Origin of the sequence: Lysinibacillus sp. GbtcB16 (assembly GCF_019091145.1) — a bacterium.
In the GTDB taxonomy this organism is placed as follows: Bacteria; Bacillota; Bacilli; order Bacillales_A; family Planococcaceae; genus Lysinibacillus; species Lysinibacillus fusiformis.
Genome location: NZ_JAGXJV010000001.1, coordinates 1,490,286 through 1,547,956 on the forward strand (window position 1 = coordinate 1,490,286; position 57,671 = coordinate 1,547,956).

Here is a 57,671-nt window from a genome sequence, read left to right on the forward strand (position 1 = left end):
GTCGATTAATGTATTGATGATTGTAGCAATAGTGCGATGATATTTGACCACTCCGTCTACCAGCCATGTTTGCTGTCGTATGCCTTCTTCTTGGTAATCATCCATTGCATAGTGTAGCTGTTTACCTTGTTCATCATAAATCCAATTATCCTCCGTCGTTCGGCGAGCAGTAGCAATCGGATGCTCCACGGAGAAAATAAAAACGCCGTCTGGACGTAACATTTGGGCAATTTGTCCAATGACGGCTTCAAAATTTTTAACATAATGAAGCGAAAGTGAGCTTGTTATACAATCAAAACGATTGGTGGATGCATCGTAATCCTCAATTGCTTGAAGCTGATAATCAATTTGTGGATGTGCATTTTCTGACTGAGCGATAGATAGCATATTACTGGAAACGTCCAAAGCAGTCACATGCTTGGCGTGGTGTTGGATACAGTATTGGGCGAAGTCACCCATGCCACAGCCAATATCGAGCATTTCTAAATTCGTTAAAGAGGGCAGTAATGATTTCATGGTAGGCTGCTCTAATAAGTGATTATAATTAGATGGTCTTTGCCGTAATGCCTTGTATTGATGGAAAAATTCAGGGTTGTCATAAATATTTTGTTTCATTTTAACCTCCAGCTTGTGAAACATAACGTTATGTCATTTGTGCGCACTCTTATTTTCCCATGCGAGACAAAAAAGAAATAGACTTATATTCCGATTTTTTGTAAGATGTAGATAGAGGCATGCCATCATTTAATAACGATTAAATTCCATATATTAACAAATATATGGTTTGTTTTTTGAGGAGGAAACTAATGAAAAATTATGTTCTACTCATGACGATGTTTTGTATATATAGCCTCACATTTTTGACGCATTATTTTCTGACTTTCCTAGAGCATGGTAGAGCATTTCTTGGTGTTACCATGATCATCCCACTACTATCAGTGATTATTGTTCAAAAGATTTTCACCCAGCTACCCATTTTATCAACGTTTTCCTTCACAAAGCCTAAATGGTCATGGCTCCTAGCCAGTATTTTCACCCCTTTTTCGTTAGGTGTCCTAGTACATAGTTATTTTTACTTGACGCATTATCAATCTTTTCTCATTATCACTCCATCTCAACTGAGTATGTTATTACTAATAGGGCTCACCATTAGTACAGGCTCGGCTTTACTAGAAGAAGTCGTCTGGCGAGGCAATTTTCATGTATATTTGCGGCAACGCTATAGCTTTTGGCAGACCGCTATCTTTACTGGAGTAGGGTGGTCTTTATGGCATCTACCTATAGCTGTACTATATAAGCCCTATGTGATGCCAGCTGTTGGAATACCTACGTATTTGTTGCTCCTTTTTGGATTATCCATCGTGCTTTCAATCATTCGAGAAGTAGGTCAATCTATTGTGCCTGTGGCTATTTTTCATGGAATGATGAATGTCTTTTACTTAGGGGATGGACAGAATATGACCGTTTCTCCCGATAATCAAGAGATCGTCAAATGTCTTGTCATCATCTTGTTCCTCTTCCTTTTTTGCCATAAAAATGTAACAATTTTTAAAAATTAAAAAATTTAAAAGGAAAATATGGCACTTCTTGTCATCTGTAGCGTTCTTATTATTTGGAAGCAAATTCCGTATTAAAAGACGTTGGAGGGATTTAGATGAATCAAGAAACCTTATTATCCTTTAGTAGCAATGCCTTATTTATTGCCTTCATTCTACTACTGATTGCGATTGTGCCATTAGGGCTTGCAGTCAAATCGAAAGGGAAGATGTTTGGCAAGCTAGGTATACTCCTTACTTATGCTGCCTTTGTCCTGCAAGTCGTTTATTTTGTGGTGAGATGGGTAGCTGTAGAGCACGCACCCGTCAGCAATATGTATGAATTTATGACGTTCTTTGGCATCATGCTCACAGGGAGTTATCTCATCATCCATTTTTTATACAAGCAACTTGTTGTGGGCTTATTTACAATTCCTGTGTCCTTAATCATTCTTGGCTATGGAAGCGTTTTCACTAAAGAAGTGTCACCACTTGTACCTTCCTTGCAGAGTCACTGGTTAACGATACATGTGATGACCGTCGCTTTTTCCAGTGCGATTCTATCAGTGTCCTTTGCCACTGGTTTAATATTTTTATTAAGAACATTGGATGTTTCCAAAAAATCCATCCGTACATATTCGTTAGAATTTGTCTTGTATTGCTTAGTTGTCGTAATTGGATTTATCGGCATTTCGACTTTTTTCAGCCTAACAGCGAATGACCTACAAGTACAATTCGAGAATGCTCAAGGTCAATCTGAAAAAGTAGTCTATTCCATGAAACCCTTAATCGTGAATAAAGGAGCAGTCACAGAAAATGGTGAGGCAGTTGGTTTAATCGAAATAACAAATAAAATAGATGCTAAAAAGTCAAATTCGATTGTCTGGGCATTTATGATGGGTACGGTCTTATATGTTGCCATTCGTTTGGTTACAAGGAAATCGGTGAGTGCTATATTAAAGCCATGGACAAGTCGCGTTCAGCCACAATTAATGGATGAAATCTCCTATCGAGCAGTTGTCATTGGCTTCCCATTATTTGCATTAGGTGGTCTGTTATTTGCCATGATTTGGGCACAGATAGCTTGGAGTCGGTATTGGGGATGGGATCCTAAAGAAGTTTGGGCTCTCATTACTTTTTTATTCTATGCAGCCTTTCTCCATTTCCGCTTATCCAAAGGGTGGGAAGGGGAGAAAACAGCCTGGCTTGCCATCATTGGCTTCGGTATCATTGTGTTTAACCAGGTGTTTGTTAATCTAGTGATTGCAGGCTTGCATTCTTATGCGTAGGGATCCTTTGCTCAATTTGCCATTAGATGTAGGAGCAACGCAATTAAATAGAAGGGACGCCTTCAATCTATTCAAGCGAAGCCATACGATGAAAGGAAAAACTCGATGACCATGTCCTTTCTTCTAAAATTGAATATTGTTAGTCTGTTGTATAGTTTGATTTTCTTTATATGTATAGCATTACAACTCAATTATTATCGATTCCTACGACTTACAGGCTGGACAGCGGACAATTTGGATCATGTCTTGCTTATAGTTCAATTAGTAGGGGCTTTAGCGTAGCGACGATATTTATATATAAGCTCGCCATTACATGGCTTGAGCATCGTCGCTGAATTTATGAAACAATGATTTTATGGTTACCGTATACTGTGATTTTCACTATGGTTTTTACCTATCTGTTTCCCATTTCCGATCCAGAAGATATGCCAGTACCTGTTCAAGGGCTTATTCTGTTGGTCATGCTTGGTAGCTATCCGTTGTATATTGGAATCATGAGTCTTGCTGCGAGGACATGAATAAAGAGACATCCTTAAAGGGGATGTCTCTTTCATTTGCTCGTCTATGTTAGGTGAATATTATAGTTTCACTACATTCGTTGCTTGAGGTCCACGGTTGCCTTCTTCTACGCCGAATTCAACTTTTTGGCCCTCTTCTAAAGTTTTGAAGCCATCTGTTTGAATAGCTGAGAAATGTACGAATACATCATTGCCACCTTCAACTGCGATGAAGCCAAAACCTTTTTCTGCGTTAAACCATTTTACTGTCCCTTGTGTCATGTAAACACCCTCCCAAAAAAATTCAACAATCAATTTCTTCAATACATATAAAAAGCGTGTTTAAAGGCCATATTGCCTTTGAATACAAGTTTTTAATCGTAGCAATGAAGTAATGTAATTATTAGTTTTATTATAGTACAGAATTGTTTGTATATCCAGTAAATTCCGTTTTTAGTAAGAAAAAATTTACAATTGTAATGTATTAGTAATGAAATATTCTTCTAGCATTAGTCAATCCATGCTTTTTCCTTTGCTACAATGACTGCCTCTGCACGAGATTCAACGTTTAATTTAACGAATAATTTCGATAAATAATTCTCTACGGTTCTTTGGGTCACACCGATAGCAGAAGCAATGGCTTTATTTGTACAGCCTTGAGCTACGAGCTGTAAAATTTCCTGTTCTTTATCGCTGAGTAATACTTCCTGCTGGCTATTCGGCAAATTGGATCGTTGCTGGACAAAATCTAAGAAGTCTGCTGCCAGTAATATTTCGCCACGTAGGGCTGCTTGAATCGTTTGGATGACTTGCTCTTTTGTTGCTAGTTTTGATAATAAGCCATCAATCTTTTTCTCAATTAATAGCTCATAATAATCGGCAAGCTCGTAGCCTGTATAAAGAATAATGAGGGCCTCTGGTTGTTTTTTCTTGATCATTTCTGCTAGTTGGATACCGTTGATCGGTTTCATATTAATATCAATGAGAAATAACTGAAAGGCTTCCGTATCCATTCTTAGTAAAACTGCTGCACTATCCTGCTCTGTTTCAATCTGGACATTGACTAAATCCTGTAACAATGTTTTTGTACCATCTAAAACGACAGGATGGTCATCTATAATAAGTATGTTCATCATATGAATCCCCGTCCTCTTGTATTTGAATAAAAATATGCATGCCTTCATTGTGGCTAGATTGGATGGTGATGTCCCCGTTAAAGGCACGGACACGCTCACGAATTCCATTAATGCCCATGGAAGCTGAGGACTGAATTAAATCCTCAATATCACAGCCTACTCCATTATCATCATATTGTAGAATAAAGCCTTGAGGTATCGCTCGTAGAGTTAATGAAACTTCTGTAGCATTAGCGTGTTTAATCGCATTATTTAATAGCTCCTGTACTAGGCGATAGACGACTAGATGGAGCGTGACATCCTGAAATTCCACTCGTTCAATTTGAGAGCTTACTAAAAAGTCAGCCCGTATTTTTACCTTTTGTATTAATTTTTTTAGGGCTATTTGTAAGCCGAAAGTATCGAGTAATGGTGGACTTAAATTCTCACAATACTCTCGTAGATCCTTTGTGGCATTCAGGAGCTGTTCACGAATATCCAATATGGTGTCCTTTTGAATAATAGGAGTGCCAGCAAGGACATCGAGTTCTCTTGCTAAATGTAGCTGCTCCTGCAAAATCGTATCGTGTAGTTCCTGTGCTAAAATAGTCTTTTCCTTCTCAATAATATTCCATAATAGTTTATCAAGCCAAGGTAGTGGTGTATCACTGGTGTTTTTCATATGTTGAACTTCGAGTACTAAATCTTCAATTTGCTGTAAATTATTAATAGACATTGAAACATAAAGTGCGAGTAGCTCTAGCCACAGTAGTTCTTCCTTTTGTAGCGTATGCTTTATTTCTAACATTATTTTTTCGTCACCTGCATCATGCAGTAGCAATTTTGTGTAGTGGCTTCCGAGCAGGGGAGCTGGTGTATCCTCTGTGACTGTACTTATAAGAAAGGCTGTCGTGCCTAACTTTTCAGTAATTTCATACTTAAAGCGTTCCAGTAATTCTTGTTGATTTTTAGCCTTGCCCATACGTTGCACGGCGGCATATAAATTATGTACATAATTTCCAGTAGAAGAAAAAATAATTTTTCGATACTTAAAATCAATACGTTCCTTAATATAAAAACTAGCCATCATCACCATGAATACTAGTAAAAAAATACTTGTACCATGGACAATAGATAATTGACCCATAAACAAGAGGGCGATGCCAGTTGTCAGTAGAAGGGCACTGAAAAACGCCAGCGTTGAATAATAACGTAATCGTGATAATTGGTATTCAATATCAAATAATCGTTCATTCACTTGGATGAACAAAAATGAAAAAGGTATAAATAATAAAAATAACGCGGCAATATCAGCATGTAATAACGGCTTATGACCTAAAATTTCAGGTGTCACAAAAAAAATCAGGAATGGCAAAAATGGAACGATAAAGGCGATGGCAATCAACCGAATTTTAGCCAATTTTGTCCGTAAATAACTAGTTAATAAAATATAAATAGCATATAGCACTAGGATGGCGAATATACCTAAGTTCAGGAGAGGCGTAATCTCTCGAAATGAAGGATTGAAAACTTCCAGTAAGTAGCAAACTGGGATGATCAGTGCTGAAAAATAAAGCCATTTGCTGTCTATATAAGCCCATTTGATTTGAAGGTAGCAGAAAAAGTGCTGTAAAAAATGAATGAACAGCACCATGCATAAAATAATACATATGCCAATCACAATCTGGCCAATAAGATTGCCCCTTGCCGATGCCCCTGTACTAATATAGGCCAACGAACAGGTTAACAAAAATAAAGTCAATAAAAATGTCGGAGGGTTATCTTTATTGCGTCGCCATAAATAAATGGCCACACCGAAAGCTAAAAGAAAATAAAACATTGGGAATAGAATTTGCAAATATAATTCTTCTGGCATATCAATATGCTTCACATCAATTGTTTGAATGGTCCCATCCGTCTTTTGGATAGTTAATTGTTTAGCACTTCTAATCAGTGAGAACAATCGCACAGAGCGATTTTCCCAGGCTGGCTGCCCATCAATAGCTAGTACAATATCACCCTGTTCAATATTTTTTTGATGAGCCCATGAAGTGTAGTAGCTATCCATAATAGCTGCTTGCCTATTTGTTGTATCAAGGGTGAGACTAATAAACGGTGTTTTTATGGCAATCGCTAATACGTAAATGCCGAGCATTAAATAGGTAAGAAAAATACAATATGTCCATTTTTTCATTTTGAAACCTCTGTTTGCTAGATGATAATAAACTCCTATATATTATCGCTAATTATTGATAAATTTGGAATACCGAAATAGAGGCTTTCGGAAAACCACTATTGCGTTTTCGGAATGACGAAATAGTTTTTTCGGACATGGCTATGATAGTGTAAGTTTAATAATTATGACGAAAAGGGGGACGATGACGTGAAAAAAGGCGTTTTAACACTAATTCTTTTTTTCTTAATCGCTTTGATTACGATCCCATTGACCACGAAGGCTAAAATGGTTCATGAAGATAAAGTCGAGGTTGAAATTTGTCTAATCGGTAGTGATAACCATTTTGTTTATAAAATTCCAAAGAGATTACATAAAGATATACCCTATACGGAGATGAGAAATGGCATACAAGCATCTTTAGCCAGTCATTGGGAAATTGAAGAAGCTCGTTACGATACGAATAAATCGGATGTTTCCTATACTTTTTACATTCAGGACTTATTCCAAGAAAAGCAAGATGGGCAGTTAAAAGTTGCCATTCCCTATAGTATTTTGGTAGGGATGTTTGGAGAGCAAGATCCGATTCAATTGAAAATTTTAGCGAGTAAGCTATCGAATTGGACGGTGAACACGAAGGATTGGACAGCGCTTGGTTTTATGGAACCTTTTACTTTTTTAAGTGAACGTCAATATGTTTACGATGGAGCAGTGAATGATTTATTGAACCAAAGAGTAGGTCATTTTGATGGTACGATTCAGAAACGTCCATTTATTCTTTACGCGGTCATCTATTTTAGTTTTATGGTAGTCCAATTGCTAGCTTGTTTTATTTTATCGAGACGATTAAAAAGGAAAGTCATCAACAATCCAGCCAATTTACATCAGTTCCGTAAACTAAATTACATGTACCAATCATTGCCAATCATGATTATTGTTGTGCAAATTGTATTCCTTGTACTTTCGGGGTTGATTACGGCATTTGGTCTTTATTTTAGTCCTGGTATCGATTTATTAGTTATTGTTGGACCTGTTTTATTAAATATCATCTTGCTTCCTACCTTTTTTGTCACAACAGAGAGTGAAATTTCTAGAGAGCTGAAGAACACTTCCTCTCATTCTGGCTACTAATGAAATAATTTCTTCATACGAAAATACGTGATGAAATGGTATAATGGTCAACAGCAAACTGGAAGGAGCTGTTGAAGAAAAATGACGCATCCAGAAATGGCGTACTTAAACTTACTACAACATATATTAGAAAATGGCACGAAAAAAGAGGATCGAACTGGGACGGGTACATATAGCGTCTTTGGTTATCAAATGCGTTTTGATTTAAGTAAAGGATTTCCTCTTTTAACGACAAAGCGCGTACCTTTTAAGCTTGTCGCGAGCGAATTATTATGGTTCATTAAAGGGGATACGAATATCCGTTATCTATTGCAACATAATAATCATATTTGGGATGAATGGGCATTTAAAAAATGGGTTGAATCAGATGACTATACAGGACCAGATATGACCGATTTTGGTCGACGTTGTTTAGTGGATGACGCATTTAATACATTGTATCAGCAAGAGTTAGCCTCATTTTGTGAGCGTGTCCTAGCAGATGATGACTTTGCTCAAAAATACGGAGAGCTTGGCAATGTCTATGGCAAGCAATGGCGTCATTGGACAACTTCTACTGGGGAAAGTATCGACCAGTTGCAGGATGTCATTCATCAAATCAAGCATAATCCAGATTCACGCCGTATTATCGTCAATGCGTGGAACCCTGAGGATGTTATCAATGCAGGTGCGAAGGGCAGTAAAGCCGCATTGCCACCATGTCATGTCATGTTCCAATTTTATGTATCTAATGGCAAATTAAGCTGTCAGCTTATGCAAAGAAGCTTGGACACATTATTAGGCTGTCCTTTTAATATAGCTTCGTACGCATTGTTAACACATTTGATTGCACATGAGTGTGGATTAGAGGTGGGCGAATTTATTCATAGCATTGGGGACGCGCATATTTATGCGAACCATGTGGAACAAGTAAAAGAACAGCTTGCTCGGGAGCCAAAGGAACTACCAACGTTACACATCAATCCAAATAAAGCATCGATTTTTGATATCGAGCTTGAGGATTTATCAATCGAAGGGTATGATCCACATCCCGCTATTAAGGCTCCGATTGCCGTCTAACATAAGCAGCAGCCATTTTGGTTGCTGTTTTTTTGGCACTATAACTAGGTCAAAATATATGTTTTGCTAAATAGGCTAGTAGTTGGATGACTGATAGCTAGGAAGTTGATTATAGTAATTGTGGGATTGTTAGCATTATTTGGAATGGGTAGTCGGTCAAATTTATGGTAGAGGTGAAAGTTGTGAAGAAAACAATGGTCATTCAGGAAGTAGAAGAAAATGAGCAACAGTCCGATCATCTAGAACGAAAAAAGGTTTCCGAGCAACAAGCGCAGGACGCTAATACCGCCAATTTATCCCGGCAACAACTTTTCGACATGATGCAAGTGATTGAAGAAATCCGTATGAATGGCTATAAAGAAAGACTATAAATGTAAGTGCCTTCTAAGCTATAATGGCTGAGGAGGTGTTTTTTATGAACGTAATCTTTATAGATTCAGTCACGGGTGATGAATTATTACACATGGTATCACACGACGTGGCAGGTATACTTGTGGCAGTACAGGGGGAAAGCGTGACTTTTCCAGTAGGTCATTTTAAATATGAATTTCATAATTTAGATTTTTATGAGGACAATGGGCAAATACGCCAGGAACTAGTGATTTATGTCAATAAAATCTAATTGTATGTATAGATAAGTCAAGAAATGGAACTATAAAAGCAGGTAGCGAAAAGCAATGTGCTTGCTTTTTTATTTACCTGTAACTATAATAGTTACAACAGGTGGTGATACATATGGTGAACAGTCGATTTTCGGTGGCGATCCATATTCTTTCGCTAATTGCTACAACATCTGATAAAAGCTTACTTACGTCCGATTTTATCGCTGGAAGTGTAAATACAAATCCAGTGGTTGTAAGACGTATGATTGGTGTTCTGAAAAAGGCAGGCTTACTTTTATCACATTCAGGGGTTGCTGGGTATGAGCTTTTAGTGGAGCCAAAGAATTTAACACTTTTAGCAATTTATCAAGCAATCGATGGGCCAGAACAGCTTTTTGCGATTCACGATGAGCCGAATCCAGCGTGTGCAGTGGGACGAGAAATCCAACATACTTTGGAAGATGTGTACACATCTATTTGGCAGGCAATGGAAGCACAGCTACAGGCACAGACTTTGCAGGATGTGCTAGATCAGCTTCGTACTTAAGCGAAGATGATCTATCTGTATCTAACCTGTAACTAAAATGGTTACAACTATAAATTAAGGAGGAACATACAATGAAAATTGCTGTCATTGGTGCAACAGGTAAAGCAGGACAAAAAATAGTAGAGGAAGCGGTGCAACGTGGTCATGAAGTAACAGCTATCGTTCGTTCTGCCGCAAAAGTAACAACAGCTATTCCCGTAATAGAAAAAGACGTGTTTCAATTAACAAAGGATGACGTGAATGACTTCGATGCAGTAGTGAATGCGTTTGGCGCACCAGCTGGACAGGAAGATTTACATGTGAAAGCGGGTCGTCATTTAATCGAAATTTTCGAAGGCATTGATACAAAATTATTGGTTGTGGGAGGGGCAGGTAGTCTTTTTGTAGACCCTGAAAAACAAATCCGTGTAATGGAAACACCTGATTTCCCAGCTATGTTCCTAGCAACTGCGCAAAATCAAGGACAAAACCTACAGGACCTACAACAATCTGCTATCCATTGGACATTTTTAAGTCCATCTGCATTTTTTGATCCAGAAGGTCCACGTACAGGTCACTATACAACAGGAGTCGATCATTTATTAGTAAATGAAGCTGGTGAAAGTTATGTAAGCTACGCAGATTATGCAGTGGCAGTATTGGATGAGCTTGAAAATCCTCAACACCCAAATAGCCGTTTTACTGTAACATCGAATAAATAATAGAAGAATGAATGAGCCAATAGAATGGACCTAATCGGTTATTCTATTGGTTTTTTTGATTCACAATGAAATTTTTAATGCCATCGCATACAGTTGCCTAATTATTTTGTATCGAACCTTTATCGGCTAATAATGCTAGGGCATTATTAAAATGTGCTCGGTTTTTAGCGATTTCTTTGCTTTTTTGAAGGATTTTTTTCGTTTACAGAAAAATGACTGTTTACAATACGACTTTTATTAGCTACTATCAAGTGTGAGTATTACATAAAAGGAGACGACAATGATGTCAACACAACGTATAGAAAAAGATTTTTTAGGTGAGCGCGTATTACCAGCAGAGGCTTATTACGGAATTCAAACACTACGTGCAACGGAAAACTTCCCGATTACAGGCTACACAATTCACTCTTCACTTATTAAGGCGATGGGGATTGTGAAGAAAGCAGCTGCGTTAAGTAATATGGAAGTACACCTATTATCAAAAGAAATTGGTGAGGCAATTGTCGAAGCAGCACAAGAAGTAATTGATGGCAAATGGGATGCTGAATTCCTTGTAGACCCAATCCAAGGTGGAGCAGGTACATCCATCAATATGAATGCAAACGAAGTCATCGCCAACCGTGCCCTAGAAATTTTAGGGAAAGAAAAAGGTGACTATCATACAGTAAGTCCAAACAGTCATGTCAATATGTCACAATCAACAAACGATGCTTTCCCAACAGCCATTCATATCGCTGTGTTAAATTTAATAGATGAATTATTAGAAACGATGGATTATATGCAATCCGTTTTCCATCAAAAAGCAGAGCAATTTGCTCATGTCATTAAAATGGGACGTACGCATTTACAGGACGCAGTGCCAATTCGCTTAGGACAAGAGTTCGAAGCTTATTGCCGTGTCATCAACCGTGATATTGTCCGTATTCGTCAAACACGTCCAAACTTATATGATGTAAATATGGGCGCAACTGCAGTAGGTACAGGCTTAAATGCTTTCCCAGATTATATTAAATCTGTCGATGAGCATCTTGCAGAAATCTCAGGTTTACCATTAAAGGGTGCGACACATTTAGTTGATGCTACACAAAATACAGATGCTTATACAGAAGTATCGGGTGCGTTAAAAATTTGTATGATTAATATGTCGAAAATTGCAAATGACTTACGCTTAATGGCTTCTGGTCCACGTGCCGGCTTAGGGGAAATCCTTTTACCAGCTCGTCAACCAGGTTCTTCGATCATGCCAGGTAAAGTAAACCCTGTTATGCCAGAAGTACTGAACCAAGTGGCTTTCCAAGTGATTGGTAACGACCATACAATTTCATTAGCTTCTGAAGCAGGTCAATTAGAGTTAAATGTTATGGAGCCTGTATTAGTATTTAACCTAATCCAATCTATCAGCATTATGAATAATGTTTTCCGTGCGTTTACAGAAAATTGCTTAAAAGATATTGAAGCAAATGAAGAACGTATGAAAGAATATGTAGAGAAAAGTGTAGGGGTACTAACTGCCGTGAACCCTCATATTGGCTATGAAGTTGCTGCTCGTCTTGCACGTGAAGCAATTCTAACAGGTCGTTCAATCCGTGAGCTTTGTATTGAAGCGGGTGTTTTAACAAAAGAACAACTAGACCTAATTTTAGATCCTTATGAAATGACACATCCAGGTATCGCTGGCTCAAGCATCATGAACTTAAAATAATAGTATGGACTGTAGATATGCCTTTGTGGCTGTCTATAGTCTTTTTTTATGCGATTATTAGAACTTTACTCATATAAAAGGGGGCTTTTTCTTATGTTTTTTAGGCTTATTCAACTATAATACTGGTATGGAAGTAATATTTTAGTTGGGGGAATTTGTTATGAGTTTACGAAATAAGAGTTTACTTGGCTTTTCAGCTTTAAATGTGTTAATGATTATTATTTTATTTTTAGATTTGGCCAATGTAACAACATTAGAATGGCTTGCAACCGTTTTAACCATCTTGGGAATTGCCATTACACTTTCGTACACGGTCTATGTCCATTTTAAAGTGATACAGCCTATCAAACAGTTAACGGAGGCTGCACAAGGGATTACCTCAGGCAAATTGGATACAGTTGTCATTGAGGTACATGATAATGGGGAAATCTCTCAGCTAGCACAATCTTTTTTAGACATGAAAAATCAATTACGAACAATGACACAAAAAATTGCGAATAGCTCTACAGATTTATCGACAAGTATTGAAGAACTATCAGCAAGTACGAGTGAAATTACGCTAGCTGTGGAGGAAGTAGATCAGCAGATAGAGAAAACATCGGATGGCTTGAAGCAAGCTGCACAATCTGCTAGTGATAGTGCCCAGGCGATGCAAGAAACTGTCGATGGAATTGAACGTATTACCGTTGCTACACAGGATGTTTTTAGTCATGCCAAAGAGGCCAATGAAATTGCTGGAAATGGGGTAGCTATTTTACATGTAGCAAAGGAACAAATGCAATTTATTTCATCGTCAACTGACAAAACAAGTAGTTTGATGCAGCAACTATCCACTAAAATGTCGGATATTAAATCGATGACCGATATGATTACAGCAATTACTGATCAAACCAATCTATTAGCCTTAAATGCGGCCATTGAGGCTGCACGGGCTGGAGAGCATGGTAAAGGCTTTGCAGTAGTAGCAGAAGAGGTCCGTCAATTAGCTGAGCAATCGAAGCATTCTGCTACGCAAATTGTTGATTTAGTAGTAGGCATTGAACATGATACAAAACAAGTAGCTTCATCGGTGGAGGAGGATTTGAAAAATGTTCAGCAAGGTGTTTATGTCATTGATGAGGCGACAAAATCATTCGGGACGATCACACAGCATGTAAGTCGTATGAATAACCAGCTTGAAGACATTTCCGCAACAGCCGAACAGCTTTCCAGTAGCGCAAATGAAGTGGCATCAACGGTCATAACTATTGCGGATGGAATGGGCCGTTTATCGAATTACACAGAGTCTGTTTTGCAGTCAATGGATGAGCAAACTGCCTCCATGCAAGCTGTCAATCACGTCACACAGGATTTAAGTGTGCAAGCTGATAGTTTACAAAAGTTAACCAATCAATTCGGTGCTTAAGAGGCAAGTGGGAAATTTCAAGGGTTTATAGCCCTGAAATAATGTTCCTAAACAAATAAATTTACAAGTTTTTTAGTATAATTTTATTGTCACTTTACTCCACATGATAAGAGGCTTTTTTACAGTTGACCAATTTTCTGTAAAATAAGCCTCTTTTTTTATGAGTTATTTATAAAACTTGTAAATTCACAGATAAATAAAAATGTTGAATTTTTTAATTTAGTTTCTTATAATGGACTAGCTGTTACCTCTATTACTCACTTCAACTATTGCAACCCGCGTTCGCCGGGTCAACAAGTCATTTCTATTTCTCTTCGCATATCCCTTGCGAAATCATAATTTGTAAGACAACAATTACATGCTAAAAAAAACTAAATGGTATTAAAAAGCTCATGCAATTGAAAGGAAGTCTGCTTCGAAAAATATTATTGAAAGATAATTCTGAATATAGGAAAGAGAGAGATTGATTTGAAGCTATCACCAGTAGAACAAGAAAAACTACTCCTCCATGTGGCAGGAGAACTTGCGCTGAAAAGAAAAGCTCGCGGTTTAAAGCTAAATTATCCAGAAGCTGTTGCCCTTATTAGTAGTTTCATCATGGAGGGTGCTAGAGATGGAAAAACTGTCGCACAGCTAATGAGTGAAGCTAAGCATGTTCTGACAGCAGAGGACGTAATGGAAGGTGTCGGTGACATGATTTCAGATGTACAGGTGGAATGTACCTTCCCAGATGGGACAAAACTTGTCACAGTCCACCGTCCAATTCAGTAAAGGAGTGTTGGCAGATGATTCCTGGAGAAATCCGACCAAAAAATGGTGTGATTGAAATCAATGTGGGCAGGGCAACAAAAAAGGTTCTAGTAGCCAATACAGGTGACCGTCCGATTCAAGTAGGTTCACATTTTCATTTTATCGAAGTGAATAGATTTCTAGAATTTAATCGTGAAGATGCAATCGGTATGCATTTAAATATTCCATCAGGGACGGCAGTTCGCTTTGAACCTGGGGAAGAAAAAGAAGTAGAGCTTGTCGAATTTGGTGGGAAACAACATGTCTTTGGCTTAAATAAGCTAACAGAAGGGTCAACTCACCATAAAGATGAAATTTTAGACAAGGCAATTGAAGGTGGCTTTAAAGGAGCGGAAGAAAAATGAAGGTAACACATGAAGCTTACGCGAAAATGTTCGGTCCTACAGTTGGCGACAAAGTGCGTTTAGCTGATACAGATTTGTGGATCGAAATAGAGAAGGACTATACATCCTATGGAGATGAAGGTGTCTTTGGTGGTGGTAAATCATTGCGTGTTTCAATGGGGCAAAATGGTAAAAATACACGCAATGAAGGTGTGCTAGATACAGTCATTACTAACGTCATCATTATCGATTATACGGGTATTGTGAAAGCTGATATCGGTATTAAAGATGGCCGAATTATTGGTATCGGCAAAGCAGGCAATCCGAATAGTATGGATGGCGTCGATCAGGATATGATTATCGGCGTAGGGACAGAGGTTTATGCAGGGGAAGGGCTTATAGCAACAGCTGGTGCCATTGATACGCATATCCACTTCATAAGTCCCGATCAAGTTGAAACGGCCCTATTAGCAGGCACAACAACTTTTATTGGTGGCGGAACAGGACCAGCAGCAGGTTCAAAGGCGACAAGCCTAACTGCTGGTGAATGGCATCTACATCGCATGTTACAGGCTGTGGAAGGCTTTCCAATGAATGTTGGATTACTTGCTAAAGGTAGTGCCTCGGACCCAGCACCAATTATCGAGCAAGTTCGTGCGGGTGCCATCGGATTGAAGATTCATGAGGACTGGGGGGCAACACCTTCCGCACTGGACCAAAGCTTAACCGTTGCAGACGAGTACGATATTCAAGTAGCCCTGCACTCCGATACATTAAATGAAGCAGGATTTGTAGAAGATACAATCAATGCCATCGATGGCCGTGTTATTCATATTTTCCATACAGAAGGTGCTGGTGGTGGACACGCGCCTGACCAGCTAGTAATGGCATCTTTACCAAATATTTTGCCAGCCTCGACGAACCCTACGAAACCATTTACGACGAACACGATTGATGAGCATTTAGATATGCTGATGGTATGCCATCACTTAAAGCATGATGTGCCAGAAGATGTCGCATTCGCAGATTCACGTATCAGACCTGAAACGATTGCTGCAGAAGATATTATGCAGGACTTAGGAATATTGAGCATCATGTCTTCGGATTCACAGGCGATGGGTCGTGTGGGAGAGGTGACGATACGGACGTTCCAAACAGCAGACAAAATGAAAAAGCAACGTGGACCTTTGCCACAGGATGAGGGCAAGGAACACGATAATTATCGCGTCAAGCGCTATATGGCGAAGCTAAATATTAACCCAGCAATCGCACATGGTATTAGCCATGAGGTTGGTTCACTGGAAGAAGGAAAGTTAGCCGATATTGTTTTATGGGAACCAGCGTTCTTTGGCGTAAAGGCTGAAGTGGTCATCAAGGCTGGTATTGCCGTTTATGGTATTACAGGTGATCCAAATGCATCTATTCCAACGCCGCAGCCAATGAAAGGGCGTCAGACTTATGGCTTCTACGGACAAGGTCCTCAAAATTGTGGCATGACATTTTTACCGAAAATTGCGGTAGAAGAAGGATTGCCAGAAAAATTAGGCTTAAAACGAATGATTGGGACGGTTTCGAATTGCCGAAATATTCGTAAATCTGACATGAAGCTTAATAATGAGACGCCAGAAATTGATGTGAACCCAGAAACATATGAAGTAAAAATTGATGGTGAATTAGCAAAATGTGAGCCGGTAGATGTACTACCAATGGCTCAACGATATTTCTTATTCTAAGCAATTAAAGTGAGAGTAACAGCCAATAAAAAGACAATGAGGTGCTAAACATATGTTAATCGAAAAAATTATTGGGAATATTGCCCACGAAGAAGAACATCAGCAAAAGACAACAGAATGGATTGAGCTAGAATGGGAGGAATTAAGCAAACGAATTCTTCGCACAGAAACAGATCAAGGTACAGACATTGCTTTACGACTAGAAGGTGATGAACCATTAAAATATGGTGATTTATTATTTGAGGATGATCACCTTCGTATAGCAATTCGTACAAAATTAGAGCCTGTCATTGTTATTACGCCCAAAGACATGCATGAAATGGGAAAATCAGCTTTCGAATTAGGAAATCGTCATACGCCTTGCCTAATTGAAAACAATGAAATCATCGTACGAGCAGATCATACGATAAATCCATTATTAGATGAAATAGGGGTGCACTATGAAACAACAGAAAGACGTTTCAAGCAGCCATTCAAATACCGTGGACACTCTCACTAATTTATCGATACTGCAACTTTTACAAATTCATGATTCGGCATTCCCAATAGGTTCATATACACATTCCTATGGTATGGAAACGTATATTCAAGAAGATCTCATTTGCACAAAGGAACAATTAATCGAATTTTGTCAGGGCTATTTATTTCATAATTTAGTGCACGGAGATGCGATTCTTATTCAAGAAGCATTCCATGCAGCAAAAGACAGAGATATTGCTCGTCTTACAGAGCTCGATGAACTTTGTGGGGCTATGAAACTTGCTAAGGAATCTAAAGAGGCGAGTGTCAATGTAGGGAAGCAATTTGTACGAACTGTGACACCGCTTATGGAATACCCCTTTTTATCGCAGTGGAAGGAGAGAATCGAGCGTGAAGAAGTAAAGGGACATTACGCCGTGCTTTATGGAATCTATTGCGAGGCGCTAGGTGTCAATGTCTTTCACGCAGTGATGACCTTTATGTATGCATCAATTAGCGGCCTAGTACAAAATGCTGTACGTGCAGTACCGTTTGGTCAGAATACAGGTGTCCAAGCATTGAATGAGCTATTGATTTCGGTAGAAGAAGCAGCGCAAACAGTGATGTCATTAACGATGGATGATTTAACGAATAATGCGTTAGGGATTGAATTGGCATCCATGAAACATGAGTTTTTATATTCCAGATTATTTATTTCATAGAAAGAGAGAGGATAACAATGAAACCAATCCGTATTGGTATCGGCGGCCCAGTTGGGTCAGGAAAAACATCTTTAGTAGATCAATTAACACGTGTGATGCATGAGCATTATCATGTAGCGGTTATCACAAATGATATTTATACAAGGGAAGACGCTCAATATTTAATAACGAATGGTGTTTTAGAGGAAGAGCGTATTATTGGGGTGGAAACAGGTGGTTGTCCTCATACAGCTATTCGTGAGGATGCATCGATGAATTTTGCAGCGATTGATGATTTAAATAAACGCTTCCAAGATTTAGATATTATTTTCATTGAAAGTGGTGGCGATAATCTATCTGCAACATTTAGTCCTGAGCTAGTGCATGGCTATATTTACGTAATTGATGTGGCAGAAGGACAGGATATCCCACGTAAAGGCGGTCCAGCGCTAACGCGTTCAGACTTACTACTCATCAATAAAACATCATTGGCGCCTCATGTTGGGGTTGATCTAGAAATAATGGATCAGGATGTGAAAAAAATGCGTGGTGGCCGTCCCTATATTTTTGCAGATGTTCGTTCACAAACGAATGTAGATAAGGTGGTTGAATGGATTCAGCACCATATGCTACTTGAAGGTGCCGAAGCTGTTGACAACCATGCTTAATCAACAAAAGATCAATCATTTCGGCAAATTAGAAATGGCCTTTGAGCCTAGGAGGGGCTATACACGACTAGTTCATGTGTATCAGCAGCCTCCCTTAAAGGCTAGCCGTGAATTATATGAAGGTAGTGATCCAACTGCCACAGTATTTTTGATGGAATCCTCTGGCGGAATGGTAGCGGGAGACCGCAATGAAATCAATGTCAAACTGGCACCCGAAAGCCGAGTAAGGCTTAAGCAACAATCAGCATTGAAAATCTACCCTTCGCATACAGGTGATCATTGTACCCAGGCTATTACGGTTGAAATTGCTGATAAGGCACGGCTAGAATGGCTTCCTGAAGTGACTATTCCTTTTGAACGAGCCAAGTTTCAAACGGATGCAACTATTCACATGAAGGAGAGCTCGACATTAATTTGGGGTGAAATTATTGCACCTGGCCGAGAAATGCGGGGAGAAGTCTTTGATTATCAAGACTACCAATCTAAATATAAGGTTTATGTAGAAAATAAACTTATTGCATTTGATTCCATCCATTTTAAACCACAGGAAATGAATTTTGCAGCACTTGGCTTGCTCGAAAAGGCACTCTATATCGGTTCCTTATGGATTGTGTCACCACTTGTGAATAATATAAACATGAGAGATTTACAGGCTTTGATTCAACAGGAGCAATCTCTTCAGGCAAGTGTAACAAAGCTAACAGATCAGGCGATTCATTGTAGATGGCTCGCCAAAGAGCAACGAACACTTCACAAGGAAATAAACCGTATGTTTGAACATATGACAGCATTACTGTAATTTCTGTTGTGATAAAGGAGATAGTGAATTGAAAAAGTTTTCAGTATGGATACTTCTAATAATACTTTGCCTTGCAGGCTGTACAAAAGAGTCCAGTCAAGGCGAGGAGAAACAGTCATCTGCTTCGACAGCTTCTCAGGCGAATGAGCTTGTTTTTGCTTCTGAGTCAGAGTTTGCAGGTTTAAACCCTCTTTTAGAGGAAACGAATTTGGATGCCTTTTTATTTAGAGGTTTGATGCGTTTCGATGAACAAAATGTACCTGTATTTGATATTGCTAAAAGTATTAATATATCAGATGACCAGATGACTTATACAATTGTGTTAAATGATCATGTGACATTTCATGATGGGCAGGCTTTAACAGTCGACGATATTATTTTCACCATCGAAAGTATTCTTGACGATGCAAACGGCTCCTATTTAAAATCTGATTTTATCCATGTGACGGGCATGAAAAAAATCGACGACACGACAATGACCCTCCAATTAGATGAACCATTTACGCCGATGCTAGACAAATTAACTGTGCCAATTTTGCCAAAGCATGCCTTCAAAGGACAGGAAATGAGAACTGCATCATTTAATCAACAACCAATCGGTGCCGGTCCTTATATGTTTGAACAATGGGATAAAGGGACAAGCTTGACACTCAAAGCATTTCCTACTTTTTATGGTACAAAAGCTTCAATTGAACAAGTCATTTTTAAATTTATTCCTGATAGCAATGTGCGTGCCTTACAGCTAAAATCGGGTGAGGTGGATATTGCATTACTTGATCCAAATCAGGTTGAGGAACTATCAAAAGTAGAACATTTAAAAATGTACGAGGTTGAATCCGCTGACTATCGCGGCGTTCTATTCAATATGAAGTATCCGATTTGGAAGGATGTTTCACTAAGAAAGGCGATTAGCTATGCAACGGACCGTGCAGGCATCGTAAAAGGTATTTTACATGGCTACGGCACAGAAGCTTATTCGCCACTACAAAAACATAATTTTGTGAATGAAAAAATCGAACATTATACTTACGATGTAAAAAAAGCAAATGAGCTGCTCGAGCAAGCTGGCTGGCAATTAGCTGATGACGGTTTCCGCTATAAGGATGGTCAAAAATTAACATTTACCATTACCGCGCCGATTACTGATACTGTGCGTGTGAATATGGCCAATTATGTGGCGGAGGGCTATAAAGCTGTTGGGGCAGATGTGAAAGTGGCTGCACTGGATTGGAGCAATATTGTCATTGAAGAAACAGAAGCCTTTATGGTTGGATGGGGAAGTCCATATGATGCAGACCATCATACGTACAGCCTTTTCCATTCTGGAGAATCCAGTCTCACGAGTGCTGGCTATAATTACGGCAGCTATGCCAATGCAAAAGTAGACGCATTGCTAGAAGAAGGTCGTACTACGGTGGATCCTGAGCAACGTAAGAAGGTCTATATGGCATTGCAGGAGGAGCTAGCTCAAGACCCACCGTTTGCCTACTTTGCTTATGTGGATGCTGTCTATGGTATCGATAAACAGATTAGCGGTGTTAAAGAGCGAATTTTAGGTCACCATGGAGCAGGCTTCTTATGGAATGTCGAGGAGTGGAAATGGAATGATCGCTAAATGGCTTGGGAAGCGAGTGATAATGGGGACAATTGTCCTCATTATTGTGAGCTTCCTCTCTTTTTTCATGATGCATGCCGCTCCTGGCAATCCCGCAGCAGCTTATTATGGAGGTAATGCCCAAACATTAACGACAGCTGAGAAGGAACGTATTGAACAAGCCTTTGGACTCGATCAACCCGTACTCTTACAGTATGGGACTTGGTTGGGGGAAGCATTACAAGGTAATTTAGGGTACTCAGCTAAAGAAGGAAGACCTGTCTTGACGATTTTACTTGAGCGGTTACCGAATACGCTACAGCTCGTTATTTTAACGTTAGTCGTAGTAACCATTGCCTCTATTTGGCTAGGCTTACAGGCTGGCATGAGGGAGGGCTCATTACTCGACCGAGGACTTTCTATCTTTAGTATTGCTAGCTCCGCGATACCCCCATTTTGGCTAGGCATATTATTTATTATGGTCTTTTCCATAACATTAGGTTGGTTTCCGTCTTCGGGAATGAATGATGTGCGAGGTGATGGAGGGTTCGTGGATCGTTTATATCATATGGTACTCCCGCTAACAGTCCTCGTTATTTCCCATGTTGGCATATTTGCCCGTTTTTTGCAGGATAGTGTGAAAGTAGAGAATCATAGCTACTATGTACAAGTGGCACGTGCGAATGGAGTATCTGAACGTGAAATTCGAACTATGATTTTACGAAATGCTGTCATTCCTTATATCAACTATGTTGGTGTGACCATCCCATCATTTTTCGGAGGCTCCATTGTGGTCGAAACATTATTTGGTTGGTCAGGCTTAGGACAGCTTTTAGTAAAATCCGTCATGCTCAAGGATTTCCCCGTTTTGATGGGAGCTATATTGATCATAGGCGTTGTTGTGGTCATCTGTTTATTCGTCATTGATATTCTGATGATTGGCTTGAACCCTCGATTAAGAAGAGGGGGATTTGTATGAGAAAACAGCGAAAGTACCCGATCTTTTGGCTTGTGCTTTTAGCTCTCATTTGTACAACGACTATTTTTTCCTCATTATTAGCTCCTTTTGAGCCGAATGTGATGGATATGAATCAAATTTATCAAGCACCGAATGCTATCCATTTATTGGGGACTGATCAGCTAGGGAGAGATGTTCTTTCGCGCTTATTAGTAGGAGGAAAGGTGACGCTCCTCATTGCCACTGTGTCCGTTGTGCTATCTAGCATAATTGGCATCATTTATGGGGGCATAAGCGGATATTTCGGCGGTGTCATTGATGCTGTAATGATGCGTATTCTCGAAGCCCTTTTAACCATTCCCTCATTAGTGATCGTCTTAGCTCTACAGGCAATTATGCAGGGCAGTGTGTGGCGAATGGCGATGATTATGGGGATCACTGGATGGTTTGTTACGGCCCGTATCGTCCGCTCTGAGTTTATCCGATTAAAGGAACAAGAATTTGTGCAGATGGCGAAAATGTTCCGCACGCCGTTGTGGAAAATTCTCTTTGGGCATTTATTACGTAATTGTATCCCTGCGTTATTTGTGGTGACCATCTTTAATTTTGCTGGGGCTATTTTTACCGAAGTTTCCTTAAGTTTTTTAGGAATTGGTGTCCCACCAGCTACTCCATCATGGGGAACAATGCTGTACACAGCGCAAAATGATTTACTTGTAGGGGCTTGGTGGATAGGACTTTTCCCTGGGCTGTTAATTTTTATAACAATTTTATGTGTGCAAGTTATTGGAGGTACATTCAAACAAGAAGGGAGCCGATCGCATGTTTAAGGTTGACAATTTGGCTGTTCGCGTATCCGGCAAATCCCTTATTCAAGGTTTGACTTTTACTGTGCCTAAAGGGCATATTACCGCTATCATTGGCGAGAGTGGTAGTGGTAAAAGTACGACCCTTTCCGCTCTGCTTGGGATGCTGCCAGCACGAGCAAGTATGGAAGGCTCGATTTTATTTAATGAAAAGAACCTCATGGCCATGTCTGAACAGGAGCGTGTGGAGCTGCGGAAAAAGCATTTCTTTACCATTTTTCAGGATGCCACGAATAGTTTTTCACCAACTCAAAAAATGAAGCCGCAACTCTATCGGTTGACGGCTTCGAGGGTGGGACATAAGGAAGAGGAATTTTTAAGTAAAATCATGGCTATTTTAAAGGAATTAAACTTACCGGAGGATGTGCTACAACGCTATCCATTTGAGCTTTCTGGTGGTATGCTACAACGCTGCATGCTTGCCTGCGCCTTCTATAATGAACCCGATGTTTTAATGGCAGATGAACCGACCTCTGCTCTTGATATGCTCCATCAACAAGAATTTATCAAATTGCTAAAAAAACTTCATACCCGCCTTGGGACGACCATTCTATTCATTACGCATGATTTAGGGGTTGCTAAGATTGCTGATTCCATGCTGGTGATGAAAAATGGCGAAATTGTAGAAAGTGGACAAGTATCGGAAATTTTTAAGGAGCCCAAGCATCCATACACGAAGCGGCTTGTCGCTCATCATTTTTAGGAGGCGTTGACATTGTTGCTTCACGTTGATCAGGTGAATAAAAGCTATCGAGCAGGACAGCGAATATTGAAGAATATAAACCTAACAGTTGGAAAAGGTGAAATCGTAGGGCTTGTGGGAGAAAGCGGTAGTGGAAAAAGTACTTTGGCCAAAATAATTATGCAGCTAGAAAAGCCTGAAAAAGGGGATCTGTTTTTTGAAGATCAATTAATGACGAAGCAAAATCGCTCGTATTTTTATGAAAATTGCCAAATCATTTTTCAAAATGCTACGGCTGCCTTAAACCCCGTGTGGACCGTCAGGGAATTGTTACACGAGCCCATACAGGCGGCGCACAAGTCTTTCACGGACCGTGAACTACAAACAATGCTTGAAATGGTAAAGCTCCCATCAGATATTTTAGAAGCCCTGCCTTCTGAGTTAAGTGGCGGGGAGCGACAACGGGTTAATTTACTTAGATCGATTTTAGTCGAACCTCAACTATTAGTATGTGATGAAATCGTTTCGAGCTTAGACCGCTTGATTCAACGAGAGATAATCGATTTATTAATGACTTTAAATAAAGAAAAAAACATGGCGATTTTATTTATCTCGCATGATTTAAAGGCAGTTTCTTATTTGTGCAATCGCATATACGTGATGAAATCGGGTGAAATTGTTGATGAGAGCCGTAAATGTGAAGATGGCTTTGCTTTTACAGACAAGTATGCGCAAATGCTCTTTCAAGCCGTAGAAAACGAATAAAATGAAAATAAACCGAAAAACACTTTCCTTTCTTGAATGGAAGGTGTTTTTTATTCTTGTATCCATGATCTGAGTGGGGCGATCAAATCCTCAGAGAGCTATAAATTGTATGGCAAACCTTTACGTTCCTCAACGTACTATGTTGACCTACTTCCCCTAACCAAAGATGAAAGCCATATTGGCTTCCAGCCGTATCCATTACTTATACGTCAAATTGTGGTGCAGCCATATTGACAATTCCCTCTGTTCTCACGGCTGTCGTCATTCCTTCATGGAATAGGTTGAGAGAATCCTCATCCTCATATTCTTTCATAAAAGCACTATGCACAGAGCCAAATTCAACGCTGTTAGAAATGCTGATTTTAGCCAATTTCCCACCTGCAAGCTCTTCATTCATACAGCCTAAAACAACAGAGGCTAATAGGGACATGGCAATGAATCGGTGTGTTCGCAATAAGCCTCCTCCTTACACGATAATAATACAAAAATTTGGAGTCGTAGCTCGGTCCTCTTCATAATATAGTAAACAAATAAAAGCTGAAAGGGGATAAAGCATGGGTTTATTTGATGGATTAATCGGCAATGCAAGCGAGGTGAATTTTGAAAAATTACAGGAGGAGGTCAATGATTTACTAATTCCAAACGAAACTATTAAAAATGCCTATAAAATTATTAGAGACATATTTATTTTTACGAATAAACGATTAATCCTCATTGATAAGCAAGGAGTGACTGGCAAGAAAACGGAATATCATTCCATTCCCTATAAAAATATTGTCCATTTTTCAGTAGAAACGGCTGGTACATTTGATTTAGATGCTGAGCTCAAAATATGGGTATCAGGCAGTTCATTACCCATCCAAAAAAACTTCAATAAGGCGACCAATATTTATAAAGTGCAAAGTGTTTTAGCCCAGTATGTTTTAGGCTCAAATTAATGGTATACTATAGAAACAAAAGCAAAACACATCTAAAGCCCGCATTTATGCGAGGCTTTTTTTGTTGTGCTTTGAAAGGGGGAGTAAGGATGGGAAAATTACCATGTGAAGGATGTAAGGGGCTGTGCTGTGGCCCGGTTCCAATTACGGAGAAGGAGCTGAAGGTTATTAAAAGGAGACTCCAATCAATGCCAGTCAAAATGCGTACAGAACTTAGACATCAGCAAAAATTTGAAGGGACATGCATTTTTTACAATATACAAAAAGATCGTTGTGGTATTCATTCAGCAAGACCAGAAATTTGTCGCATGTTTGGTTATTACCAAGAACTGGCTTGCTTTAGAAATCCAGCAATAGCCACGAAAACAATGAAAAGTTCTACGTTAGAAAAGCATGTAGGCATTTTATCAATCGATTACAGATGGAAGGATTTTGACTAATTAGCTCCCTGTTAAAAGCCTTCTTTGAGGTGAAGCAACGATGACATGTCAGAGGTATTCATCTAAGAAAAAAGTTGCTCGTTTTTACTACCTTAGGTAAGATTATCCAAAGGGGGATTTTTATGTTGGAAGAAAAAAGAACATGTGAGGATATAAGAACTAAATTGATGCTCGATTTGCAAAGAATAGAGAAGGACGAGTATCAGTTGCGCGAAGGTGAGCAGCATCAAGATTTCTTCCCTTTGTTACTTCAATATATCGGCGATCCACAGCCAGAATTAAGAGATAATCTCATATATCCGATGTTTTATATGTGGATGAAGGAAGAGAATAGGTTCAGTGAAGAAGAGTTACGTAGCCTCTTATCTGTTCTGACTGATAATAGCCATTTGTTTTATCATATCGGCAGCGAGGAGGATCAGTCAGTTTTTACAAGGACATTCTCTGCCTTGCCTATCGCTTTGATTGTCCAACGCCATAGACAAAATCCATTTTTCACTCAAGTGGAGATTGAGCAATTATTACATACAATGCTCCGTTACTATAAAGAAGAGAAGGATCTACGAGGTTACCTTTCAGAAGGAGGCTGGGCTCACAGCGCGTCTCACGGTGCCGATGTTTTTGCCGAGCTGGTGCAGTGTAATGAGTGCAACGCCGTCATGTTGCGTGAGATTCTTGTCGCTATTTCTGAGAAGCTTGATAATGGCAGGCATATTTTTAGCGATGAGGATGATGAGCGATTGGTCAACATCGTGGATGCGATAATTGTCAAGGAGCTACTTCCACATCAAGAAATCGCAGATTGGATTAGTAGCTTAGCGCAATGTTGCAATTTGCCGAGAAGTCGTAGTCAGGTGATTACCCGCGTAAACAACAAGAATTTTATACGTAGTCTCTACTTCAGAAGAGAACAAGAAAGCCGACAGAATGTGCTTCACACGGTCATGCTTGCTACGGAGGCAAAATTAAATAGATTTTCTATTCGTTAAAAGATCGTGGAGGCATTCCCAAAAGAAGTTGATACACCACTACTTAAAAAGACATTTAAAAGAGCGCCTAGTTTATACTAGAGCGTTTTTTTAAATTATTTTTCGATTTAATATCAATAATTAACTCCATATTAATACTTCTGCAATCTTTTCTTAGTCAGATACAGTAATTTTTTTGTGAGATTCATAAATATTTAAGTAAGCACCATATGAAGATGATACGACTATGTACATAAATGTTAGTGAGATTTATTCAAGTGGGATGATGAAGCACGTTCAATCTGTTGGGGATTGGACAAAAAAACTAGAGGCGGCTACAATCGTCTCTAGTTATATTTTAATATTAATTTATGTGATTTAGACTCATAAATTTCGTAGCCTATTTCAACCATATGGTCCTTTGTCACTGTCACCTTACAATAGTAAGGGATTGCTTTTCCATAAGCATCTAGCGCAGGTATTTCTGTAAAGGAATATTGTTCATCCGTATCTATCATGTTAAACGTTGCTTCAGCAGATCGCCCGGAAGAAGAAACCTCAATCATACAATCCCCACGAATAACATCATAGTCTTTTTTAATAATATATTTTAGACTTGGTACGGTAACTATTAACAATAAAACACCTACTAAAAATGCAGCAACCGTCTTAGCTACCATTATAAATGGAAATTCTTTCTCGACATACATAAAAATAAATACAATAACTGCCATGATCACAAATAATAATCCTAGTATGACTACCAAATAATACAATTGTTCACTTCCTATGTATATCTATTAAACATTTCTTGTAGCTATTTTAAAGCTGACATTCATATAGTATCGTTCTTTTTATAACAACGTAAACAGGATTATTATTCCATTAAACAGGTCTACCGCAAAGTGCACCCAAATAGTATCAGTCGACTTTCTTCTGTTTTTGTAGAATCTATTACAGATATTTTAGCATGTAATTTTGCCGTATTAACGCATTATGGGGCAAAAGAATAACAAGTAAAAAGTGTCTCTTCAATTTGAGTTAAATAGACGGCAAGATAATAATAAAAAAACTGGAATATTTTATGTTATTTGACATCAGAAATAGACTACCTTACAATTGATTTTAATAGTCTATAAGGAATGTATAGTACACAGCATTCCTTCACAATTGAATAGCGTGTAGTAATAGGTGTAAATTGCGTGCAATTTGCTTAAAAGGGAAGTCGGTGCGAATCCGACACTGTCCCGCAACTGTAAATGTGAGCGACTTTTCAGCAACCACTGTCAAATGATGGGAAGGGGAAAAGTGGTGATGACCATGAGTCAGGATACCTGCCTAGTTACGAGTACACACCATAAACCTACGAGGAATCACCTTATCCGATTATTGTTCGGACTAGATATATCAATGGTTTGTAACACGCTAAGGAATATGTAATAGTAGACAACACTTTTTTAATTATTAATACTAATTAAGAAGGTGTTTTTATGTTGGTTAGATTTTCAGTACAAGATTTTATAGACGAACGTAAGTTGATGAATACGTCTGAGTACACTCTTAGAAATTACAAGAGTTTCTTTAAAGGGTTTGAAGAGTGGTTAAGGATGAATGACATCACTGACATCTCAAATGTCTCTGCTAATACGCTACGATTATATCTTAGATACTGCCAAGATGAATTAGGGAATTCTGCCACAACGATTAATAACAAGGTTAAGAATCTGAAAGCATTCTTCAATCATCTGTATGAGAATGAATTTATAGATACTAATCCCACTCTCAAGTTAAAGAAACAAATCACTGAAACACGTATAGAAGTTTTTAATGACCAACAAATTCGTCTGATGCTCAGATACCTAAGACGCATGAAACGTCAAGACCATAAATTTACGGCTTACAGAAATTTGACAGTTATTTTAACTCTCTTAGGTACTGGCATCAGATTAAATGAGTTACGAAATCTCAAATGGTCTGACGTAACTAAAAGTTATATCACAGTGATAGGTAAAGGTAGAAAACAAGAAACTGTCCCACTTACAAAACGAGCATATGAAAATTTGATTGATTGGAGAACGTACCAGACGAGTTACTTCGAAATGGATACAGAGTATGTTTTCACTCACAGAGACGCTACACAAATATCCTACGAAGCAACAAAGGGTATATTCAAGAAGTTGTCAGAGGTAATGCAGTTCAAAGATGTTCGACTTTCAGCCCACACATTTAGACATACCTTTGCTCATAGATTCTTAATGAGTGGTGGTGATGTGTTTACCCTCCAGAAGATACTTAGACATAGTAGTTTACATATGACTGAGAAGTATCTAGCATTGTGGGGGCATGACCTTAATGAGCGAAATGAAAAGTACAATCCGTTAAATCATATGGACATCTAGTTGACAATATACAATATTTCACATATTGTTAAGTCAAATATGGTCAAAGTGTGGTGAAACGAATGGATTTACAACAAAAGATGAGTGAATATTTGGAAAAGCAACCTAACTCATTCATAAAAAAATGTGCTGATTATGTTAGAAAAAAAGGGATAAACAATATTCAAGATGATGCAGAGTCGGTTAGCGAAGCAATTAAAACACATCCAAATAACTTAAGGGATTTTATCGCTGAACAAAAAATAAGTAAACCAATAATAACAAATAACTCAGGTCGACAATATTAATAATAAAAAGAGGACTAGCCATAATCGGTTAGTCCTCTTCTATTATCAACAACTCTTCTATTCCAATTTTTAACACTTCACATATCCTAGTGATATTAATGACACTCTTCATTATATGATGAATTCATTCAGTACAAATAAAATATGCTCTCACATATATAACCGTCTGCCATTCGTGGCAGAATAAAAAGAAAGAAATATTATGGAATTTTACAACTGAATATAGGCAAGTCGTCACTACGATATCCATGCAATAGGAGAGGGGCTTTATGCTTCTCTCTTCTTTGCGTTGTAAAAATATTGGTGAGTAAAATATATCATCTACCACCTACTACCCTATATAACTATGTAAGGTAATTTATTTTTGCATCCCATTCAAATTTTTGAGTGAGTCAATTACCTCATTTTTGATCAAAAATGTTCGGGAAAAGTGCTCTCAAACGTTGGTGCTATGCGATTCCTAAAGTTCCCTAAAGGAAGGGTTCTCATTTTGGAAAGAATTGTTTCGCAAATGAGGTTGCCAATCCTTGCTGTGACTGACTTCCTATCTTCGGCATAAGGAGAGATAGGTAGATAAAGTTAAAACTACAGAACGCTGTCATACCAAGGGTTCACAGCCCTCATTTTTTAAAAGGTCTTACAAACGTTGATATACCAAGGGTTCATGAATTGTATACAAGGGAACTATAAAGGAGATGTAAGACAAAGTTAAAACTACAGACCCCTTGTGGCTGTAGGTCTCAAGGCACCTTTTTTCAAAAACACCCTTTCAACCCTTGATACGACTGCATGTGTAAATACTCTCTAAAGGAACACTACCTCAAGTGATAGAAAAGTTCATTCTACAGACTCCTTGGGAGAGTAAGCGTCAGAGCATACACTTTCAAAAAGTGGTCACGAAGCCCGCTATATCAACATGTGTAAATCTGCAATAAGGGAACCCTACTTATAATTTCCATCCAGTGTATAACCGTTTTATGCATTGGTAAAGGTTATAAACTTCCTTTAGTCATGATAATTTTCTCCCTATTCCCTCCCGTGTAGTGAACCTCCGACTACTACATGGGGTTGGTTACGATAAGTAGCCAATAGAGTGCACTGTCTTTGGTTGGTCGGTGCATTCTTAGGTTAGTTATCAAATCTGTATGCGATTGGTTGTCGTATTATAGGTTCCTCTTTTCTGGGGTTGGTACTTGTCACACCGACCCCCTCTATACATAACAGTTATTGACTTAATACATACATACCACCAACTAAATATGAAATGGAGTGTTTTATATGGCTGAAATTACTGGCTATGCATACGGTAAGTTACGTGAGTACATGAAGAATAACTTTAAGGTTATTGCAATTGCTAATGGCACTGAAACAGTTAAAAAATATACAGACGCAACTATCACGATTGAAAATGAAAAGGTTAAATATAAGGTTATTGCTGATAATGCAGATGGTTCATTAACAGGGAAGAAAGTTGACCGCTTTGCAATTTATGAAACTGCTACTTCTACAGATAAGATTGCAGAGGATGCATTTGCAGAGTTTACCTATACAAATACAAACGATACTTTAACTATCGAAATTGAACTAGTCATTCCTTCTAATTAAGGAGTGATTACATGTTAGGAACTGGAACACTACAAAACCCTTATATCATTACAACGCCAGATGAGTACAGAAATGTTATATCAAGCAATACGAACGCTAATCATTATGTATTAGGTAATGATATAGATTTCACTGGCTATGACGTTTCCACATTCAATGCAACGAGGAATCTTAGTGGATCTCTTGATGGTAAGGGATTTACAGTGAAAAATGCTACTGGCGTTAGCGTGGCAAACATTGCAATGATTCCAAACTTACAAGCAGGGGCAGTATTAAAGAATATTAGATATGAAAATATCAACCTGTCTACAACTTCTGTAACTGCTAATAGAACTTGCGCTCTGCTAGGTACTGTTACTAGTGCAACTATTGATAACTTAGAGATTGTTAATAGTTCATTTAATGCAGGAAAAACAGCACAAATTGCCTCTGTAATTAAGCAATTGAGTGGGAGTTTTAACATTAAAAATATACGTATGATTGACGTATCTATTAAAGGTGGAGCAGGGAACACAGGATTTTTTGGAACTGTTAATACAGTCATTGGAGGATATTCATTCTCTGACGGTGTATTTACTGGTTCATTCTCTGATTACGCTATAGATGCTAAGTCAGACGCTTTATTCGGTCATGAAGCGGATAGTTCACTATTCTTCTATAAGGTTTATGTATTAGATGAGAACTTACCACAATTTGACCGTTCAAAGGGTTGTGCTACTTATGTAACTGATGCACAACTAAACGACCCCTCGCAAATTCCGTTAGGTGATGCGTGGAGCCATTCAACAGGTAAGTATCCTGTCCTTATTAAGTTTAGTGAGGAAGCAGGGAAAGAAGTAACAGTAAAGAAAACTGTAACTGCTCGTAAAGCAACTACGAAAGGTTTTATAGGCAAAAGTAAGACACAATCTAAGTCAATTACTGCAAAGGGTGTAATTGCCTATACTGACTCACTTCACTATTCTACTAGAACACTAGTTACTGCTAGAGGTGCAACGGTTACTGTTACCACAAAGAAAACTAATTCTTATCGTGTGGTATCTAGTTTTGATGTTATGAAAGCAACAACAAGTTTCGAACTGCTAAAACGCTCTCTGAGATACGCAACAATCAATTCAAACTATGTTGATTTGCATAGTAATACTATCTATCCATCTAGTGGAAACGTGCCTGTATATGCTTATACGAGCATCATAACAAGTCGCTCAAATACTGAGTGCAGAGTATCACAATCTAGTATCTATAGAATATTGTAAGGAGTTGATAGAATGTCTCAAGTTTTCAGAGATGATACAGCAAGATTATTAGTTGAGTTCAAGGATTATCAAGGGAAGGTTATTCATCCCAATGAGGTGTCTTTAACTATATATGATGAGTTAGAAAATCTAATCTCTCAAATTAGCGCTACACAAATCAAACAAGATGGAAACAAATACTATTATGACTATGTTCATGGTATGCCTACTAACTATATTTTTGAGTTTAGAGGTATCTATGAGTATTCACCTGTGTTATGCAGGCAATTTGTAAAGGTAGTATTTGTCTAATTGATAAGAAAGGGGAGTCCGTAACATGGAAAACCAAGAGCAAAAAGAAGAGGTAGTAGTACAAGAAACGGCTCAAGACAATGAGCAAGTTGAATCAACTGAGGTTGTGGAAAATGAGGACACTAGCACAGAAAAGGACTCGAAGCAATCAGAAGTTGTAGAAGAAGTAGGCGAAACGGATTACGAGAAGAATATGCGTGAAGTTCAAGAGTTAAAAGCAACGCTTGAGCAACAACTATTTGAATCTCAATTACGTGAGCGTGGCTTAGAAATCTTCTCCAAGATTAACGATATTGGTTCTTTAAATGGTGCTGAAAAGGTTGAGTATCTTCAAACTATTGTTGACGCAATCCTAGCAAAGCATTCATATAAGCCGTTATCAGCGAATGGTGAAGCGGTTGACACAGTAGAAGAAGCACTTGCAAAAGGTGACGTTAGTAAGTCGCTAGGTGCTAAGTTTAAAGATTGGGTAGGTTTATAATCTACTCGCACAAATACAAATTTAATGGCTATTAAGCCCAAAGGAGATAATCATTTATGTTTAAAAGTAATAACTTCCAATCAGTAGAAACTATCAACGTATCAAAAGAATTAGCGGTATTAGCACCACAAATGACGCCATTAACAACACTATTAATGTCCAAAGGTAATTTTGAGAAAGCGACTTCAACTCTATTCCAATGGTTAGAGAAGAAATTATCTGCTGATACGGATTACGACTTATTAGAAGGGGCGGACATTACAAAGTTCCAACAATCAAGACGTCGTACATTAAACAACGTTCAACAAATCTTCGCTCGTGCTGTTGCTATTTCTGGTACTGCTGATGCTATGAAAAATGGTCGCTTCACAGAAGAAATTCAAGACCGTTTACTAGAATTGAAATTAGAGATTGAGCGTGTATTAATCAATGGTGTATTCGATGATGGCTCGACAGGTAATCCACGCAAGATGAAAGGTTTAATTGAGTGGGTAGAAGCGTCAAACGAGTTTGTGTTCACTAACAACCCTCTAAAGTTAATCAAAGATGGTATGGAGAAATTGTTCACGTCAGGCGTAAACGGTGGGGATTACTACCTATTGGCTTCTCCTGCATACAAAGAAATGATTGACGATGCATTAGCAGGCGTAACAACTTACACGCAAAAAGAAACTACTTTCGGTTCTCTTGTATCTGTGTATGTAACTAACTTCGGTAACGTTAATATCATGATTTCTCGTGATGTTCCAAAGCAATCTGCAATCTTATTCAATGATGCTTACCTATCACTTGCTCCATTACGTGAAGCACAAGTTGAGGCACTTGCTAAAACAGGCGACTCTAACAAAGCGATGGTAATTGCTGAAACAACGTTACGTGTTGGCTCACCAGAAGCGGTTGTTCTATTAACTGACGAAGCAATCAAGAAGTAATTAAGGTGTGAGGGGGATTTTCCCTCTCTTCCTTTTTATTTTAATTCAAATATTTGAGTGAAAGGAATACCTTACATGGAACAAATGCAACTGTTAATGATTAGACGACAAAAGAAAATCACGCTCAAAGAGTTAGCGGATTTTATCGGGTGTTCTATATCATTACTGTCTCTATATGAGAATAACAAAGTATCACTAGACACTATTAAGCAACAAAAATATAAGCAGTATATCATAGACAAATAGAAAGAGGAACTCAAATAATATGATGGACACAACTTTATACAACCAATTTCCGCAATGGAGCAAAGTGTACAATGAAGGACACTTTCTAGTTGGTACTGATGACTTGGATAGTCAAGCAAGCATTTCGATACTCAATCAAGTGTTCGGATATGAGCAGAATTGTTATGCAACTAGACAAGGTTTCTTTATGATTGACTGGAATATAAAGCAACATATCGGTGTTGACTTAGCGTTGCACGGTGACAGGAAATGCTATGACAATCATGTAACTATGAGCCATTGGGACAGTCCTGTTAACCCTAACAGTGCTAATATTAATGCAATACTCAAGATAAGTCAAGACAATTACACAAAGAAGTGTGCATTTAGTACATTATTGCAAGTCATGTCATTACTAGACGTACCGTTACCGCCAACAGATGATGGAAAGCGGTTCTTACTATCAATAGATAGCGCACATCTTGGCTATTTCAATAACTACTTTAGAGGTACTTGGCTTAAGTATATGGAGTTGTTAGGATTTCATGAGTTAATAGATATAGTCAAAAAAGAAAACGCCTATAACGATATACAGGCGGTTAAGATTGATGAGAAGTTAACCTTTGACAATGGTATTCTCACATTTGATTCAGATAGAAAAGCCCGCGCTGAGAAACATTTAGGATATGAACTATACCTTCCCCAAGGACAATTTAAACCTAGAGCAATGTTCTATTCAGCGTATACCACTAAAGACGATGGTAGAGAACTACTCAATAACGATATGTTATTCAGTGTCGCAATGACGAGCAAGAAAAATATATCTTATAGTATCTATGATAGTGTATTAGATTAGAAAACGCAAATATTACACCTTTGTTATTTAAAATAGAAGAGGTTACTAAAATGGGTAATCATATAATCTAAATGAAATTTGAAATTAGTATTCAGTTATTATATAATATAGTATGATAATAGATTATATGATAGACCAAATTAGTCACCTCAATAAAAATAGAGAGGAACAACCATATTATGAACAACCAACAACCACAAGAAGAAGTACTAGAAAAAGTAGTAGTAAAAAGAGAGAAAACGACAGACCTTAGAATTGATGACAAATGGAAGTTTAACAGCAAGTTTGAATCAACCGTTGCGCTACCTAATGAGTTATTTGACCACTTATTGGAGTTAGAAGATAAGAAGATACTTAAGAATAAACACGCTCATGTAGCATATGGGTATATGTTCTTGCAAACGTGGCTATACCGTTATGCTAAGTATAGTCAATATACACCTACAGTAGCAGATATTAAGCAACTACTAGGATTCAAAGCAGATGAAAAGAGAATCAACTATATCATTAAGAAAGATGGCGTTCTTGATAATGAAGGGTTAACCGAAACGACTCAAGATTTTCCTGTTATTGTTATGTGGGATTATGACGATATGACAGGACAGAGAAATAACTTCCCAACTATCGACACTATGACAGATTTATACCCAGTTACGTATGAATTAAAGGATATGCTTAAGACACACGGTATTCAGCGTCAAACAATATGTAAGAAGCCATTACATTTATATGAACGTGAAGACGGGGAAGAAGGTACTCTAAAACGTAGCGACTTCACTACTCAGATTGATATCAGAGCATTCGACTTTTGCATGGAGCATGTAAAGGAGTTAGGTTTAACAGGATTCTTCTTATATGCTTATATTGTTCACATGGACGGTGTATTTTCTAGCGGTTTCGATGCTTCTGCTGAGAGATTAGCAAAAGAGTTATGCATGGATAAGAAAACTATTATCAAGTATCGTAACGCATTGAGAGCGTACAATATGATTGAACTAAAACATAACAACGCTGTATTCAATCCAGATGATGTAATGCTTGCACCGACTAATATACCTAATGAGTGGTGGCAGTTTACGGATGTGAAAGGTGACTATTTGAAGTTTAATTCTATGGAACAAAAAGCACATGCATGGAATCATCCAGAAGAATATGAGAGTGTGCGTAGAAAGTTTAAGAAGGACACAGACGAGATAAAAATAAACGGAATAACGATTAATCAAAAAGACCTACCTTTTTAGGTCTTTTTATTATGGTGAAAATTACAAAGGAGATAACAATATATGGATATTTATAGCGCATTAAATCAAGTGTCAACGAAGAAAAGAGAGTATTTCTTATATAAGCATGACCTATTTGTATTGAAGGGTAAGCCGAGCGAAGAGGATTTCTGTAAGTCAATCCAAGTCAAATCATTGGCATATATGAAGAAGTGGGAAAAGACAGAAGAGTATCGCCAACTGGTAAGTATCCTAATTGAATCACGTATTGCCGAGGATATTGAGAATATCTATTACTCGCTGAGAGAGAAAGCAATCACAGGTGATGAGAAAGCAATTAAATTGTTGCTAGAGTTACAGAAGACAACTAAAGAATATCAGAAGCCGTCAACTGGTTTGCATGTTGTTGAAGAGAAAAAGAACAGCGCCATTGATGAACTAGAATTGTAGGTGAAATGTTATGGATAAGAAATTACAAAAGGTTCTAGAGAATTTTGAGTTGTTCTCTAAGAACTTCATAAAGATTACTGATAATGACAACGCTCTAGTTAAATTTGAGTTAAACGATGCACAACGAGAAATTGACGCACTAATGAATGAATCCAAGTTTATATGTATTGGGAAAGCACGTCAAGCAGGCATTTCGACCTTCTCACTAGGTAAAGCATTATGGAGAGCACTAACAAAGCCAAACGAGAACATTCTAATTGTATCTTACAAATCTGATAGCGCCAAGGCGTTATTTGAGAAGTTAAAGGATATGAACGATAGGATACCACGAGATAAGTTCCCTAATGTATTTCCAGATAAAAGGCGTGACAATCGAGATGAGTTACTATTTTCAAACGGCTCTAAGATTAAGTCAATCGTAGCAGGAACAAAAGACATTGGTAGGGGGGATACCTACACTTGGATTCATTTGTCTGAGTTCGCTTTCTTCACTAATCAAGAGAAGCAACTACTATCGGTAGAGCAGTCATTAGCCAAGGGTGCTAACTCTCAATTGACAATAGAAACAACTTCTAATGGTACTGGAAACCACTATTACAAATTATATATGCAGGCAATGAAAGGCAAATCTAAGTATGTCGACTACTTCATACCGTTCTATCACAAATTGTATTCGAAGCAGTTCACACATGATTATGACGAAGCCGAAGCATGGTACAAAGCAGTTAACAAAGGTAGGCGACTGTCAAAGGAAGATTTAGACGATGTAGAGGAGAAGTTGCATGAAATGGGCGCTACTCTTCGACAATTGATGTGGAGACAATGGAAGTTAAGTGATATGGATGGAGAGGAACAGTTCCAACAAGAATATCCATCCACGCCATTAGAATCGTTTATTTCGACAGGTAACAGCGTATTTAATCAATCTATGGTATTGCAAAGATTGTCATTTGCTGATGCACCTTTAACTCGTGCTGAGATGAAAGAGATTGATAACTTACCCGAAATTATGAATTTATATATTGGTCGAGGATTCGAGATTTTTGAATTACCTCAAAAGAGTGTTCGTTATTATGCAGGAGTTGACACCGCTTCGGGCAGTGGCAAGGACTTCTCCACAATCTCTTTATTTAATGAGGAAGGTTCCGAAGTCGCTACATTCTATAACAACAAGATTCCAGTATACAAGTTTGCAGAGGTCGCTAATGTTTTGGGTAGATGGTACAACTACGCATTTCTAACGGTTGAACGTAATAGTTATGGATTGCCTGTTATTGAGCGATTACGTAAGGACTACCACTATCTAAATATGTTCAAGCAGAAGTTATTTGACCAACAAAGCGGTAAGAAGAAATTGAAACTTGGATTCTTAACAACAGAAGTGAGTAAGGCAATTATGGTCTCTGATATGAAGGAGCAATTTGAGTGTAGCATGATTAACATTCAATGCAAGGAAACGTTACAACAAATGCAAATGTTTGTAGAGAATAACGGTAAGACAGGTAATAAGCAAGGTTCCACGGATGCTCACCATGATGACTTAGTAATCAGCACAGCGCTAGCCATTCAAGGTATGAAGTTGAATAAGTGGTATGTATAAAATCAAATTAGGAGAGTGCTAGTATGAATCTAGAGCAATATGTAAAGAAGAAATACGGAGCCGTAAAGCCGTATTGGTTCATTGAAGAAGTCGGACTTATGCAGAATGCTGAGAGAGTTCGAACGGTTAAAGATATTAAGGATTACTTAAGCGGTGAGCATAACATTAAGAATCGCCCTAAGTTTGTATACAACGGTGAGATTATCGAGCCAAGACGTATTGTTATCAATATGGCAAAGACAATCATTTCTTTCAAGTCACAGTATCTATTAAAGAATCCTGTCACTATGATTGGTGAGGAGTCAATGGTTTCTAAGTTGAATCATGCTTCTAAACTTAGTCGCTACGATGATAAGAATAATAAAATCATGACGCAATTAGTGCAGTATGGTCAAGTTGCTGAGTATGTGTTCATTGACAATAAGGGGCGTATCAACTCTAAGATTATTGATTCTGAAAATGGTACACCTATATGGAACCAGAACAACGAATTAATTGGCTTCATTGAGTCGTATATCTTTGATGGTATTACTTATTGGTATGTATACGATGATAAGACAGTTACAGAGTACACTAATGAAGGTGGAGAGCCACATTATATTGGTACTTATATCAGTTTGTCGGGGCTTCCTATTGTCTATAAGACGACTGATGTTTTAGATGATACAAGCGGACGTTCTGAATTGTTGGATTGGATACCGATTCTTGACAATATGGAAGATACTATTTCGAAGTATTCGGATGCATTCTACAAGTTCATGAATCCTATTCCAGTTGTGACTGGACAGCAATTACGTGATGCTATCCCTCAAGAGGTTGTAGGCGGTGGGATTAACTTAGATGATGGAGCAGATTTCAAATTTGAAAGTACTAACCTAGATTATAACTCGTTCCGTGAATTGTACGGTAAGTTAAATCAGACGTTGCTAGATGTGAGTAATACGCCTGCTGTATCTATGAACAAGACAGATATTAGTAACTTGTCTGAGGTATCTATTAAGATGCTATTCCAGATGGCAGATACTAGTGCAGGAGAGTATGAGACGTATATGCGTAATGGTATGTATCAGCGCTATGAGAAGATGGCTCGACTAATGCGTTATGTTGGCGAAGGTTCTATTTCTGATGATGAGTTAATTTCTTTAGAGTTTAAGTTCCAGTACAACACGCCATCGAATAATAAAGAAGTCATGGAGAATCTTAAAGTACAACATGAAATGGGGGCTATTAGTCGTGAGACAATTATAGAACAGTCACCATATGTTAGCGATGTACCGTTAGAGTTGGAAAGGTTAGCAAGAGAGGGACAGAATAGTAAGGTGGAAGATTTCTCTAAGGTTAGTGGTAGAGTGAGTGTGTCAGAGGAAGAGACACTGTAGATTAAAATAGTTGAATAGGCGGTGAGAGGTTATGTAGGAATGCTCTAGTGGTAAGGGTTCGTGTTACGAGTGTATATACTGGCTGTCTCACGCCTGTTACAATACGGGAGTGTCCACCCCAGATGGAAAAATAGAGGAGAAAAACAACCAAGTGGTAGTAAGAATTGATACTTAGTTACCAAAAGTAAGTATATTACAATTAGAAAGTAGGACGTTATTCTATGGAAAATATTACTATAGGCGGTATCCTCTCGTTCCTTGGTGGTAGCATCGTATGGCTAGTAGGTGGATGGACAGCAACATTAACAGCGCTATCTATCTTCATGGTAGTTGAGATTATATTACGATTGATTACATTTATATCTGGACGTAAGAAGTTAACCGCTAACAATATGGCTAAACATTTTGGTAGGAAAGCAGGAGTAATGTTAGTAATAATATTGGCTAATCAACTTGATATAGTAGCAGGGGGCGTCCCTGTGTTTAAAACTATCGCTATACTATATTACATTGGAGTTGAGGGTCTTAAATGTAAGGAACATTTAGAGGAAATTGGATTATACTTCCCAAAGGCAATGATGGATAAGATACAAGCCATGAACGATGAGAGGAAAGACAATGAGTAACTATGACAGATAATGAAGGTTATCTGTAATTATACAATGAAGATGACTCGTGAAGTCTTGGTGTGACTGCATTCGTATAGTGTTATGTATACTGTGGTGGTATGTGCTAGATACATACAAGGGATGGGTATCTAGTTTACATAAGGCATGTTATCGGAAGTTGGCTCACATTTCACATAGAATCAAGTCATGTTGTATGTATTATTATGTATAAAAGTGTATAAATATAACGATGAATAAGGAGCGGATAGCATGAACAACATGCAACGATTAGAGATGGAGATACAAGGTATTGAGTTACCACAAGAGCAGAAGATTATATATCTAGAAGAAGTTGGGCTACTACCCTTCTCTGACTATGATACCAAATCGAATAGCAATAAGAAATCTATTTATGAATGTGCGCTGAGTATCTTGGAGGGTATCGCTAACAATCCACAGTTGATGAAAGAGGTTAAGTTAGACGATATGACAGTAAGTAAGTTCTCTGACTCAATACAACAACGTATAGACGCACTACAGAAGCGTATAAGACAGATGCCAGATGATAATAGCGATGGTACAGGTTGGTTCCTGTTTAGTCGATAAGGAAAGGAGAAAATCGTATGTTTAACCAATATTCAATGTTTAGTAAGGATAACTTAGAAGCGGTTATGAGTCAGATTATGAGTGAGACAATCGTAAATAAGGATTATGAAGATGAATACAAATTAAGAATTGCGCTTACTAATTCAACTTTGAGTCCTAATAGTTCATATCATATTCATGCGCTTGACCGCTTCAATGCAGGGGATATGTTCATATGGGAAGGTAATTACTATCTGGTGACAGGTGATACAGTCCTAAAGCGTCATAGCAAATACAAATCAACTGCTGAATATTGTAATGCTAGGTTAGAGTATTGGCTACTTGAGAAAGTTGAAGTGGGGAGAGACGACCTAGATAGACCTATATACGAGGATAGATGGGGTCTCAAAGCCAATGAAGCAGGAGTGATGAGGAAGGAAACTAATATTAGCATAGATGAGAACCAAGCGATTAACTTAACTGATTATAGAATGGAAATCAAAATTAGGGATACTATTAAGAATCGTGAAACCTATGAGACAAATCAATCTATACGTATCAATAGTCGTTGGTTTAAAGTAGCGGACACTATACTAATGAAGAACGGACTCATTCATGTATCGGTAAAAACTTCGAGCCGTCCAACAGGTTTCCCGAACGACCTATAACCGGTATTAGGATGGAATCCTAACTAGAAGCGGAGTCAAGGCGACTACCCCAAGAGAAAAAATTTGCAAATTACCTATTTTGATTACACACACGCGAAAAAATATCGCTATTTCGGACTCGCTACCTATTAAATGTTAATCGGCAATCTGTCACGTATAATGTACGGTTCAGCAGTAACACCTAAGTAGAATATGTTTCGAAAGATGTTGCGAAAGCCCATGACGCATATAATATATGCATTAGGTCTAACCAATAGTTATATCTGATAGGAATAGTATTCCCAACAGATTGGGAACAATCTTCCCCACCAAACTGATGCAAACAATCCTTGCGTGAGGTCAAAACAATGTTTAGGTGCCTTATCTAATATATACATTGTATACATGAGGTCGCCACAGATGGCGAAAGGCACTATATACAATATATACCATGGCGATACTATCGCTAGGGTGGAGAAAAGTATATATACAATGTATAGACCCTTTCTCAATAGCGAAATGCTATTCAGCGTAAACAATCCTTACGCATTAAGGGTATCAACATTACCTCACCCTTACATTATAAGGTTCAGAATCACCGTACTCGAAATAGGTACGCAGAACCTGCGTAGCCAATTTGCATACTCAGGTCAGAATCGTGAAGTGTAGATGAAAACGAAAAGGTTCGTAATTCAATTACGACCCTTGGTAGAGCGCAAAATACTTGGTTTTTATCAGAGTATGGTTTATATGAAGTATTGATGCAATCATTTAAAAATAGTAGAATGTGTACTCTACTTATCAGGTGATTAGATATGGTTATTCTCCACTAGTATAGGTTTATTTTTCCATATATAATGGATTATGGAGAAAGGTGTGGAGAAATTGAAAGTATCTAATCAAACGAAAGTAACTATTATTGTTTGTCTAATCGGTTTTATCTTTGTAGGTTACTTTTCAGCAAAACAGTATATTAAAGTGACTAATTGTATGGAAAATTACGGAGAATATGAGTATAGTGCCAAGGAAAGATGTTACCGCAATCATAGTAATAAACATGAGGTAGAAGATTGGGAGCAATACAAGCGTGATGTAAAAGATGCTAAGTTTAAGCATGACTTATACGAGGAAGTAGAGAGAATGAATAGATAGCAAACTAGGGTTACTCTTAATTGAGTATCCCTTTTTTTGACTTTTAGTAGAGTACATATTACAATATAAACCAATAGTTAAAGAAGAATAGTTTGTCTACTATTTTTCTGGTCAGTTTCACAACTGAATAGCGTGTAGTAATAGGTGTAAATTGCGTGCAATTTGCTTAAAAGGGAAGTCGGTGTGAATCCGACACTGTCCCGCAACTGTAAATGTGAGCGACTTTTCAGTATCCACTGTCCTTGGACGGGAAGGAGAAAAGAAGCGATGATCATGAGTCAGGATACCTGCCTGTTACGAGTACACACCATAAACCTACGAGGAATAGGAGGTGGCATGTTGACAAAACAGAATGCTCTGTTCGTCACAGTACGTCAAACGCCCAAAGTTCATGAAAGGGTTCATTTTAGAACTCCTTCGCATTTACTTAGGGTTTGTTTGGCATTGTGTGATGAAGCACATTAAAGCGAAGGATTTCCTCAAACATAGTAGGAAGTCCTTTTTGTTTTGAAAATATGTACGCAAAGGGGATGCACATAGGATGAATATTCATGCAACGACAACACAGGAAACGCCTTTTGTAGATATGACGATTTGTAAGCAGCCACGGACAGAAGTTGCCAAGAAAGCGAAAACAAGAATGGTGGTTGAATCACTAATAGATCAATTATTAGCAACGAGACTGATTCGCAACGATCGCTTTTTTGAGCAAATCTTATATAATAAAGACATTATTTGGATACAAAATGGGGAGGTAGAGGGCCATCTTTTTGCTCAGGCAACGTTAACGGATCAACTGAAAACGAAGACGAATAGCTTTATGATGTATATGCCAACCAACCCTATTGTTTATGAGGTGAATGGGGAGCAGTACCACTTAATTACACGCATTGATTCAACACGAGCAAAGCCTAATCTTGACCGTCTTTCACAGGAGCCCAATCCAGTGTTAAGTGCTGCACGTGTCAATGATTTATTGTGCTCGATTGTCATCCGTTTTTATGAAACGTATATGAACGATTTAGAGCAAATTCCTCATCAGGATAAACTAATCGCATTTGTGCAGCAGGAATACTCACAGTTTCTTCAAGCCGTTCAGGAATTAAATGATTATCACTTTAATTGGCATCCACGTGGAAACGGACACGAGCTATTATTAACATTAATTGATCAACTACAAATATTAAAAAGCCAGCCTGGAAAAGTAGTTATCGACTTCACGAATACACAAGGTTACGTGGTGGTTGAACCTGCCTATCCGGTGCACAAGCCTTCAAAGAAAGCTGTTGGTGCCATTTAAAAGCAAGCCCTCCGCTTCATGGAGGGCTTGCTTTATTATTTGTATAGATATTCTATCTTCATCTGAAGTACTAGTTCAATAGATTTGCCATGCTAGTACATGAACTTAACTCTGACAATGCATGGCTGCTTGCGCCTCTTGCCAAGGGACAGAATAGCCTTTACCTTTTGCACAAAAAATGCTGGAAGAACTGTATTCAGGGTCGGCATTTTTATCATAGCCTATTTGAGTTATTACTTCTTCTGTATTATGACACACATCATAGCCATCAAATTGGAGGGTAAGCGCACCTTTCCCATTTGTATAGGCGGCAAAAATCGTGCTATAGCTCATGAAGGTCGCTACTGGTGCACGTCCTGTTAATACAACGTCTGTTTCAGTGAGTACAGGGTCGTCGAAGGTGCCAGCAGCCTGTTGAATGTCGGTCATCATACGGCCAATAAAGTCATTGGAAGCCTTCATTTTAAAGCGATAATAGGGCTCAAGCAGGACGTTCTGTGCTTGTTCCAGTCCTTGGCGCAGTGCTCGGAAAGTGGCTTCTCGGAAATCACCGCCAGACGTATGTTCATTATGTCCACGTCCCGTTAAGAGCGTAAAATGAATATCTGTTACTGCGTAGCCTGTGAGTAAGCCGTGATGATCACGTTCAAACAAGTGCTTTTCTACCAAACGTTGGTTGCCCACTGATAAATCATCTGCATGACAGGTATTGCTAAAGGTAATGCCTGTCCCACGTTCATTTGGCTCCATTAATAAATGAATTTCTGCATAATGCTTAAGTGGTTCAAAATGTCCGTAGCCTGTAACGGTTGTCGCAATTGTTTCCATATATAATATTTGCGGCTCCCCAAAAGTGATGTTTAGTGTAAAGCGCTTCAATAATACTTCAATCAGGACCTCTAACTGAATGACACCCATTATATGCACATGGATTTCCTGAAACTTTTCCTGCCATACGACACGCAATGATGGCTCCTCGGCCTCTAGTAGACGGAAAATCTTTAATACTTCTTTAATATGTTGCTCACCCTCGTATTGAACTTTTGCCTGTAATGTAGGGACAAGCTCATAGGGCTGTGATAGCGTGTTACTGCCAATGCGGTCGCCAATGTTTGCCTGGCTGAGTCCTTTAACAGCAAAGATTTCACCGGCCTCAACATGCTGAACAGTTTCAAATCGACTGCCGTTATAAAGACGAATTTCTGTTACTTTCTCTGTAAGGTCTCCAAACGTAAATTCATCTCGAACATGTAATTTTCCTGTTAAAGCCTTGATGAATGTTAGACGCTGATGGCCATCATGTCGTATTTTAAAGACTTCTCCTTGAAACGGTGCTTCCGGCGCGAAGTGAGTACCCGTTATGAGTGGAAGTTGAGCAATCAATTCTTGAATGCCTTCATCTTTTAATGCCGAACCAGTAAAGCAGGGGAAGGCGGATTCATTTTTAATCATCGATTGTAGCTGCTTCATACACAGACCATGCTCCAAAGTTTCATTCAAAAAGGCATCCAGGAGCTTTTCATCACGCTCCGCCAGCCATTCCATGATTGTGCTGGAAACATAATTCTCCTGAAGTGGTTCATCGACGAATAATACATGTTCCGAGAAATCTTTATGGAGCTGGGTCATCACAGCCCTTACATCTGCTCCGTCACGATCTATTTTATTAATAAAAAAGAATGTAGGGACATGATTGTTTCGTAAAAGCTGCCATACCGTTTCAGTATGACCTTGAATACCTTCTACTGCACTAATAATAATGATGGCATAATCCATGACACGGATGGCACGCTCCATCTCTGGAGAGAAATCGACATGTCCTGGTGTATCAATCAACGTATATGTATCGTCGCCAATAGTCATGCGTCCCTGCTCGGCAAATATTGTAATGCCCCTTTTGCGCTCAAGCTCATGATTATCTAAATAGGCATCCTGATGATCGACACGTCCCCGCGCTTGAATACTATTTGTATGAAAAAGCACTTGCTCAGAAAAGGTTGTTTTTCCTGCATCAACATGAGCAAGAACCCCAATCGTCTTGTACATAATATATCCTCGTTTCTATAGGTAGCTATCTTCTCATTGTATCAGAATACTAGCACAACTATTTCTTGTAAAATGATTCGTCTTTTTGTCGAAATAGTGCTAATATAATGATGATTATATTTTTTGCATTCTATTACTGATTTAGAATTAACGCATGAACTGCTAGTCTATCAATAGCATAAATAGAACATATTGGTGCAAATGGCCTTAGTCATTTGCTTAAAAGGGAAATCGGTGTAATTCCGATGCTGTCCCGCAACTGTAAATGGGGAGTCTATACAGCATGCCACTGTAGTTTAACTATGGGAAGGCGTATAGATGATGAACCTAAGCCAGGATACCTGCCAATATATGTATGTTAACTAAGAACCACGAGGATGGGGATAGTGATAAAGGTACTAATACCGTTTTTTCACTATGCAACTCTCTTGGCGACAAGAGGGTTTTTTTATGCCCTTCCAATTATCCTAGTAGCAAAGAAGTCTCTGATTTCTTTCTATATTTATGACAACAAAGGAGAATAGGACATGAAAAAATGGAGAAGTATTTGGCTAGTCATGGTCATCGCCTTAATCGCTGTACTAGGAGCGTGTGGCGCAAAGGACAAGCCTGAATCAGCAACACAAACTGAAAAAGTTGAACCGTCTGAGGCGACAGCATCTGAGGTCATCATTGAAAATAATGAAACTACCCAAACCTATAAGGAAGCACCTAAAAAGGCCATTAGCCTAAATCAGCATGTAACAGAAATTATGCTTGCATTAGGCTTAGAGGATTCCATGGTAGGGACAGCTTATTTAGATGATAAAATCTACGAGCCACTTCAAGCAGCCTACGATAAAGTTCCAGTTCTTTCAGATCAATATCCAACAAAGGAGCAAGTCATTGATGCCGAGGCAGATTTCTTGTATGCAGGCTGGAAAAGTGGCTTTGGTGAGAAAGGTGTTGGAACACCAGAGGAGCTTGAAGAATTAGGAATTCATACGTATTTACATACGGCTTCCAATATGACAAAGCCAACATTAGAGGATATTTTCGCGGATATTCGTCATATCGCGGAAATATTCCGCGTGGAAGATCGCGGTGAAGCATTAATTGAACAGATGACAAAAGATGTCGAAGAAATTCAAGCGAAATTACCAAAAGACAGTGAAAATTTACGTGTGCTAGTCTTTGACAGTGGTGATAAAGATGTATTCACGGCTGGTCAAAATTTTATGAATGAGCTAGTAACAATCGCTGGCGGTCAAAATATCTTTGGAGATGTGGAGTCAGGATGGACAACGGTATCCAAGGAAGATGCAGTAGATCGCAATCCAGAGGTGGTGGTTGTCATTGATTATGGTGAAACAACTGCTGAACAAAAGATAAAATTCTTAAAAAATGATCCAGCGTTGAAGGAAATGGAAGCAGTCAAAAATGATCGCTTTGTCATTCTTCCACTTTCAGCAGCATCTGAAGGAGTACGTGCTGCAGCGGCTATTCAAATTTTAGCCAAGGGCTTCTACCCTGCCAACTTTTAAAAACATTCGAGCTAGCGCTTTGCTAGCTCCTTTTTCTTAAGGAGCGATAACAATGAATGCATTTCGTCAAAACATACCAGATAAAACGTTTGAAACTCTAAATCAGCAAGGTGATTATTCACGATTAGCGGTAAGCCCTGGCATTATTAATAAGCATTATACGCCTGCCCAATTTCAAAAAATAGCTGAAATTGTAGGAGAGAAGGGGGCCATTAAATATTCGGCCTCCTACAGCATATTATTATCGATCCCCACTAGCGAACTGACAGAAGCGACCCATGCCTTACAGGAGGCAGGACTGTTTGTTGCTTCCTCAGGACCTCATATTGCCATGAAGGCATGTGATTTTTGTGATGGTGAAAAAATGGAGGCAGTGCCTCAAACAGAACAACTCTATCAGGCATTGGACGGTATAACTGTGCCTACAAGAGTACGAGTCAATGTGAATGGCTGTGCATCGGCTTGCTATAATCCTTCATATGATGATATTGGTTTAGTCTATCAGCATGAGAGCTTTGATGTTTATTTAGGAGCCATCCCTATGGGGGCGAAGGCACAGGCGGGTACTCTCTTCGCGAAAAGGGTAGGGATTGATCATATTGAGGATTTTTTGCTACAAATCATTCGTCTCTATCAGAACCAAGCTCGTTCCAATGAACCTTTTTATAAGTTTTATCGCAGAACAAAAATGAATGCTGATTGGGAACTAGTAAAAAAATCGATAGAGTAGCAGGAATAATACTTAGGGTGTCGAAATATTGTAGTAGAGCATAGAAAATGACAATACAAAGGAGCAAGAACATGACATCTAAACAAGGGATTCAACCAGAAGATCTTTATCACTTGAAATCAGTGGCAGATCCACAGCTCTCACCTGATGGGACTGAGGTAGTGTATGTAGAGACACGTATTGATGAGAAGAAAAAAGACTATGTATCTAACTTATTTTATTTAAATTTAAAAGACAAACGTCCTCAGCAATGGACTTATGGTGACGATCGGACAAGCTCTCCTGTCTGGTCGCCAGATGGCAGTCAAATTGCTTTTTCTTCGACAAGATCAGGCAAGCCACAAATTTTTGTACTGTCGAAAACAGGGGGAGAGGCGAAGCAAGTGACGTATTGCAAGAACGGTGCGTCAACGCCCGTATGGTCTCCTTGTGGAGAGAAAATTGCCTTTTCAGTGATGCTAGGTAAAGATGAAACTATCTTAGACAAAGCTGACGATGACAAGAAAGAAGAAAAAGAACTAAAGCCACTCGAAATCGATAGGATGAAACATAAGTCGGATGCGGGTGGATTTATGGATATGGACCAGCATACTCACATTGCCATTGTCGATTTAAAATCTGGTGACTTAGAGCAAGTGACAGAAGGGAACGAGCATTTCCATCTGAGTACATGGTCGCCAAATGGCAGTTATCTTACGTACTTAGCAGATCGAGCAGAGGACTTAGATTTTTCGTTTAATGCGGATATTTATTTATTCGATCTAGAAACAACACAGAGTCGTAAGGTAACAGAGGGGATTGGCTCTTATTACCAGACGTCTTGGTCGCCTAATAGCCGCTTCCTTTCCTTTGTTGGAGGAAAACGTGAGTTCGAAAATGCCACACAAGCGAAGCTATGGATTTATGATATGGAACAAAATCTGCTAAGCTGTGTAACAAGTGAATTTGATGCCCCTGTCGGTGATTATGTCATCGGTGATTTCCTGCAAGGGGTAGCAGCACCAAGTGTACAATGGATGAATGATAATCATAGTTTCTATTTCCAAGTAACAGATCACGGCAATGCGGCAATTTACTTTGGGAATGTAGATGGTGAAATTTATCCAGCTATTCACGATGATCAATACGTTTATGGTTTTTCATTAGATGCTCAAAATGATCAAGCCATTGTCGCCATAAGTACGACAACGAATCCAGGAGATTTATATTACGTTAACTTAAAAACAGGTGATAAAGTACGATTGACGACAGTCAATGAAGACATTTTAAAGACGAAAGAGTTAGCTGTGCCAGAGAGCATTGAGTTTGAAGGAGCTGAGGGCTGGAAGGTTAACGGCTGGATCATGAAGCCAGTGGGCTATGAAAAAGGAAAGAAATATCCCCTTATTCTTGAAATCCATGGTGGTCCGCATGCGATGTATGGCAACACCTATTTTAATGAATTCCAAATCCTAGCTGCTCAAGGCTTTGCAGTCCTATATACAAATCCACGCGGAAGTCATGGCTATGGGCAAACATTTGTGGATGCCGTACGTGGTGATTATGGGGGCAATGACTATCAAGACCTGATGGCCGCTGTAGACTATGCTTTAGAGCAGTTTGATTTCATTGATCCAGCTCGACTAGGTGTAACAGGTGGAAGCTATGGTGGCTTTATGACCAACTGGATTGTTGGGCAAACCAACCGCTTTAAGGCAGCAGTTACACAACGCTCTATATCGAACTGGATTAGCTTTGCAGGAGTGAGTGATATTGGCTATTACTTTACAGACTGGCAAATTCAAGCGGGGCTCGAAAATATAGAGAAGCTATGGCATCATTCACCATTGAAATATGTAGACAAGGTTGAAACACCATTGCTTATTTTACATGGTGAAAAAGACTATCGTTGTCCGATTGAACAGGCGGAGCAATTATTTATCGCCTTGAAGTATCGAAAAAAAGAAACGAAATTCGTCCGTTTCCCTGAAGCAAATCATGAACTGTCAAGAAGCGGAAAGCCAACATTAAGAATTAATCGTCTCGAATATATACGAGATTGGTTTGTGGAAAAACTTTAAAAAAGAGGTGGCTTAGGAAGTGAACATACTTCTTAAGCCTTTTTTATAGAAAAAAAGAACCACAGCAAAGTGTGATTCCAGATGAGTTAGTCCATTTTTTGAATAAAAACGACCTTCAAATAATTAAATTCAGGATATTCACGAGGCACACGGAAATCCTTTGGTAAACCGTATTCTTCTACAATTTTATAGCGTGTACGAGTGTCTTTAAATGCTTGGTCGATAAACCCTTTAAACTTTTTCATACCGAAGCTTGCGTTGTTTGTGGAAGCCACAATAATGCCATTTTTGGCTGTAATCGCAATCGTATCCTTCAGTAATTTTGGATAGTCCTTCGCCGTAGAGAACGTCATTTGCTTTGTGCGGGCAAAGCTTGGTGGATCTAATACAACAAGGTCAAATTTTAATTCGTGACGCTGTGCATATTTAAAATAATGAAAAACGTCCATTACTTTTATATCCTGCGCTTCATAATCAATTTGATTGACGCTAAACTGCTCAATCGTTTTGGCTAAACTGCGCTTTGCAACATCGACACTTGTTGTTTTAGTAGCTCCTCCAAGCGAGGCGGCTACAGAAAATGCCCCTGTGTAGGAGAAGGTATTTAGCATATTTGTTGTGTTCGCATAGCGCTCACGAATAGCTAATCGGACTTCCCGTTGATCAAGGAAAATCCCAGTCATCGCACCATCATTTAAATGGACTGCATAGGTCATCCCATTTTCCTTAACCATGATTGGAAATTCGCCAGGAGTCCCCATGACAAAATCATCCTGTTCCATATATTGCCCTTTACTATCGAATCGTTTTTTCTCATAAATGGCCTGGTAATTGATAGTTTCAGCAAGCGCCTCATAAACGACTTCTTTCAATGAGTAAATACCCTCGCTATACCAACTCACCATATAGTAGCCATTAAAGAAATCAATCGTCAGGCCACCGATACCATCACCCTCACCATTGAAAACACGGAAGGCTGTTGTATGTTCATTCTGGAAGAATGCTTCTCGGAGCTGTATGGCTTTTTTGAATTTTTTAATGAAAAAAGCTTTATCAATGGTTTCATTTATATCTGTCGTCAGGACCCAGCCAATCCCTTTATTTTGAATACCGTAGTAACCTGTACCAATAAAACGATTATGGTGATCCATCAGCTTAAGTAGAGTCCCTTGCTCGGAAGGAAGTTGTCGTGCATCCACTGCATCTTTTGAAATTAATGGATAGCCTTTTTTTAATTGATCAGCAAAAGGCTGTTTTACTTGTAGTGCAATTGTTTGTGTCATGTTGTCATCCTTTAAAAACGTTTTGCTCTATTATCGCACTGTTTGGATGGGATAGCCAAACTTATTTCAAGAATTCAGCAATTTTTGCCACCGTTTCGATTGTTGCCTCTTCAAAATAATTCATTTTGCTAAAATAGCTATGAATTAAACCAGACATGGTTATATGCTCCACAGGTACTCCAGCGTCAGTCAGTTTTTTGGCATAACTTAAACCTTCATCAAAGAGAACATCGACCTCTGCTGCAATGAGGAGGGTTTTAGGCATATGTCTTACATCCTCGAGCAGTAGGGGAGACACCAATGGATTTGTAAAGTTCGATTCAGCTGTATAGTGTTGAGAAAACCATTGCATGCCCTGTTTATCTAGGCCGAACTTTTCTCCATAAGCCTGATAGGAAACGGTCGTAAAATCCACATTTGTAACAGGATAAATGAGTGCTTGTGCTTGCAATGACGGTCCACCTGAAGTTACAGCTAAGTAGGCCACGACCGTTGCTAAATTTCCGCCGGCACTGTCCCCAGCCACTGTCAACCGAGCAGCATCGCCGCCAAATGCTTCGATATGGTCATGCACCCATAATAAGCTATCATAGGCATCCTGCAATGGAGTTGGAAAAGAAAATTCAGGAGCCAAACGATAATCCACTGAAACGACAATTGCTTGCGCTTGGTCTGCTAAAAGCTGACAGCCAGCATCAGCAGACTCTAAATTACCATATACCCAGCCACCGCCATGATAATAAACAATAACAGGTAATGGTTGATCATGAGTAGGTATATAAAGTCGTAGCGTAATTTGAGCCCCATCACGCATGGTAATTAGTTGATCTTGCATCGCCGCTAATGTTGGCTTATGGGGTGATTGCCATGGCGTAACCGTACGCATCGCGCGAGCTTCCTGTGGTGTAACTTGATAGTAGGGTGTGGCAACTTGTTGATCTTCAATATAATGAACAGCTTCTTTTCTTAAAGTAGTCATCCTCATCAGTCCTTTATTGTGACGTTTATTACTTACATTATAAACTATTCATATAATTTTACTAGGATTTAATTTTAGAAAAAGAAAATTCTTTCATAATAGAGGTGAAATCAACGAATTGTGTTTATAATAAAAGGGAAGAAAGTATTTGGAGGGACAGTATGATTTCTTTAATTGTGGCACATGATGACAACCATGTAATTGGTTATAATAACGGAATGCCTTGGCATTTACCGGGAGATTTGCAGTATTTCAAAAACAAAACAATGGGCAAGCCAATGATTATGGGACGAAAAACGTTTGAATCCATTGGTCGTCCACTACCAGGACGTCGCAATATTGTTATTACACGAGATGAAAAATATCACGCAGAAGGCATTGAAACTGTGACAAGCCTAGAAGAAGCAATAGCGATAGCAGGGGATGTAGAGGAAATCATGATTATTGGCGGCGAGCAAATTTTCCGTTTATCAATGGAAATGGCAGATCGCCTATATATTACAAAAATCAATCATTCATTTCAGGGCGATACCTTTTTCCCGAGCTATGAGGAGGAATTTGTAGAGGTTTCTGCTGAACAGCCCGAAACAGCTTCAGAAGGCTACACTTTCCAATATCAAATTTTTGAGCGTAAATAACATGGGAAAAGAAAAGCACGGTTTTGATTGACCGTGCTATTTCTATATTTAGGGGAGATATTGATGCGCAACATACGATTATCGAGTGGAGAAATTGCTCAAGTTGATTGCTTGAGCTGTGCGATCATAAGTGGACAGGTAGAGCCCAATGGTGGTGTTGTCATTGAAACGGATTATTTTCACGCCCACCAGGATGTAGCTTATCCAATCAAGGGATTAGTTATATTAGCTTCAAAGCGTCATATCCATTGCTTCGATGAATTAAATAATGGCGAAAAACTGGATTACATCAATCTCTTAAAAAAATTAGACAAGCTCAAAGGGAAGTATTGGGCATTGAATACGTTTATTATTTTTACAACGAAGATACGACTCATCATTTCCATACTTGGATGGTGCCCCGCTATGAATGGATGAATGCATTCGGGCGATCCGTTGAATCCTTGAGGCCAGTATTACTTCATGCTAGAAATAATTTGAGTAATGAGGAGCATGAAAAAGAAGTAAGGGAAGCTATTGAGCTTTTAAGAGAATCCATTAAAAATCGCTCCTTATGAAGAAGGGCACTGAAAAAGTCCATATCTTTTTTTTCATTTGGCACTGTGACTCTACTGTTGTTTTCCGAAGCATTCCGCTCGCTTTCCGCGGGCGAGCGCCGAGTCTCCTCCTACGCTTCGCTTCGTGCGGGGTCTCGCCTGTCTCGCTTTCCCGCAGGAGTCGAGCGATGCTTCTCCAAACAACGCAATGTATCATTCTATTATTTTAGTCACACTTTCCTTTATAATAAAAGAATGAATATGAAGGTGGTGCCCCAATGATGATTTCAAATCAGGAAACCCTTAATTTAAGTCCATACATGGCAATCTACGATATTGTTGTGCCAAAAGATAATATGCTTCGTCAGATCAATGAACTTGTTGATTTTTCATTCATTTTAGAAGAGCTAAAAACAAAATATTGTTTAGACAATGGACGTAATGCCATTCCTCCAATTCGCATGTTTAAGTACTTTTTATTAAAAGCGATTAATGATGTATCAGACGTCGACCTAGTAGAGCGCTGTCATTCAACTATTTCTTGGATATGGCAACAGAAGATCCAGTGAGACAGAAATAAGGCACTTCCTGTTCAAAATTGAACAAGAAGTGCCTTATTTTTATCTGAAAAAGGTTCGCTTTTATGAAAACATAAGTTTTTCAGTGCCCTCTTATGAAGGGAGCGACTTTTTTTATAAATAGAAGTACACACAAGCGTACATGGAAGCACAGCCAGCTAGCACAAAAAGATGCCATATTGCATGGTTATAAGGTAGAGAGCGCCAAGCATAAAAGATGGCTCCAATTGTATAGAACAGGCCACCTGCAAGTAGTAAAGCAAAGCCATAAAATCCTAAGTATAAATAAACAGGCTTAATAGCAAAAATGATGAGCCAGCCCATGCCAATATAAAAAATTAAGGATAGCACTTCAAAGCGATTAATGAAGAAGCATTTAAAAAGAACACCTAATATTGCGAGTGACCAAATAATACATAATAAAGTAATGGCTAGGGTGCCACCCACCGCAATTAATAAAAACGGCGTATACGTACCGGCAATTAAAATGTAAATGGACGAGTGGTCCAAAATAGCGAAAAAGTGTTTATATTTTTCTGGCATACTGTGTAGCAATGTGGACATTAAAAACAAGATGATGACAGAGGCACCAAAAATACTAAAAGTAGTAATATGTAGAGCATTACCTGTTTGCACTGCTGTAAGCAGTAAAACAACTAGAGCCGGAATACTTGCAATAAAACCAATACCGTGTGTAATGGCATTCCACAGTTCTTCCTTCCAAGATTTATAGTCAAATGAATCAATCATTTACAACACTCCTTTCGTTCATGTATTTACTATACCCCAATAATTTATACATGAACATTTACATTTGTCATATATTTCATATCAAAAATGTCATAAGGCTGTCATATTCTTTTAGGGGCTTTGATAGACAAGAGATAAAGGAAACGCTATAGTATCAAAGGTAGCGTTTACATTCTCAAGAAATCAAGGCTTTGCCTAATGACAAATGTCATGTTTACATAATGATTCATTAGTCTATATAATAAATTTTAATGAAGTAAAAGGATGTGTCGAAGTGGGACGAATTCATATAATAACGGACTCAACTTGTGATTTAACAAAAGAAGAAGTAGCACAGCATGGCATACATATCGTGCCATTAACAATTCAAATTGATGGTGAAACATATATAGATGGTGTGGATTTAGAGCCACAACCTTTTTTAGGCTTGATGAAAAATGCTAAAAATTTACCGAAAAGTTCACAGCCTGCACCAGGTAAATTTAAAGAATTATATGATGAGCTAGGCAAGGATGGCGATCAAATTATCTCCATCCATATGACAGGTGGTATGAGTGGCACGGTAGAGTCAGCACGACAAGCGGCTCAAATGACAGACGCTGATGTGACGGTGATTGACTCACGCTTTATTGCGATCGGTTTAGCTATTCAGCTACGTGAGGCTATTAAAATGCGCGATGCTGGAGCAACAGTTGAGGAAATCGTAGCTCGTCTGGACAAAGTACGTGCAAATACACATTTATATGTAATTGTGGATACGCTTGAAAATCTAATTAAGGGCGGTCGAATTGGTAAAGGAACAGGCTTTATCGGTTCATTGCTGAACATCAAAGTTATTGCTAATTTAGAGGGTGGCGTTTACAATCCTGTTTCCAAGGTACGTAGCCATAAACAGGTAGTGAATTACTTATTTAAACAATTCCAAGCAGATACGGCTGGGAAAACAGTCAAAGCTGTCGGTATTTCTCACGCAGATGGCCTCATCACAATGGGGAATCCATTAAAAGAGTTAATCGAAGGTACAGGCTTTAATGATGTTGAGATTGCCTTTACATCTCCAATTATTTCGACACATACTGGACCAGGTGCCATCGGATTTATTTATTTTGCAGAATAATAGTGAGGAGCTACTACATAAGTAAATGTAGTGGCTTTTTTTCGTTTTGGCCCTTTTAGCTGGATACTTGTTCGACTATTTGGAAAAGAGGAATTTTGACAACAACACAAAATTATGGAGAACAGAGAGTAAGTCACTTTTCATTAGGGTATGAACTATTCTATAATAGAAGGTACAGAAAGGGATGGAAGGTGGTCAAATGGACATTTGGCGATTTATGTTGTCATGTTTGACCGTCTTAGTACTAAGTGGTTGTGCAATATCAATCGATGAGCCGAATCCGCAAGCAGAGCCTGACGGTGAGCAAGCAGAAACGGAGCAAGATATGACGCAGGATGAGCAACAAACAGTAGAAGAGGAAAAAACCTCCAAGAATATGTTGACGCAAATTTTTGAACATTTTTTTGAGCCATCAGCAGAGGATTTATCGCAAATTGATGAAGAAAATGCAAAGCAACTGCATTATCTGGCACTTGGAGATTCATTAACAGATGGTGTCGGTGATGAGTATAGTCAAGACGGTTATGTAGGAAGATTAGCAGATTCATTGCTTACGTGGCCCTCGATTTCTGAGGTAGATGTTGATAATCGTGGCAAACGTGGTAGACGTAGTGATCAGCTACTAAAATTAGTGAAAAAAGGGCATTATGATGAAGAGTTGCAACAAGCACAGCTCATTTCTTTAACAATGGGCGGCAATGATGTCATGAAAGTTGTTAAACAGGATTTGTTTAATTTAAAGCGTGACGCATTCGATAAAGAATTGCGGACGTATAAGCAGCGCTATAGCAAAATCGTTGAAGGCATTCGTGCAAAAAATCCGACAGTGCCCATTCTACTCATTGGTTTCTATAATCCGTTTTCGATTGTGACCAATGAGGCGAATGAATTCGATACAATTATCACAGAATGGAATAATGTGATTGAGGAAGTAGCGAGTGAAGATTCCAATGCTTGCTATGTATCGGTGGAGGATTTATTTGATTCAAATGAAGAGCTCGTCTATCATACAGATTTTTTCCACCCCAATGCAAAGGGGTATGAAAAAATGACAGAACGTATACTAGCGGCAATGGAGCAGTGTGGTATGGAAGAAAAGATTAACAAGGCAATAGGCTTCGAGGAGTGACAAAATGAATAAATGGAAAGTCGCGTTTTTCGCCCTAGCAGGCACAGTGCTTTTTGCAATCCTCCTCGTCGTTTTTTTAGCAACTAGACCAGTAGATGGAGTCGATGTTGCCAAGCGTTCAGCAGGTGAAAGTGAAAGCAAAGGAAATGTACTCGTGGTGCAAACCACAACAAAGGAATTAGAATCGATTTCCAAAAAATATTTAAAGGATGCAGCAAAAGGCTCGCCTTTACCACTTGATTTTACAATCGGCAATGATATTCAATTACGAAGCACGCTCACGGTGTTTTACACGGAAATACCGATTTCCATGAATTTTGAACCCATTGTAGATGACAAGGGCAATATTATTTTAAAGCAGACGGGAATGAATGTCGGGCTATTAAATATTCCGCCGGAGACGACAATGAAAATTATGCGGGATTCGGTGGAATTCCCTTCATGGATTACCGTGAACCCAAATAAAGCAGAAATCTATATTGATTTATCGCGCATTAACATAGCATCCGGATCACGTGTCCGTGCTAAAGAATTGGACTTACCAAATGACAAAATTTTATTAGAAATTA

At 38.7% G+C, this 57,671-nt stretch carries 60 protein-coding genes, 2 pseudogenes and 3 riboswitches (2 of these 65 cut by a window edge); of the genes and pseudogenes, 52 read left to right on the forward strand and 10 right to left on the reverse strand.

Going from position 1 to position 57,671, the window contains the following annotated elements; translation table 11 throughout:
* Positions 1 to 615, reverse strand: partial view of a class I SAM-dependent methyltransferase gene (locus tag KVT27_RS07465; RefSeq protein WP_036125595.1) — the 5' portion only. The gene continues 123 nt to the left of window position 1, outside the view; the window shows 615 of its 738 coding nt (coding positions 1–615); the start codon lies at positions 613 to 615; the stop codon falls past the left edge of the window.
* 191 nt (positions 616 to 806) lie between these two features.
* On the opposite strand from KVT27_RS07465, the gene KVT27_RS07470 reads away from it, so the two are divergent.
* Together KVT27_RS07470 and ccsB are read left to right on the forward strand one after the other, a co-directional pair.
* Complete coding sequence (locus KVT27_RS07470) at positions 807 to 1,559, forward strand: CPBP family intramembrane glutamic endopeptidase (protein WP_217581042.1); 753 nt, start codon at positions 807 to 809, stop codon at positions 1,557 to 1,559.
* Positions 1,560 to 1,654: 95 nt separating this feature from the next.
* Entirely contained in the window at positions 1,655 to 2,824 is a 1,170-nt protein-coding gene (gene ccsB / locus KVT27_RS07475; protein ID WP_217581043.1) for a c-type cytochrome biogenesis protein CcsB, read from the forward strand.
* A 578-nt stretch (positions 2,825 to 3,402) separates the two neighbouring features.
* Here the strand turns inward: ccsB and KVT27_RS07480 are convergent.
* The 3 genes from KVT27_RS07480 to KVT27_RS07490 all read right to left on the reverse strand — a co-directional run bounded on the left by KVT27_RS07480 (position 3,403) and on the right by KVT27_RS07490 (position 6,630).
* Positions 3,403 to 3,603 (reverse strand): cold-shock protein, encoded by a 201-nt coding sequence (locus KVT27_RS07480; RefSeq protein ID WP_012294314.1) that lies wholly within the window; start codon positions 3,601 to 3,603, stop codon positions 3,403 to 3,405.
* 227 nt (positions 3,604 to 3,830) lie between these two features.
* A complete protein-coding gene (locus KVT27_RS07485; RefSeq protein WP_217581044.1) occupies positions 3,831 to 4,457 on the reverse strand; it encodes a response regulator transcription factor in 627 nt (208 codons plus the stop codon).
* Complete coding sequence (locus KVT27_RS07490; RefSeq protein WP_217581045.1) at positions 4,432 to 6,630, reverse strand: sensor histidine kinase; 2,199 nt, start codon at positions 6,628 to 6,630, stop codon at positions 4,432 to 4,434. Before KVT27_RS07490 ends, KVT27_RS07485 begins: the two co-directional genes overlap by 26 nt.
* A 189-nt stretch (positions 6,631 to 6,819) precedes the next feature.
* Here KVT27_RS07490 and KVT27_RS07495 point away from each other — a divergent pair, with 189 nt between their 5' ends.
* The 20 genes from KVT27_RS07495 to KVT27_RS07590 all read left to right on the forward strand — a co-directional run bounded on the left by KVT27_RS07495 (position 6,820) and on the right by KVT27_RS07590 (position 24,114).
* The gene (locus KVT27_RS07495) at positions 6,820 to 7,740 is read left to right on the forward strand and encodes a hypothetical protein (RefSeq protein ID WP_036145920.1); all 921 of its coding nucleotides are present in this window, start codon (positions 6,820 to 6,822) and stop codon (positions 7,738 to 7,740) included.
* A gap of 81 nt (positions 7,741 to 7,821) precedes the next feature.
* Positions 7,822 to 8,799 (forward strand): thymidylate synthase, encoded by a 978-nt coding sequence (locus KVT27_RS07500; protein WP_008174863.1) that lies wholly within the window; start codon positions 7,822 to 7,824, stop codon positions 8,797 to 8,799.
* 182 nt (positions 8,800 to 8,981) lie between these two features.
* Positions 8,982 to 9,170, forward strand: coding sequence for a hypothetical protein (locus KVT27_RS07505; RefSeq protein WP_254636138.1), 189 nt, complete (start codon positions 8,982 to 8,984; stop codon positions 9,168 to 9,170).
* A gap of 44 nt (positions 9,171 to 9,214) precedes the next feature.
* Complete coding sequence (locus tag KVT27_RS07510) at positions 9,215 to 9,421, forward strand: thymidylate synthase (RefSeq protein WP_217581047.1); 207 nt, start codon at positions 9,215 to 9,217, stop codon at positions 9,419 to 9,421.
* A gap of 113 nt (positions 9,422 to 9,534) precedes the next feature.
* Positions 9,535 to 9,948, forward strand: a complete 414-nt coding sequence (locus tag KVT27_RS07515) for an Rrf2 family transcriptional regulator (protein ID WP_025117200.1) — start codon at positions 9,535 to 9,537, stop codon at positions 9,946 to 9,948.
* A gap of 71 nt (positions 9,949 to 10,019) precedes the next feature.
* Positions 10,020 to 10,649: an NAD(P)-dependent oxidoreductase gene (locus KVT27_RS07520; protein WP_036145915.1), complete on the forward strand. Its 630-nt coding sequence runs from the start codon at positions 10,020 to 10,022 to the stop codon at positions 10,647 to 10,649.
* A 280-nt stretch (positions 10,650 to 10,929) separates the two neighbouring features.
* Positions 10,930 to 12,351, forward strand: coding sequence for an aspartate ammonia-lyase (gene aspA, locus KVT27_RS07525; protein WP_008174855.1), 1,422 nt, complete (start codon positions 10,930 to 10,932; stop codon positions 12,349 to 12,351).
* 160 nt (positions 12,352 to 12,511) lie between these two features.
* Positions 12,512 to 13,756 (forward strand): methyl-accepting chemotaxis protein, encoded by a 1,245-nt coding sequence (locus tag KVT27_RS07530; protein WP_036145912.1) that lies wholly within the window; start codon positions 12,512 to 12,514, stop codon positions 13,754 to 13,756.
* Positions 13,757 to 14,224: 468 nt separating this feature from the next.
* Positions 14,225 to 14,527, forward strand: coding sequence for an urease subunit gamma (gene ureA / locus KVT27_RS07535; RefSeq protein WP_012294325.1), 303 nt, complete (start codon positions 14,225 to 14,227; stop codon positions 14,525 to 14,527).
* Between the two features lie 14 nt (positions 14,528 to 14,541).
* Positions 14,542 to 14,910 (forward strand): urease subunit beta, encoded by a 369-nt coding sequence (locus tag KVT27_RS07540; RefSeq protein WP_008174848.1) that lies wholly within the window; start codon positions 14,542 to 14,544, stop codon positions 14,908 to 14,910.
* Positions 14,907 to 16,622, forward strand: coding sequence for an urease subunit alpha (ureC, locus tag KVT27_RS07545; protein ID WP_217581048.1), 1,716 nt, complete (start codon positions 14,907 to 14,909; stop codon positions 16,620 to 16,622). Before KVT27_RS07540 ends, ureC begins: the two co-directional genes overlap by 4 nt.
* A 52-nt stretch (positions 16,623 to 16,674) precedes the next feature.
* A complete protein-coding gene (locus tag KVT27_RS07550; RefSeq protein WP_008174845.1) occupies positions 16,675 to 17,121 on the forward strand; it encodes an urease accessory protein UreE in 447 nt (148 codons plus the stop codon).
* The gene (locus KVT27_RS07555) at positions 17,063 to 17,803 is read left to right on the forward strand and encodes an urease accessory protein UreF (protein WP_235213713.1); all 741 of its coding nucleotides are present in this window, start codon (positions 17,063 to 17,065) and stop codon (positions 17,801 to 17,803) included. The genes KVT27_RS07550 and KVT27_RS07555 overlap by 59 nt, the downstream gene beginning before the upstream one ends.
* 17 nt (positions 17,804 to 17,820) lie before the next feature.
* Positions 17,821 to 18,450, forward strand: coding sequence for an urease accessory protein UreG (ureG, locus tag KVT27_RS07560; protein WP_008174842.1), 630 nt, complete (start codon positions 17,821 to 17,823; stop codon positions 18,448 to 18,450).
* Positions 18,443 to 19,249 (forward strand): urease accessory protein UreD, encoded by an 807-nt coding sequence (locus KVT27_RS07565; protein WP_036127906.1) that lies wholly within the window; start codon positions 18,443 to 18,445, stop codon positions 19,247 to 19,249. Before ureG ends, KVT27_RS07565 begins: the two co-directional genes overlap by 8 nt.
* 28 nt (positions 19,250 to 19,277) lie before the next feature.
* On the forward strand, positions 19,278 to 20,864 hold the full coding sequence (locus KVT27_RS07570) for an ABC transporter substrate-binding protein (protein ID WP_254636064.1): 1,587 nt from the start codon (positions 19,278 to 19,280) through the stop codon (positions 20,862 to 20,864).
* Positions 20,854 to 21,822: an ABC transporter permease gene (locus KVT27_RS07575; protein ID WP_036125618.1), complete on the forward strand. Its 969-nt coding sequence runs from the start codon at positions 20,854 to 20,856 to the stop codon at positions 21,820 to 21,822. Before KVT27_RS07570 ends, KVT27_RS07575 begins: the two co-directional genes overlap by 11 nt.
* Positions 21,819 to 22,631 (forward strand): ABC transporter permease, encoded by an 813-nt coding sequence (locus KVT27_RS07580; protein WP_036125620.1) that lies wholly within the window; start codon positions 21,819 to 21,821, stop codon positions 22,629 to 22,631. Before KVT27_RS07575 ends, KVT27_RS07580 begins: the two co-directional genes overlap by 4 nt.
* Positions 22,624 to 23,370, forward strand: a complete 747-nt coding sequence (locus KVT27_RS07585) for an ATP-binding cassette domain-containing protein (RefSeq protein ID WP_217581049.1) — start codon at positions 22,624 to 22,626, stop codon at positions 23,368 to 23,370. Before KVT27_RS07580 ends, KVT27_RS07585 begins: the two co-directional genes overlap by 8 nt.
* Before the next feature lie 12 nt (positions 23,371 to 23,382).
* Positions 23,383 to 24,114, forward strand: a complete 732-nt coding sequence (locus KVT27_RS07590) for an ABC transporter ATP-binding protein (protein WP_036145904.1) — start codon at positions 23,383 to 23,385, stop codon at positions 24,112 to 24,114.
* 202 nt (positions 24,115 to 24,316) lie between these two features.
* On the opposite strand, the gene KVT27_RS26620 is transcribed toward KVT27_RS07590, so the two are convergent.
* The gene (locus KVT27_RS26620; RefSeq protein WP_225316203.1) at positions 24,317 to 24,568 is read right to left on the reverse strand and encodes a hypothetical protein; all 252 of its coding nucleotides are present in this window, start codon (positions 24,566 to 24,568) and stop codon (positions 24,317 to 24,319) included.
* Between the two features lie 100 nt (positions 24,569 to 24,668).
* Here KVT27_RS26620 and KVT27_RS07600 point away from each other — a divergent pair, with 100 nt between their 5' ends.
* The 3 genes from KVT27_RS07600 to KVT27_RS07610 all read left to right on the forward strand — a co-directional run bounded on the left by KVT27_RS07600 (position 24,669) and on the right by KVT27_RS07610 (position 26,481).
* Positions 24,669 to 25,052 (forward strand): PH domain-containing protein, encoded by a 384-nt coding sequence (locus KVT27_RS07600; RefSeq protein ID WP_008174827.1) that lies wholly within the window; start codon positions 24,669 to 24,671, stop codon positions 25,050 to 25,052.
* Between the two features lie 89 nt (positions 25,053 to 25,141).
* Complete coding sequence (locus tag KVT27_RS07605; RefSeq protein ID WP_036145902.1) at positions 25,142 to 25,492, forward strand: YkgJ family cysteine cluster protein; 351 nt, start codon at positions 25,142 to 25,144, stop codon at positions 25,490 to 25,492.
* Positions 25,493 to 25,659: 167 nt separating this feature from the next.
* Entirely contained in the window at positions 25,660 to 26,481 is an 822-nt protein-coding gene (locus tag KVT27_RS07610; protein ID WP_217581372.1) for a DUF2785 domain-containing protein, read from the forward strand.
* A 326-nt stretch (positions 26,482 to 26,807) separates the two neighbouring features.
* On the opposite strand, the gene KVT27_RS07615 is transcribed toward KVT27_RS07610, so the two are convergent.
* Positions 26,808 to 27,236 carry a hypothetical protein gene (locus KVT27_RS07615; protein WP_036125629.1) on the reverse strand — a complete coding sequence of 143 codons (429 nt, stop codon included), beginning with the start codon at positions 27,234 to 27,236 and terminating at the stop codon, positions 26,808 to 26,810.
* A gap of 396 nt (positions 27,237 to 27,632) precedes the next feature.
* A riboswitch (cobalamin riboswitch) is annotated at positions 27,633 to 27,816 on the forward strand.
* 134 nt (positions 27,817 to 27,950) lie between these two features.
* Between KVT27_RS07615 and KVT27_RS07620 the strand changes: the two genes are divergently transcribed.
* From KVT27_RS07620 to KVT27_RS07705, 18 genes are all read left to right on the forward strand, one after another.
* Entirely contained in the window at positions 27,951 to 28,859 is a 909-nt protein-coding gene (locus KVT27_RS07620; RefSeq protein WP_217581050.1) for a tyrosine-type recombinase/integrase, read from the forward strand.
* A 62-nt stretch (positions 28,860 to 28,921) separates the two neighbouring features.
* Positions 28,922 to 29,146, forward strand: a complete 225-nt coding sequence (locus tag KVT27_RS07625; RefSeq protein ID WP_217581051.1) for a hypothetical protein — start codon at positions 28,922 to 28,924, stop codon at positions 29,144 to 29,146.
* 1,278 nt (positions 29,147 to 30,424) lie between these two features.
* Positions 30,425 to 30,751: a hypothetical protein gene (locus tag KVT27_RS07630; RefSeq protein WP_217581052.1), complete on the forward strand. Its 327-nt coding sequence runs from the start codon at positions 30,425 to 30,427 to the stop codon at positions 30,749 to 30,751.
* 11 nt (positions 30,752 to 30,762) lie between these two features.
* Positions 30,763 to 32,007, forward strand: coding sequence for a hypothetical protein (locus KVT27_RS07635; RefSeq protein ID WP_217581053.1), 1,245 nt, complete (start codon positions 30,763 to 30,765; stop codon positions 32,005 to 32,007).
* Between the two features lie 12 nt (positions 32,008 to 32,019).
* Entirely contained in the window at positions 32,020 to 32,298 is a 279-nt protein-coding gene (locus tag KVT27_RS07640) for a hypothetical protein (protein WP_217581054.1), read from the forward strand.
* Positions 32,299 to 32,323: 25 nt separating this feature from the next.
* Entirely contained in the window at positions 32,324 to 32,779 is a 456-nt protein-coding gene (locus KVT27_RS07645; RefSeq protein WP_217581055.1) for a hypothetical protein, read from the forward strand.
* Positions 32,780 to 32,835: 56 nt separating this feature from the next.
* Complete coding sequence (locus KVT27_RS07650) at positions 32,836 to 33,711, forward strand: SU10 major capsid protein (RefSeq protein WP_217581056.1); 876 nt, start codon at positions 32,836 to 32,838, stop codon at positions 33,709 to 33,711.
* Between the two features lie 96 nt (positions 33,712 to 33,807).
* On the forward strand, positions 33,808 to 33,957 hold the full coding sequence (locus tag KVT27_RS07655; protein WP_254636122.1) for a helix-turn-helix domain-containing protein: 150 nt from the start codon (positions 33,808 to 33,810) through the stop codon (positions 33,955 to 33,957).
* A gap of 19 nt (positions 33,958 to 33,976) precedes the next feature.
* Complete coding sequence (locus KVT27_RS07660) at positions 33,977 to 34,792, forward strand: hypothetical protein (RefSeq protein WP_217581058.1); 816 nt, start codon at positions 33,977 to 33,979, stop codon at positions 34,790 to 34,792.
* Between the two features lie 179 nt (positions 34,793 to 34,971).
* On the forward strand, positions 34,972 to 36,033 hold the full coding sequence (locus KVT27_RS07665) for a helix-turn-helix domain-containing protein (protein WP_217581059.1): 1,062 nt from the start codon (positions 34,972 to 34,974) through the stop codon (positions 36,031 to 36,033).
* A gap of 42 nt (positions 36,034 to 36,075) precedes the next feature.
* Positions 36,076 to 36,462 (forward strand): hypothetical protein, encoded by a 387-nt coding sequence (locus KVT27_RS07670; RefSeq protein WP_217581060.1) that lies wholly within the window; start codon positions 36,076 to 36,078, stop codon positions 36,460 to 36,462.
* Positions 36,463 to 36,472: 10 nt separating this feature from the next.
* On the forward strand, positions 36,473 to 38,062 hold the full coding sequence (locus KVT27_RS07675) for a terminase large subunit (RefSeq protein WP_217581061.1): 1,590 nt from the start codon (positions 36,473 to 36,475) through the stop codon (positions 38,060 to 38,062).
* 23 nt (positions 38,063 to 38,085) lie between these two features.
* Positions 38,086 to 39,441 (forward strand): phage portal protein, encoded by a 1,356-nt coding sequence (locus tag KVT27_RS07680; RefSeq protein ID WP_217581062.1) that lies wholly within the window; start codon positions 38,086 to 38,088, stop codon positions 39,439 to 39,441.
* Between the two features lie 221 nt (positions 39,442 to 39,662).
* Positions 39,663 to 40,067, forward strand: coding sequence for a phage holin family protein (locus tag KVT27_RS07685; protein ID WP_217581063.1), 405 nt, complete (start codon positions 39,663 to 39,665; stop codon positions 40,065 to 40,067).
* A 252-nt stretch (positions 40,068 to 40,319) separates the two neighbouring features.
* Entirely contained in the window at positions 40,320 to 40,655 is a 336-nt protein-coding gene (locus KVT27_RS07690) for a hypothetical protein (protein ID WP_217581064.1), read from the forward strand.
* 17 nt (positions 40,656 to 40,672) lie between these two features.
* Positions 40,673 to 41,302, forward strand: coding sequence for a hypothetical protein (locus KVT27_RS07695; RefSeq protein ID WP_217581065.1), 630 nt, complete (start codon positions 40,673 to 40,675; stop codon positions 41,300 to 41,302).
* An 855-nt stretch (positions 41,303 to 42,157) separates the two neighbouring features.
* A complete protein-coding gene (locus tag KVT27_RS07700) occupies positions 42,158 to 42,433 on the forward strand; it encodes a hypothetical protein (RefSeq protein WP_217581066.1) in 276 nt (91 codons plus the stop codon).
* Positions 42,434 to 42,558: 125 nt separating this feature from the next.
* A riboswitch (cobalamin riboswitch) is annotated at positions 42,559 to 42,742 on the forward strand.
* Positions 42,743 to 42,974: 232 nt separating this feature from the next.
* Complete coding sequence (locus KVT27_RS07705) at positions 42,975 to 43,733, forward strand: hypothetical protein (RefSeq protein WP_036224602.1); 759 nt, start codon at positions 42,975 to 42,977, stop codon at positions 43,731 to 43,733.
* Between the two features lie 105 nt (positions 43,734 to 43,838).
* On the opposite strand, the gene KVT27_RS07710 is transcribed toward KVT27_RS07705, so the two are convergent.
* Positions 43,839 to 45,779 carry an elongation factor G gene (locus KVT27_RS07710; protein WP_217581067.1) on the reverse strand — a complete coding sequence of 647 codons (1,941 nt, stop codon included), beginning with the start codon at positions 45,777 to 45,779 and terminating at the stop codon, positions 43,839 to 43,841.
* A 176-nt stretch (positions 45,780 to 45,955) separates the two neighbouring features.
* A riboswitch (cobalamin riboswitch) is annotated at positions 45,956 to 46,142 on the forward strand.
* 164 nt (positions 46,143 to 46,306) lie between these two features.
* Between KVT27_RS07710 and KVT27_RS07715 the strand changes: the two genes are divergently transcribed.
* The 3 genes from KVT27_RS07715 (at position 46,307) to KVT27_RS07725 (ending at position 50,092) form a co-directional block, all read left to right on the forward strand.
* Positions 46,307 to 47,302, forward strand: coding sequence for an ABC transporter substrate-binding protein (locus KVT27_RS07715; protein WP_208704289.1), 996 nt, complete (start codon positions 46,307 to 46,309; stop codon positions 47,300 to 47,302).
* Between the two features lie 52 nt (positions 47,303 to 47,354).
* Positions 47,355 to 48,032 carry a precorrin-3B methylase gene (locus tag KVT27_RS07720; RefSeq protein ID WP_208704288.1) on the forward strand — a complete coding sequence of 226 codons (678 nt, stop codon included), beginning with the start codon at positions 47,355 to 47,357 and terminating at the stop codon, positions 48,030 to 48,032.
* 71 nt (positions 48,033 to 48,103) lie between these two features.
* Positions 48,104 to 50,092, forward strand: coding sequence for a S9 family peptidase (locus KVT27_RS07725; protein WP_217581068.1), 1,989 nt, complete (start codon positions 48,104 to 48,106; stop codon positions 50,090 to 50,092).
* An 86-nt stretch (positions 50,093 to 50,178) separates the two neighbouring features.
* Here the strand turns inward: KVT27_RS07725 and KVT27_RS07730 are convergent, their stop codons facing one another.
* Positions 50,179 to 51,375 carry a class I SAM-dependent rRNA methyltransferase gene (locus KVT27_RS07730; protein WP_036145888.1) on the reverse strand — a complete coding sequence of 399 codons (1,197 nt, stop codon included), beginning with the start codon at positions 51,373 to 51,375 and terminating at the stop codon, positions 50,179 to 50,181.
* 61 nt (positions 51,376 to 51,436) lie between these two features.
* On the reverse strand, positions 51,437 to 52,354 hold the full coding sequence (locus KVT27_RS07735) for an alpha/beta hydrolase (RefSeq protein WP_217581069.1): 918 nt from the start codon (positions 52,352 to 52,354) through the stop codon (positions 51,437 to 51,439).
* Between the two features lie 161 nt (positions 52,355 to 52,515).
* On the opposite strand from KVT27_RS07735, the gene KVT27_RS07740 reads away from it, so the two are divergent.
* From KVT27_RS07740 to KVT27_RS07750, 3 genes and pseudogenes are all read left to right on the forward strand, one after another.
* The gene (locus tag KVT27_RS07740) at positions 52,516 to 52,992 is read left to right on the forward strand and encodes a dihydrofolate reductase (RefSeq protein ID WP_036125648.1); all 477 of its coding nucleotides are present in this window, start codon (positions 52,516 to 52,518) and stop codon (positions 52,990 to 52,992) included.
* Between the two features lie 63 nt (positions 52,993 to 53,055).
* Positions 53,056 to 53,549 (forward strand): annotated as a pseudogene (locus KVT27_RS07745) (HIT family protein).
* 260 nt (positions 53,550 to 53,809) lie between these two features.
* Positions 53,810 to 54,096 (forward strand): annotated as a pseudogene (locus tag KVT27_RS07750) (transposase); the annotation flags it as partial.
* 124 nt (positions 54,097 to 54,220) lie between these two features.
* Here the strand turns inward: KVT27_RS07750 and trhA are convergent.
* Positions 54,221 to 54,856 carry a PAQR family membrane homeostasis protein TrhA gene (gene trhA, locus KVT27_RS07755; protein ID WP_025117228.1) on the reverse strand — a complete coding sequence of 212 codons (636 nt, stop codon included), beginning with the start codon at positions 54,854 to 54,856 and terminating at the stop codon, positions 54,221 to 54,223.
* A 274-nt stretch (positions 54,857 to 55,130) separates the two neighbouring features.
* Here trhA and KVT27_RS07760 point away from each other — a divergent pair, with 274 nt between their 5' ends.
* The 3 genes from KVT27_RS07760 to KVT27_RS07770 all read left to right on the forward strand — a co-directional run.
* Positions 55,131 to 55,973, forward strand: a complete 843-nt coding sequence (locus KVT27_RS07760) for a DegV family protein (RefSeq protein ID WP_036224624.1) — start codon at positions 55,131 to 55,133, stop codon at positions 55,971 to 55,973.
* A 184-nt stretch (positions 55,974 to 56,157) separates the two neighbouring features.
* Positions 56,158 to 57,102, forward strand: a complete 945-nt coding sequence (locus KVT27_RS07765; protein WP_036125654.1) for a GDSL-type esterase/lipase family protein — start codon at positions 56,158 to 56,160, stop codon at positions 57,100 to 57,102.
* 4 nt (positions 57,103 to 57,106) lie between these two features.
* A protein-coding gene (locus KVT27_RS07770) for a YpmS family protein (RefSeq protein WP_036125656.1) crosses the window boundary here: on the forward strand, positions 57,107 to 57,671 show its 5' portion. 17 nt of this gene lie beyond the right edge of the window; only the first 565 of its 582 coding nucleotides appear in the window; its start codon is at positions 57,107 to 57,109; its stop codon lies beyond the right edge, outside the window.

What these genes read in the sequence shown, in the direction of transcription:
- KVT27_RS07470 (WP_217581042.1), top strand. Translation starts at nt 807, where the DNA reads ATGAAAAATTATGTTCTACTCATGACGATGTTTTGTATATATAGCCTC.
- ccsB (WP_217581043.1), top strand. Translation starts at nt 1,655, where the DNA reads ATGAATCAAGAAACCTTATTATCCTTTAGTAGCAATGCCTTATTTATT.
- KVT27_RS07480 (WP_012294314.1), bottom strand. Translation starts at nt 3,603, where the DNA reads ATGACACAAGGGACAGTAAAATGGTTTAACGCAGAAAAAGGTTTTGGC.
- KVT27_RS07485 (WP_217581044.1), bottom strand. Translation starts at nt 4,457, where the DNA reads ATGATGAACATACTTATTATAGATGACCATCCTGTCGTTTTAGATGGT.
- KVT27_RS07490 (WP_217581045.1), bottom strand. Translation starts at nt 6,630, where the DNA reads ATGAAAAAATGGACATATTGTATTTTTCTTACCTATTTAATGCTCGGC.
- KVT27_RS07500 (WP_008174863.1), top strand. Translation starts at nt 7,822, where the DNA reads ATGACGCATCCAGAAATGGCGTACTTAAACTTACTACAACATATATTA.
- KVT27_RS07510 (WP_217581047.1), top strand. Translation starts at nt 9,215, where the DNA reads ATGAACGTAATCTTTATAGATTCAGTCACGGGTGATGAATTATTACAC.
- KVT27_RS07515 (WP_025117200.1), top strand. Translation starts at nt 9,535, where the DNA reads ATGGTGAACAGTCGATTTTCGGTGGCGATCCATATTCTTTCGCTAATT.
- KVT27_RS07520 (WP_036145915.1), top strand. Translation starts at nt 10,020, where the DNA reads ATGAAAATTGCTGTCATTGGTGCAACAGGTAAAGCAGGACAAAAAATA.
- aspA (WP_008174855.1), top strand. Translation starts at nt 10,930, where the DNA reads ATGATGTCAACACAACGTATAGAAAAAGATTTTTTAGGTGAGCGCGTA.
- KVT27_RS07530 (WP_036145912.1), top strand. Translation starts at nt 12,512, where the DNA reads ATGAGTTTACGAAATAAGAGTTTACTTGGCTTTTCAGCTTTAAATGTG.
- KVT27_RS07540 (WP_008174848.1), top strand. Translation starts at nt 14,542, where the DNA reads ATGATTCCTGGAGAAATCCGACCAAAAAATGGTGTGATTGAAATCAAT.
- ureC (WP_217581048.1), top strand. Translation starts at nt 14,907, where the DNA reads ATGAAGGTAACACATGAAGCTTACGCGAAAATGTTCGGTCCTACAGTT.
- KVT27_RS07550 (WP_008174845.1), top strand. Translation starts at nt 16,675, where the DNA reads ATGTTAATCGAAAAAATTATTGGGAATATTGCCCACGAAGAAGAACAT.
- KVT27_RS07555 (WP_235213713.1), top strand. Translation starts at nt 17,063, where the DNA reads ATGAAACAACAGAAAGACGTTTCAAGCAGCCATTCAAATACCGTGGAC.
- ureG (WP_008174842.1), top strand. Translation starts at nt 17,821, where the DNA reads ATGAAACCAATCCGTATTGGTATCGGCGGCCCAGTTGGGTCAGGAAAA.
- KVT27_RS07565 (WP_036127906.1), top strand. Translation starts at nt 18,443, where the DNA reads ATGCTTAATCAACAAAAGATCAATCATTTCGGCAAATTAGAAATGGCC.
- KVT27_RS07575 (WP_036125618.1), top strand. Translation starts at nt 20,854, where the DNA reads ATGATCGCTAAATGGCTTGGGAAGCGAGTGATAATGGGGACAATTGTC.
- KVT27_RS07580 (WP_036125620.1), top strand. Translation starts at nt 21,819, where the DNA reads ATGAGAAAACAGCGAAAGTACCCGATCTTTTGGCTTGTGCTTTTAGCT.
- KVT27_RS07585 (WP_217581049.1), top strand. Translation starts at nt 22,624, where the DNA reads ATGTTTAAGGTTGACAATTTGGCTGTTCGCGTATCCGGCAAATCCCTT.
- KVT27_RS07600 (WP_008174827.1), top strand. Translation starts at nt 24,669, where the DNA reads ATGGGTTTATTTGATGGATTAATCGGCAATGCAAGCGAGGTGAATTTT.
- KVT27_RS07605 (WP_036145902.1), top strand. Translation starts at nt 25,142, where the DNA reads ATGGGAAAATTACCATGTGAAGGATGTAAGGGGCTGTGCTGTGGCCCG.
- KVT27_RS07610 (WP_217581372.1), top strand. Translation starts at nt 25,660, where the DNA reads ATGCTCGATTTGCAAAGAATAGAGAAGGACGAGTATCAGTTGCGCGAA.
- KVT27_RS07620 (WP_217581050.1), top strand. Translation starts at nt 27,951, where the DNA reads ATGTTGGTTAGATTTTCAGTACAAGATTTTATAGACGAACGTAAGTTG.
- KVT27_RS07625 (WP_217581051.1), top strand. Translation starts at nt 28,922, where the DNA reads ATGGATTTACAACAAAAGATGAGTGAATATTTGGAAAAGCAACCTAAC.
- KVT27_RS07630 (WP_217581052.1), top strand. Translation starts at nt 30,425, where the DNA reads ATGGCTGAAATTACTGGCTATGCATACGGTAAGTTACGTGAGTACATG.
- KVT27_RS07635 (WP_217581053.1), top strand. Translation starts at nt 30,763, where the DNA reads ATGTTAGGAACTGGAACACTACAAAACCCTTATATCATTACAACGCCA.
- KVT27_RS07640 (WP_217581054.1), top strand. Translation starts at nt 32,020, where the DNA reads ATGTCTCAAGTTTTCAGAGATGATACAGCAAGATTATTAGTTGAGTTC.
- KVT27_RS07645 (WP_217581055.1), top strand. Translation starts at nt 32,324, where the DNA reads ATGGAAAACCAAGAGCAAAAAGAAGAGGTAGTAGTACAAGAAACGGCT.
- KVT27_RS07650 (WP_217581056.1), top strand. Translation starts at nt 32,836, where the DNA reads ATGTTTAAAAGTAATAACTTCCAATCAGTAGAAACTATCAACGTATCA.
- KVT27_RS07655 (WP_254636122.1), top strand. Translation starts at nt 33,808, where the DNA reads ATGATTAGACGACAAAAGAAAATCACGCTCAAAGAGTTAGCGGATTTT.
- KVT27_RS07660 (WP_217581058.1), top strand. Translation starts at nt 33,977, where the DNA reads ATGATGGACACAACTTTATACAACCAATTTCCGCAATGGAGCAAAGTG.
- KVT27_RS07665 (WP_217581059.1), top strand. Translation starts at nt 34,972, where the DNA reads ATGAACAACCAACAACCACAAGAAGAAGTACTAGAAAAAGTAGTAGTA.
- KVT27_RS07670 (WP_217581060.1), top strand. Translation starts at nt 36,076, where the DNA reads ATGGATATTTATAGCGCATTAAATCAAGTGTCAACGAAGAAAAGAGAG.
- KVT27_RS07675 (WP_217581061.1), top strand. Translation starts at nt 36,473, where the DNA reads ATGGATAAGAAATTACAAAAGGTTCTAGAGAATTTTGAGTTGTTCTCT.
- KVT27_RS07680 (WP_217581062.1), top strand. Translation starts at nt 38,086, where the DNA reads ATGAATCTAGAGCAATATGTAAAGAAGAAATACGGAGCCGTAAAGCCG.
- KVT27_RS07685 (WP_217581063.1), top strand. Translation starts at nt 39,663, where the DNA reads ATGGAAAATATTACTATAGGCGGTATCCTCTCGTTCCTTGGTGGTAGC.
- KVT27_RS07690 (WP_217581064.1), top strand. Translation starts at nt 40,320, where the DNA reads ATGAACAACATGCAACGATTAGAGATGGAGATACAAGGTATTGAGTTA.
- KVT27_RS07695 (WP_217581065.1), top strand. Translation starts at nt 40,673, where the DNA reads ATGTTTAACCAATATTCAATGTTTAGTAAGGATAACTTAGAAGCGGTT.
- KVT27_RS07705 (WP_036224602.1), top strand. Translation starts at nt 42,975, where the DNA reads ATGAATATTCATGCAACGACAACACAGGAAACGCCTTTTGTAGATATG.
- KVT27_RS07710 (WP_217581067.1), bottom strand. Translation starts at nt 45,779, where the DNA reads ATGTACAAGACGATTGGGGTTCTTGCTCATGTTGATGCAGGAAAAACA.
- KVT27_RS07715 (WP_208704289.1), top strand. Translation starts at nt 46,307, where the DNA reads ATGAAAAAATGGAGAAGTATTTGGCTAGTCATGGTCATCGCCTTAATC.
- KVT27_RS07720 (WP_208704288.1), top strand. Translation starts at nt 47,355, where the DNA reads ATGAATGCATTTCGTCAAAACATACCAGATAAAACGTTTGAAACTCTA.
- KVT27_RS07725 (WP_217581068.1), top strand. Translation starts at nt 48,104, where the DNA reads ATGACATCTAAACAAGGGATTCAACCAGAAGATCTTTATCACTTGAAA.
- KVT27_RS07730 (WP_036145888.1), bottom strand. Translation starts at nt 51,375, where the DNA reads ATGACACAAACAATTGCACTACAAGTAAAACAGCCTTTTGCTGATCAA.
- KVT27_RS07735 (WP_217581069.1), bottom strand. Translation starts at nt 52,354, where the DNA reads ATGACTACTTTAAGAAAAGAAGCTGTTCATTATATTGAAGATCAACAA.
- KVT27_RS07740 (WP_036125648.1), top strand. Translation starts at nt 52,516, where the DNA reads ATGATTTCTTTAATTGTGGCACATGATGACAACCATGTAATTGGTTAT.
- trhA (WP_025117228.1), bottom strand. Translation starts at nt 54,856, where the DNA reads ATGATTGATTCATTTGACTATAAATCTTGGAAGGAAGAACTGTGGAAT.
- KVT27_RS07765 (WP_036125654.1), top strand. Translation starts at nt 56,158, where the DNA reads ATGGAAGGTGGTCAAATGGACATTTGGCGATTTATGTTGTCATGTTTG.